This window comes from Secundilactobacillus folii (genome assembly GCF_009720675.1).
Taxonomy (GTDB): Bacteria; Bacillota; Bacilli; order Lactobacillales; family Lactobacillaceae; genus Secundilactobacillus; species Secundilactobacillus folii.
This window is the reverse complement of sequence record NZ_WNJO01000001.1, coordinates 114,525-172,195: the sequence shown is the minus strand read 5'-3', so window position 1 is coordinate 172,195 and position 57,671 is coordinate 114,525. Positions and strand designations below refer to the sequence as shown.

The following is a 57,671-nucleotide window of genomic DNA, read 5'->3' as shown; positions in this document are numbered from 1 at the left end:
ATTACGTTGGCGGGTCAGTGAGAGACACTTTGCTGGGGTTACCAATTCATGATGTGGACATTGCCACAAGTGCCTATCCGCAAGAGGTCAAATCATTGTTTAAACGGACTGTGGATACTGGCATTGAACACGGTACCGTTATGATTCTGGATCACGGAACGGGGTATGAAACCACTACGTTTCGAACTGAATCGGGTTATCAAGATTATCGGCGACCCGACTCGGTTCAATTTGTGCGCTCCTTAAAAGAGGACCTAAACCGTCGTGATTTCACGATCAATGCGCTGGCCTTGAAGACTGATGGGACGATCATCGATTATTTTGATGGTCTAGACGACTTGAAAGCGGAGCGTATTCGAGCAGTTGGTGACCCTGAAAAACGCTTTAACGAAGACGCTTTGCGCATGATGCGAGCCGTGCGATTTGCTAGTCAGCTCAACTTCGTCATTGACCCAGCGACAGTTACAGGAATTGAACATCATGGCCAGTTGCTGACCAAAATTGCGGTGGAAAGAATTCACGTTGAATTTGTTAAATTACTTCTTGGCAAATGGCCGGCCAAGGGACTTGACGTCTTTCTTCAAACGGGTTTATACCAGTACTGTCCTGACTTTGACCAATACCGAGATCAATTGAGTCAACTACAACATCAACTGAAAACCGGAATGAGTAGCGAGACGGCTGTATGGACCTTAATAGCAAGCAAATTATCACTGACGGGTAACCAGATCGACCGCTTGTTAAAGGACTGGAAATCAGCGAACCAGTTGATCTCAGATACCCGAACAGCGGTGAAGGCTGTGAGGGCAATACAAGCGGGCAGTGTGGATGACTGGACACTGTATCAAACTGGGAGACAGCTTCTGTCGGTCGCAAATGAAGTGGCAGGTCAACTTGGAACGACCCGATATGTTACAAAAGAACTGATAACGGCTTACGAAAACTTGTCGATTCATTCGAAGAAAGAGTTGGAAATTGGCGGTCAAGATTTAATGGCAGCGGGTATTAAGCCGGGTCCACAATTAGGGCAGGCGCTTGATTATATTGAACGGCAAGTGGTAGATGGTCACTTAGCAAATCAGAGCAGTGATTTAAAAGCAGCTGCAATCAATTATTTAAACGAGAAAGCGTGACAAGATGCAAACATTACGAGCAGAAGGGTTAACCCGGACATACGGTGAAAAAACGCTATTTGATTCGGTTAACTTTATTATTAACGAAAACGATCGAATCGGATTGATTGGCACCAATGGGAGTGGTAAGACCTCGTTATTGAATACCTTAGCAGGTCTCGCACAATATGATGGTGAGATCATTACCCCAAACGATTATTCAATTGCCTATTTAAAGCAGGAACCAGAATTTAACGACCAAAAGACTGTGATGGACGCCGTTTTTTCTGGTTCTCAAAAGGTGTTTAAAATCATTCGGCACTATGAAGACGTTTTGGCAGCTTACAGTCAAGACCCAGAAAATGAACAAAAACAACAGCAGTACATGGATGCTGAAGCACAGATGAATGAGGCTGATGCCTGGAATGCTGAAAGCGACGTCAAAACTATTTTGACTCAGTTGCACATCACTGACCTTAACCAGCAGATGGGGACATTGTCAGGTGGTCAGCGGAAGCGAGTCGGCTTGGCTCAAGTCTTGATTCAAGCACCGGATCTCTTGTTGTTGGATGAACCGACCAACCACTTGGACTTCGACTCAATTGACTGGCTGCAAAATTACCTGGCCAATTATAAAGGTGCTTTACTTGTTGTGACTCATGACCGTTACTTTTTGGATCAAGTTGCCAATCATATTTGGGAACTGTCCTTTGGGCGGCTGTTTAACTATGATGGTAATTACCAAGACTACGTGGCTCAAAAAGCGGAACGTGTTGAACAAGAGACCGCTAAGGAGCATAAACAGCAACGGCTCTATAAACAAGAGCTTGCCTGGATGCGCACTGGGGCAAAAGCGCGTTCGACCAAGCAGCAGGCTCGGATCAACCGGTTTAATGAAATCAAAGAAACCGTTGGGACAACGCCCAGCGAACAAGACGTCTCAATCGATCTAGGTCAGTCGCGGTTGGGCAAACAGGTCATCGAATTAAAGGACGCCAATTTAACCTTAGATGATCACCTGATTTTAAAAGATTTCAGCTTGTTAGTGCAGGCGGGTGACCGGATTGGCATCAGTGGTGAAAATGGTGCCGGGAAAACCACGCTGCTGAACGTTTTGGCACAGCGGCTACCGTTGGATTCCGGGACGATCACAATTGGCGAAACGGTTAAAATGGCCTATTATACGCAACGAACCGAGCCGATTCCAGGCGATAAGCGCATCATCAACTATCTCAGTGAAGTCGGGCAACACGTGACGGATAAAAATGGCGATTCAATCTCTGTCTCGGAGTTGCTAGAAGAATTTTTGTTTCCACGTTTCATGCACGGAACGTTGATTCGCAAGCTGTCCGGGGGCGAAAAGCGCCGACTGTATTTGCTCAAATTATTGATGGGTCAGCCAAACGTTTTGTTTCTTGATGAACCGACTAACGATTTGGATATCTCCACCTTGACCGTGCTGGAAGATTACGTCAAACACTTTAACGGCACCGTGATCACCGTTTCTCATGACCGTTATTTTCTGGATAAAGTAGCTGACAAACTGTTAATTTTTGATGGTAACGGCCGCATCGAACGTTACAGTGGCCTGTTTACCGACTATTTAGCGCAGCAAAAACAGCCAGTACAGTCAAGCGGCAGTAATAAAAAAACGGCTGTTAAGGTTTCTAATGAAACTGATAAGCCCGCTAAAAAGCAAAAGACCAAGCTGACTTACAAGGAACAGCAGGAATGGGACGGCATCGAGGACGAAATTGACGCTTTGGAAAATAAAAAATCAGATTTGCAGTCACAAATGAACCAAAACGGCGATAATTATGATAAATTAGCTACATTACAAGCTGAGTTCGAAGCCACAGATCATGAACTGGATGAAAAAATGGCTCGTTGGGATTACCTTAGCCAGTATGCAGAATAACTGGTCAAAAAGTGATAGGAGAGGTTGTACAATGTTAGAAGACGCTTACTTAAACTTGGAACGCTTCGTATTAGAAAATGGTCACCATAAAAGTGACCGGACGGGAACGGGGACCATTTCCACATTTGGCTATCAGATGCGCTTTGATCTGAGTCAAGGATTTCCACTATTGACGACTAAAAAAGTGCCCTTTGGCCTGATCAAGAGTGAGTTGCTATGGTTTTTACACGGTGACACCAACATTCAATTTTTACTCAAACATCATAATCATATCTGGGACGAATGGGCGTTTAAAAACTTTGTGCAATCCGCTGATTACCACGGCCCTGACATGACTGATTTTGGTCGGCGTTCCCTGGTTGATGCAGAGTTTAATAAGGATTATAAGCGCGAAATGAACGCGTTTTGTGAACGGATCGTCAGCGACGACGCGTTTGCGGCTAAGTATGGGACGCTTGGCAACGTTTATGGTGCTCAGTGGCGCGCTTGGAAGACCAGTAAGGGAGAAACAATTGATCAATTGAGTAACGTCATCGACACCATCCGGACGCATCCCGACTCAAGACGAATGATCGTAACGGCCTGGAATCCAGAAGATGTTCCCAGCATGGCGTTACCACCGTGCCACACCATGTTCCAATTTTACGTGAACGACGGCAAATTGAGTTGTCAACTCTATCAGCGTTCGGCAGATATTTTCTTGGGTGTCCCGTTCAACATTGCCAGTTACGCACTTTTGACTAACTTAATTGCAAAAGAAGTTGGCTTGAAACCCGGTGAATTTGTTCATACGCTTGGTGATGCTCACATTTATAGCAACCACATTGAACAAGTTAAGACGCAGCTGTCACGCAAGCCAGCCCCAGCTCCGCAACTCGTTTTAAATCCTGATAAATCAAGCATTTTTGATTATGATATGACTGACATCAGCGTTAAAAACTATCATCCAGCAGCACCAATCAAAGCCCCAGTGGCTGTATAGGAGCAAATCATGATTTTTATTTGGGCAGAAGACCAGCATCACGCAATCGGTCATAAAGGACAGCTACCCTGGCATTTACCTGCCGACATGGCCTTTTTTAAGCAGACCACAACTGGTCATACACTCGTCTCAGGCAGTCGAACGTTTGCTAGTTACAAGAAGCCGTTGCCAAACCGTAAAAACGTGGTTCTCACGACCCGAACGGAAACTGATTATCCCAGCAATGTGACCGTTTTGCACAGCGTGGACGATGTCGTAGCTTATGAGCATGCTCACCCCAATGAAAAGGTAATCATTAGTGGCGGAGCCAAGGTCTTCAAAAGCTTGTTACCATACGTTGATACGCTGATTCGAACGCGGGTTCAGCACACGTTTAAAGCTGACACTTACATGCCGGAAATTGACTATGACCAATTTCAGCTCGTGAGCTCGACCTCGCACCCGGCAGATGAAAAAAATCAGTATGGCTTAACGTTTGAGCGTTGGGAACGTAAACAGCACTAGTAAATGTCGCGATGGCCTAATTGGATTCGTAAAACAATAAAGTAGCGTTAAGTTCGCACGTGCGAGACTTAACGCTACTTTAATTTTATAGATTTCTTCACTTATAATGGAAATTTAAATGTTTATTTCAGTAAGAATTTTCAGAAAACGCCGACGATTCTAATGATTTAAGCGTATAACAGAACTGAAAAATACATGAGAGCGGTTCCCAGCAAAACAAATAAATGCCAAATAACGTGGCCAAATTTAATGCCTTTAAAACTATAGATAACTGCTCCCACGGTAAACGCAACGCCCCCGAGAACCAGCAGGGTAAAGCCTGGAATTCCAAGCCCGTTATAGAGTTGCTTGAAACCAAGGACACAAAACCAGCCCATAACCACGTAAATAATAGTTGAAACTTTTTGGTATTTGCCCAGCCATATCGATTTGTAGATGACCCCCAGAATTGCCATGACCCAGATGACGCTGAAAATGACCCATCCCAGCGTTCCTTTGATCACTACCAAGCAGTATGGTGTATAAGTGCCGGCAATCAACAAATAAATGGCGGAATGGTCAAAGATTTGGAAGAGGTGGCTGGCGCGGGTAAAGTACAGGCTGTGAAAGAGCGTCGATGCCAGGTAAAAAATCACCAGCAGCGCACCATAAATTGAAAATGCGGTAATGCGCATGGCGCCACCTTCGTGAACTGCTCTGATTACTAGGATGACTAAGCCGGCAATGGCTAAAGCGACCCCAATACCGTGGGTCACAGAATTCAGAACTTCGTTAATAATTTGATAGCGACGAGATTCCTTTGGCATCGCTGTCAGATGTTTTGGATGAATCACACGTCATACCTCCCAGAGTAAATTGATGGCTGATCAACTGCAATATGTACGTTAAAGTTGACTGGCATAAGCCTTGAAAGGGCGATTCGTTGCCTTGTTACACATTGGTTCATCTGCTATACTATTTACGAATCGTTTTCATGGAACAAAGATAATTGTAGCATGAAAACACCTACAATGGGGAAGAAAGCGTGGTTATAATCAATCATGGCAACTGTTAAAATTGTAACAGATTCTTCGGCTGGCTTGACCGACGAGGAAGTTGAAAAGTACCACATTACGATCGTTCCTTTAACGGTTATGATCGATGATGTCGTTTACGTGGAACGGCACACTATCACCAATGAAGAATTCATTAATAAAATGGAACACTCCAAGTCGTTTCCTAAGACTAGCCAGCCGCCGTTGGGAGACTTTATTAAGGTCTTTGATGAGTTAGGTGCTGATGGCAGTCCGGTGGTTTGTTTGAACATGTTGGAGGCTATCAGCGGTACGGTTCACACTGCAGAACAGGCAGCCAAAATTTCCAAGTCTGACGTGACGGTGGTCGATAGTGGCACAACTGATCGGGCACTAGCTTTCCAGTGTATAGAGGCCGCTAAATTAGCCGAAAAGGGTGCTTCTGTGGACGAGGTCGTGGCTGGTACAAAGCGTGTGCAGGCACACACCCGCCTGTACATGGGCGTGATGACCCTTGATAATCTGGTTAAGGGCGGTCGAATCAATCGCATGACGGGTGCAATCTCAAACTTGTTAAACATTAAAATCGTTTTACAGGTTGGGGATGGCCAACTCAACATTCGTACTAAGGGTCGTGGGATGAAGACCATTGACAGATTTTACGACCAAGTTTATGAACAGATGAAAAATACCCCGAATATCAAGGCTATCGGGATCTCGCACGTTCACGCGGAACCGATGGTCGAAAAATTGGTGTCACATATCCAACCAATGTTCCCAGATATTCATATTCTGGTTCGTGAAACCGTGCCGATCATTGCAACTCACGGTGGACCTGGGGCGTTTGCACTAGTGTATTATTTTGACGATTAATTGAGAGTTGAATCCGATAATTAGCTGATGAGATGGCCAAGCGACCATCTCATTTGTTATCTTTAAAGTGAAGGGGTTTTAAAATGCGACGTTTGTATAAATTTATAATTGGCATCGTAGTTGTTCTGGCCGTCCTTGCAGGTGGCTGGTTTTGGTGGCAGTCTCAGCAGACCAGTTCATCAATGCCAGCAGCAGTAAAAAGGGTAATCAAGCCACGAACGGTGCGGATCGTAGCAGTGGGAGATTCACTGACCCAAGGGATTGGCTACGATAATGATCATCAAGGTTACTTACCGATTTTAAAACAGGCATTGAATAAAAAGTACTACGTCAAAACTGGAACTGCTAATTATGGCATTGGTGGTCAGCGCAGTGATCAAATTGATAAGCGAATTCGTCAAAATACTAAATTGCGGCAAAGCATGCGGCGTGCTAATATTGTCACATTAACTGCCGGTGGGAATGATCTGTTGCAAAATCTCGAGAAAAACATTCTGGTCAGCAGCGATTCTCAGTTAACCAAGAAAATGGCGCCATTAAAGACCCAATATCAGCAGAAACTGACCAATATGATACGTGACGTGCGGACAGTTAATCCTCGCGCTCAGATTTACTTGTTTGGTATTTATAATCCGGTTTACGTTTACTTTACAAATGCTAAGATGATCAGTACGCAGGTCAATCAATGGAACCGTGTCAACCAAACTGTGGCTGAAACAATGCCACGAACGTATTTTGTGAACGTCAACCAACAGTTAACGTATGGCCAGTATCAATCAGCCAGTGCACAGGCCAAATTACAAACTGAGGATCGCTCTAATAATCAAGCCTTTGTAGATCCCACAAAAGTTGAGAAATTACTCCAGACGCAGGACAGTAAGGAAAAGAACGCTTACCTGTCTACGCACGACCATTTCCACCCAAATCGAAAGGGTTATCAGGTAATGGCCAATAAGCTCATGCAGGCCATATCTAAGCATGTAACTTGGCGGAGCCGGTAATTTAAATATTGAGGTGACATTTTGAAAGAAACCACGAGTCGACAGCAACATCGCAGCACGCAAACAGTTTCAAAAAGAGGCTTTAACCCCTGGAAATGGTGGTTTATTGCGCTGGTGATAGTCTTAGTATTAGGAATTGGGTTCACCGCGGTGAAAATCTATTCAGCACCAAAAGTGACGACGACCCAAACCGCCCAGAAACCAACGGCAGCTAGTTTTAACGTCAATTTAAATAAACAGCAGCTTAACGCCATGGCAGCTTACTATCTAAATCGCTACCAAAATGAGAGTCAGAAAAAAGTTACTTATAAGTTTGAAGTCAACGATGATGTGGTCATTACTGGGCAGACTAAATTACTGGGATTACCAGTCAACTTTGGGCTATCATTAACGCCAAAAGTGCTTGCCAATGGCGATGTGCAACTGACAGCTAAGAAATTGGCCGTGGGTCAGTTAAACGTACCTGTGAAAACGGTGATGAGTTACATCCGTTCCCAGTATAATCTGCCCAACTGGGTCGAATTGAACACCAAACAAAAAACAATTACCATGAATCTTCATCAGTTCAGAACTAAGGGGGTCCAGTACCGCGCTGAAAAGATTGATATGGCGGGTGCCGGTCACTTTGAATTTAAAGTCTTAGTACCAAAGACGTAATCATAAAGGGGGATTATTGATGCGACAAAGTTTTTATCAATTCCTGATGACGCAGCGCAATCCAGAAGATTATGAACCGGTAGCAGAATTTGCTAATAACGCATTTTACGATCAGAGCTTTCCAAAGCAGGAGACGCATTTTGATCCATTATCTAAGTATTTAGAGGAAAATGCTTCGTATCTGCCTTCCATGACGGTGTTTGATGAGGCGTGGAGAATGTATCAAGAGTGCGATCAAGACTAGCAGAAAGGAGTCATTTATGGCAACAATTCAATGGTTTCCAGGTCACATGGCAAAGGCCATCCGTCAGCTGGAAGAAAATTTACACGTGGTAGATATTGTGTTTGAACTGGTGGACGCACGAATTCCACAGTCATCGCGTAATCCAGAAATTGAACGCATTATTAAGGATAAGCCACACCTGATCATTATGACTAAAAGCGACTTGGCTGACCCAGAACAGACTAAAAACTGGATCAAATCGTTTAAAAAGGGTGGTTTACCAGCGATTGCGGTGGACTCAAAAGCTAACATTACCACTAAAACTATTACTCATATTACCCAGGACATTCTGGGTGATAAGTTGGTCCACGAAGAACAAAAAGGGTTGAAAGAACGACCAATTCGTGCGATTACAGTTGGAATTCCGAACGTCGGTAAATCCACCTTACTTAACCGTTTAGTCAACAAGCGTGCAGCTCAAGTTGGTGACCGGCCAGGAGTGACCAAGGGGCAGCAGTGGCTGCGTTCATCGTCGAAATTACAACTACTGGATACTCCAGGCATTTTATGGCCCAAGTTCGAAGATGAAGAGACTGGCCAGGCATTAGCATTGACCGGGGCAATTAAGGATCAGCGATTTGCTAGCGATGATGTGGCACTATACGCACTGAAATTTTTCCGACGGTATTATCCGCAAGCGCTGATCACTCGCTATAAATTAAGTGAAGCAGATTTTGCTTTGAGTGATGTTGATCTTCTATTAAAATTGACCAAACAATTTGGGATGAAAGATGATTACGAAAGGGCAAGTAACCGTCTTATTTTGGACGTTCGGAAGGGTAAACTTGGCCGTTACACATTGAATCGAATGGGGGCTGATGACCTTGAGTAAAGCGCCTTCGATCAGTACACTTCGCCAAGCATTCAAAATGGTCACTTCGACTAATGACTCGCTGTTTAACCAGTATGCTGATGATCCAAGGGTTGGTGTTCAAAGGTTGATTCAAGCCACTCATCAGCGACTGGCAAAATTAGCCGTTGAAAAGCGCGCTTTTAAGCAGCGCTTTTTTTATGAGCAACAGGCGCGACAAAAAGGCTATCAATGCATCGCGGGGATCGATGAAGTGGGCCGTGGACCGTTAGCTGGCCCAGTTGTCTCGTGCGCCATCGTTTTGCCGGCAGACTTTGACGTGATTGAGGTTAACGATTCTAAACAGTTGTCGGATCATCAACGAGAAACGCTTTACCCTCAAATTTTAAATGAAGCCGTTTCAGTCGGTATTGGCGTGGTCTCAAATCAGCAGATCGACCAGTTGAATATCTATCAGGCAACGCGAGTAGCAATGCTGACCGCTGTGAAGCAGCTTCAAGTTCACCCAGATCAACTGCTGATTGATGCCATGCAAATTGATTCACCAATCCCTCAGCTTAAACTAATCCACGGCGACGCCAAAAGTGTCTCAATTGGGGCTGCCAGTATTGTCGCAAAGGTTTTTCGAGATCATTTAATGCAGACTTACGATGTCATGTATCCTGGATATGGATTCACGCACAATGCGGGTTATGGCACAAAAGCCCATTTACAGGGGCTAGACAGTCTGGGGCCTTGTCCGATTCACCGTCAAACCTTTGCACCGGTGTCGAACTATTTTAACTGATTTCTCGTAGTTATTTTTAAAAGAAACTACGAGGTGGCATCAGTGAATCTAAATCAATTTTTGCTCCGACTGCATTTAACACCCGGTATCGGGATCAAGGGTCGTTATTTAGTTGCCCAGTGGCTGGCTGCGAACCCAGGGCGGTTAAAGGGTCTATTGCCCCAAGAAATCAGTGAGATTGCCGGCTTAACCAGTCGAACTCGAAAACTTTTTGAGACGAGTTTTATGAGTCGCAAGGTCACTCAAGAGTTAGAAAGACATGAGCAAGAAACCAAGTATCTCACCATGTTCGACCCTCAATACCCGCTAATGCTTCAGGAAAGTTGGTTACCGCCAGTCGTTTTATTTTACCAGGGCAACCTCGATCTACTGAACGCAGATCGCTTACTGAGTATTGTGGGGAGCCGCGAAAACAGCCAATATTCACAGACAACGTTACGGGACATCCTGCCCGAACTGATTCAAGAAAAGATTGTCATCGTTTCTGGCTTGGCCACCGGTGTTGATAGTCTCAGTCACCAACTGACGTTACGGGAAGGTGGCCATACGATTGGGGTGATTGCGACCGGATTAAATCTCAGTTATCCAGCTAGCAGTCAGCGTCTACAGCAGTATATGGCTAAACACGAGCTCGTTTTATCCGAATACCCGCTGGACGAAGTCGGTAAAAAATACCACTTTGTTGAACGAAATCGAATTATCGCAGGTTTAAGCCAAGCTACAGTGGTCGTTCAGGCTCGCCAAAAAAGTGGCAGCTTGATCACCGCTAATTTAGCCCTGCAAAATAATCGTGAAGTTATGGCTTTTCCTGGCCGGATAGATGACCCGCTTTCTACGGGCTGTAATCAATTAATTCAAGCGGGTGCAAAGGCCGTTTTGACCGCTAAAGATATTTTGGAGGAATACCCGCCTAGACAGGTGGTATAGGCCAGATTCGTTGATTTGTATGACCCCTAACCGACATCAATATTCGGTATATAATAGAAGATTCTCAAATCTTTCTTAGTTGACAATCCAAATTTAATGAAATATGATGTGAAAGATTTAGTATTAACAAATCACTAAATATTGAGAACTCGTTAAAAGGGGTAATTGGATGGCAACATCAACGAAAAAAAGTAAAAAGCGAAAGCCTCAAAAAAAATTGGTGATCGTGGAATCACCAGCAAAAGCAAAAACCATTGAAAAATATTTGGGGCGGACGTATAAGGTCATGGCTAGTTTAGGTCATGTGCGTGACCTGCCAAAAAGTAAAATGGGTGTCGATGTAGACAATGATTACGATCCACACTACATCTCCATCCGTGGTAAGGGTGACGTGATTAAAGAGTTACGCTCCGAGGCCAAAAAAGCCAAGCAAGTCTACCTGGCAGCTGACCCGGACCGTGAAGGCGAATCGATTGCCTGGCACCTGTCTCACTTACTTAACTTAGATCCGAAGGCTAAAAACCGGGTCGTTTTTAATGAAATCACAAAGGATGCGGTAAAGGACGCCTTTAAGTCCCCGCGCAGTATTGATATGGACCTAGTTGACGCTCAACAGGCGCGTCGAATTCTCGACCGGTTAGTGGGTTATTCGATCTCACCGCTGCTTTGGAAAAAAGTTAAAAAGGGACTTAGTGCTGGCCGAGTGCAATCGATCGCGCTCAAGCTGATTATTGACCGTGAAAACGAAATTAAGGCCTTTGTGCCTGAAGAGTATTGGACGATCGATTCTGAATTTAAACTCAAACGCACCAAGTTCAACGCTAGTTTTTATGGTTTAAAAGGTAAGAAACATCCGTTGCCGGACAACGATGAGGTTCAAAAAGTACTCGCCCAGTTGGATCGTGACAAACCATTTGACGTTACTAAGGTTACTCGCAAGGAACGTCGTCGGACCCCACAACCACCGTTTACCACTTCGGCAATGCAACAGGAAGCCAATAAACGGCTAAATTTCCGAACTCGCAAGACCATGATGGCCGCTCAGCAGCTCTACGAAGGTATCAATATCGGTAAGGAAGGCTCACAGGGGCTAATTACCTATATGCGGACTGATTCAACCCGAATCTCGGTGATTGCCAAGCACGAAGCGTCGTCATTTATTCACGAAAAATACGGCGCCGAATACGCTGCCACTAAGCCAATCAAAGGTAAATTACCTGAGGGTGCCCAAGATGCTCACGAAGCAATTCGGCCATCATCTGTTTACCGAACTCCTGCCGATTTAAAGCAGTATCTGACCAATGATCAGTACAAACTGTACTCGTTGATCTGGAACCGGTTCATGGCAAGTCAAATGACCAACGCAGTGATGGATACCATGGCTGTGACTATCGAACAAAACGGTGTAACTTTTAAAGCTAATGGTTCAAAGCTTAAGTTTGAAGGTTTCTTAAAACTCTATAAGGATGGCAAGGAAAAGGATAATCTTTTGCCTGACTTAAAAGAGGGCGATCAGGTGAAACTCGCTAAGACTGATCCGGCGCAACACTTTACTCAGCCGCCTGCCCGTTATTCAGAAGCTAACTTGATCAAAGCGCTGGAAGAAAACGGTGTCGGTCGGCCATCAACTTACGCGCCAACGCTGGATACGATTCAAAGACGGTATTACGTCAAATTAGTTGGCCGCCGTTTTGAACCCACTGAACTGGGAGAAATCGTCAACTCGATCATTCAAGACTATTTCCCAGACATCGTTGACATCGGCTTTACTGCTGGTTTAGAAAAGGAACTTGATGGTATCGAAGAAGGCGATCAAAACTGGGTCAAAGTGGTGGACAGTTTCTACAAACCATTCTCTCATGAAGTGAGCCACGCTCAAGATACGATCGAAAAGATTCAGATCAAGGATGAACCAGCTGGATTTGACTGCGATATCTGTGGTGCACCAATGGTGGTAAAAATGGGCCGTTACGGGAAGTTCTACGCTTGTTCCCGTTTTCCTGACTGTCGCAATACAAAACCGATCGTCAAGGAAATTGGTGTGATCTGTCCGAAGTGTCATGAAGGTCAAGTCATCGAACGTAAATCGAAGAAGAACCGGTTATTTTACGGTTGTTCTCGATATCCGGACTGTGATTTCGTTAGTTGGGACAAACCAGTAGGACGCGACTGTCCAAAAGATGGTCATTTCCTTGTCGAGAAGAAGATCAAGGGTGGCATTCAAGTCGTTTGTCCAAACGGTGATTATGAAGAAGCTATTCAAAAATAAGTTACAAATAGATTAAGTTTGACCAACCTTGACCAAATGTATTGCATCAGGGTTGGTTTTTTGTTAAATTACCATCATGGAGGCGATTTACATGGCAACACCAGTCCAATTGTTTATCACCTACCTGGAAAGTGAACGGCAGTATTCGGCGGATACGGTGAAGGCCTACCGCGAAGATCTGCAGGCGTTTCAAAGCTTCTTAAGCAATACTGGTGGTAACGCCGACCTCAAGCAAGTTACCAAGTTGGACGTTCAAGTTTACCTCAGTCAACTTTACGATGACCATAAAGCGCGTACGACCATTGCCCGCAAAATTTCGAGTTTACGTTCGTTCTACGATTTTTTGATTCGCGAAGATCTGATGCAAACGAACCCGTTTGCTTACGTCACCCTTAAAAAGCGGCCAGCACCTTTACCCCGTTTTTTCTACGAGAAAGAAATGACTGCGCTGTTTAAGGCGGCAACGCAAAATCCCAATTCTCAGCTTGCTGAGCGGGACAGTGCGATTTTGGAAGTGCTATACGGCACAGGCATTCGGGTGAGCGAGTGTTGTGGGTTAACGTTAGCCGATGTTGATTTTGACGGTCAGTTAATGCTGATTCATGGGAAGGGTAATAAAGAACGCTACGTGCCATTCGGTCATTATGCAAAGGACGCCCTTGAAAAGTACCTATCAGGAGCCCGAAAAGCACTTATGGAGCGGTTTCACAAGCAGCATGAGGTGGTGTTCATCAACCACTACGGGGATCCAATCACGTCAACTGGTGTTGAGTATGTGTTGAATCAAATGATTGCCAGAAGCAGTTTAACGGGTGACATTCATCCGCACATGTTGCGGCATACATTTGCAACGCATTTGCTTAACCACGGGGCTGATTTAAGGACGGTGCAAGAGTTACTGGGTCACAGCAGTTTGTCGACGACCCAGATTTACACTCATGTAACTAAGTCCCAGCTGCAACGCGATTACCGACGTTACTTTCCACGTGCCACTCATGATTAAAGAAAGCAGGGGTATAACAGATGCCAGTTAAATTTGAAGCAACAACCATTGTTGCGGTACGCCATAACGGCCACAACGCCATGGCCGGTGACGGTCAAGTTACGATGGGTGAAAAAGTGATTATGAAGGGTACCGCACACAAGGTTCGCCGCATCTACAACGATCAAGTGGTCGTTGGCTTTGCCGGCAGTGTTGCGGACGCTTTTAAACTTGAAGAAAAATTTGAATCCCGATTAAACGAATTCAGTGGCAACCTTGAACGGGCAGCCGTTGAATTAGCACAGGATTGGCGTTCTGATCAGAACCTGCAAAAGCTAGAAGCGCTGTTGATCGTCATGAACGATAAGGATATGTTACTGGTTTCAGGTTCTGGCGAAGTTATCGCACCAGACGATGACATTTTAGCCATCGGATCAGGCGGTAACTTCGCCCAGGCGGCAGCGGTTGCTTTACACCACCACGCACCAGATATGTCGGCTCGTGAAATTGCCGAAACTGCCATCGGAATTGCCGGGGACATCGATATTTTCACCAACCACAACATTATTTCAGAAGAATTATAAACGCATAGACTGAATAGAAAGTAGGGATTCAATTTGGACCCAATTACAAAAACACCACGCGAAATTGTGTCACTGCTTGACCAGTACATCATTGGCCAAGACGAGGCGAAAAAGTCGATTGCCATTGCACTTCGTAATCGTTATCGTCGTATGCAGCTGTCGCAGGACATGCAAGATGAGATCACACCTAAAAACATGCTGATGATTGGACCGACTGGGGTTGGTAAAACTGAACTTGCCCGCCGTCTCGCCAAGATCGTAAAAGCACCGTTCGTGAAAGTTGAAGCTACCAAGTTCACTGAAGTTGGCTACGTTGGTGGCGACGTTGAATCAATGGTTCGTAACTTAGTCGACGTTTCGGTGAAAATGGAGAAGGACTCGCAGTTCGAAAACGTTCGGGCGGAAGCTACTAAACGGGCTAATAACCGGTTAGTGAAATTGCTGGTACCAGGTAAAAAGCCCAAGCAAAATCAGCAAGCAGATTTCTCTAACCTGATGAACATGTTTTCTCAGTTACAACAGGGTAAAGCACCGGCAGCTGATCAGCCAACAGAAGAAGTCACTGACGAGGTCAAAAACCAACGTATGTCAGTGTCTGACCAGCTTGCTAATGGCTTGCTGGAAAATCAGGAAGTTGAAATAGAGATGGATGATCCGCAACAAGCAATGGCTGGCAATAACCCGATGATGAACCAGATGGGCATCGATTTGAGCGATACGCTGGGTCAAATGATGCCCAAACGGCGTGTTAAACGAAATATGCCGGTTTCTGAAGCGCGGGAAGTTCTGATCCAGGAAGAATCTGAAACCTTAGTTAACGAAGGTGACATCAATCACGATGCCATCAAACGGGCGCAAGATACTGGCATCATTTTCATAGATGAGATTGATAAAATTACCTCAAAGTCACAGCAAAATAGTGGTGAGGTTTCTCGTGAAGGTGTTCAACGCGATATTTTACCGATTGTTGAAGGTACTCAAGTTCAAACGAAGTATGGGGCAATTAATACGGATCACATTCTGTTCATTGCTGCTGGTGCATTTTCCGAAAGCAAACCAAGTGACCTAATTGCCGAACTGCAAGGTCGCTTCCCAATTCGTGTTGAACTCGAAGAACTGAGCCAAGAAGACTTCGTGAAGATCTTAACTGAGCCTAATAATGCTTTGATCAAGCAGTATATTGCTTTGATTGGCACTGATAACGTGAAGGTCACCTTTACTATCGAAGCCATCAATCGAATTGCTGAACTGGCATATCAGTTGAACCATGAAAACCAAAATATTGGTGCTCGTCGATTACACACCGTCTTGGAAAAATTACTAGAAGACCTGTTGTATGAGGGACCTGACATGCAGATGGGTGATATTACCATTACTGAAAACTACGTTAATGATAAAATTGGTAACATCGTTAAGAATAAAGATTTGTCTCGCTACATTCTCTAATGTTAAATCGAGAGTGGCACTTAATTGACTAAATTCACACAACTAAAAAGCGATATCAGCGGAATTTTCAGAGGAAAATTGCTTGATATCGCTTTATTGTTGTGCTGGAAATCTAATTAAGCACTTTAAACTATGATATTAGACATGCGAATGTTTATTTGCTTGTCAGTAAATTAATCTTCACCGATCTTCAGAACGCAAGCGCCGCTGATGTCACCTTTCTTAACGTAGCGCAGAGCTTCATCCGCTTTGTCAAATGCATATGGCATCGTCTGTGGGTGAATGTCTAAGCGGTCAGCCAAGGTTAGAAATTCTTCGCCGTCACGACGGGTGTTGCTTTCAACGCTGGTCAGGTTCTTTTCGTGGAAAATGTGATCCTGGTAATTTAATGACGGGATATCAGTTAAGTGAATCCCAGCCAAAGCCAGAGTACCACCTGGTGCTAGAGCTGCTAGCGCGGTCGGTACGATATCACCCACGGGGGCAAAAATAATTGAGGAATCGAGCTTGACTGGTGGCATGTCATACGCCCCAGCAGCTGATTTAGCACCTAATTTTAAAGCAAACTTGCGGGCGTCCGCACCACGGGTCAAAACGTGGACTTCGATGCCTTGATCGATTGCCAGTTGGGCGGTAATGTGGGCTGAACCACCAAACCCATAAAGGCCTAAGCGACCGCCAGCAGGGACGTTAGCCCGCCGATATGCTCGGTAGCCAATAATGCCTGCACAGAGCAGTGGTGAGGCAGTTTGCGAATCAAAGCGTTCTGGAATCCTGTAAGCAAAGCCTTCGGGAACGGTGGTGAACTCAGCGTAGCCACCATCGTGATCCCACCCCGTATATTTGGAATACGGGCACAGATTTTCACGACCTGAACGGCAAAACTTGCAGACACCACAAGTCCAACGCAACCACGGGACACCGATTCGGTCATGCAACTTAAACCGGTTAGCGTCAGGACCCATTGCGACTACCTCGCCGACAATTTCGTGTCCAGGGGTAACGTGAGCTTGATGGACTGGTAAATCGCCCTCAGCAACGTGTAAATCGGTGTGACAGACACCACAGGTCAAGACTCGGACTAAGACTTCTCCCCGTTGTGGCGTTGGCACTGGTTTAGTCGTAAACGTCAACGGGCTTTTTGGACCGTCGATGGGGCCGGGTTCTGTAACTGCCCAGGCCTTCATGGTGGTCGGTAAATTAGCAACAGCAGATGTCATTTTTAATCGCCTCTTGTGATTGATTTAGCATTGTTTTCAAGTTAATTGTAGTCACGAATCATCTCCAAAGCAAGCTTTTGTACGTCTTGAATAGTTTCTATTAAGACCGACATGATGCACTTTTGCTTGAAAAAGGGGAACAAGTGGTCTATACTAATTATTAAAATCCAAGAAAGACGGGGTCTTGAATAGTGATTGAATTAAAAAATGATGCTTTGCGTGTCCAAATCAACGAACATGGTGCTGAATTAAGTAGCGTCATGAGCGTTGACGACCACCTTGAATACCTCTGGCAAGCTGACCCTAAATTTTGGGGCCGACACGCACCAATCTTGTTTCCAATCGTTGGGCGTTTAAAAGACGACCAATATCGTCTTAATGGTCAGACGTATCACATGACCCAGCATGGTTTTGCCCGTGATATGGACTTTATGGTGGTTGAACATGAAGATGACCACGCCGTTTTTCAACTTAACGCGACTGCTGAAACAAAGGCTAAATATCCGTTTGATTTTGATTTGCGCGTCACCTTTGAACTGGATGAGCATACACTTTCGGTGCATTATACTGTGACTAATCCTAGTTCAGATGAAACCTTGCCGTTCTCGATTGGTGGTCATCCAGCTTTCAATGTGCCTCTGATTCCTGAGGAAGGCGGGTTTGAAAACTATTCAGTGACCGTCGCACCAAAGAAAACTTACCCGCAAATTCCGCTGAACGGACCCTATAATGATGTTCAACACGAAAAGATGCTGAATTTAACGACGCCCATGGTTCTTGACCATGATTTATTTGACCGTGACGCACTGATCCTCGACTTGGATCACGTTGAGACGACGTTGTTGCTGAGTACCCAACTGAACGATCATGGAGTGGCACTCACCTTGCAGAACGCCCCGTACGTGGGGATCTGGTCACCATATCCAAAGCGGGCACCGTTCGTCTGTCTTGAACCATGGTGGGGTATTGCTGATAACGTCAATGCTGACGGTGAATTTTTAAATAAAATGAGTCTGCAGCTAGCCGCACCGCAAAGTGCGTTTAACGCTGGTTATCAAATCAGATTTTTTTGATGATTTACGAGATCAAAGCGGAGCTATGCCAAAATAACTTTGACATAGCTCCGCTTTTACTTATAGACTTAGATTTGTGAGTGCGCACAGTACAAAATTTATTTCTCCTGTTGCCGTTGTCGGTGTTTATAGCCTAGCCCGAATGGAACCATATTTTCAGTGCCATTGATGATTCGTTTAATATTGGCACGGTGACGCCAATAGACAAAAATCGTCAGGCCAACCGCTAAAATTGACAGGTAAACATCGTGGATCACGAAGCATAAAATCGTGATGATCGTAAAACTTACCATTGACGCCAGGCTTACCATACTGGTTAAATAGATAAGGCTAACAAATAATGCTGCCGCAATCACAAACAGAATCGGGTTGTACGCAAGCAGCATGCCAGCACTGGTCGCAACCGCTTTACCACCTTTAAAGTGGTCGAAGATCGAAACGGTGTGGCCAAGAATCGCCATCAGGCCAAAAAGTAGCAACATGGGCGAAGAAAAGTTTGTGGTAATATGAAACCATATTGGTAAAAGTGTTGCGACCGTTCCCTTAGCGAGGTCGAGGATCAAGACAGCGCTGCCGGCGACCGGTCCGAGTACCCGAAAGGTATTCGTCGTTCCAATGTTGCCGGAACCTTCAGCCCTGATGTCCGTGTGAAAGAAGCGTTTGCCGATCCACACACCGTTAGGAATTGCGCCTAAGAGGTAGGCTATTAATAATAAAAGTGCGAGTTTCAAGTTCCATTCCTCCATTGTCATGATGACGTGTCACGGCTAATATTTTAGCATGTTTCATAAGAGTTATCAGAATTATTTTTAGATGTTAGGGATAACGTGGTCACAATACTATCCGAAGTTTGAAGGGAGTCTTTTTGGTGGCGAGTAAAAAGCCAACTTATGATGATTCATCCATCCAGGTCTTAGAAGGGCTCGAAGCGGTTCGAAAACGACCTGGAATGTACATCGGTTCTACCGATGCGAGAGGTTTACATCATTTAGTTTATGAAATTGTTGATAATGCCGTTGACGAGGCACTAGCCGGTTACGGTGATGAGATCAACGTTGTGATCGAAGCGGATAACAGTATTACCGTTACCGATCAAGGTCGGGGGATGCCAGTGGGGATGCACGCTTCCGGCAAGCCCACCCCTGAAGTGATCTTAACCGTGTTGCATGCCGGTGGTAAATTTGGCCAGGGCGGCTATAAAACCTCTGGTGGTTTGCACGGAGTAGGGGCGAGTGTTGTTAACGCGCTGTCCTCCGAACTCACAGTCGATATCGTCCGTGACGGTAAGTTATATGAGCAAAAATTTAAAGATGGTGGGCACCCGATCACCACCTTGATCAAAAAGGGCAACACTAGGAAACATACGGGAACCAAACTGCATTTTAAGCCTGATAGAACGATCTTTACGACGACCGTCTTCAACTTCAACACCTTGGCTGAACGGTTACGTGAGTCAGCCTTTTTACTTAAAGGCGTCAAAATCACACTGACTGACAAACGGGCCAACCAAGAACAAGAAGAAGTGTTCCATTATGAAGATGGGATCAAAGAATTTGTGGCCTATCTGAACGAGGATAAAGAAACGCTGGGCGACATCATGTACTTTGACGGCAGTAAGCAGGGCGTTGAAGTCGAGGTCGCTGCGCAATACAATGACGGGTATTCCGAAACGCTGCTGTCATTTGTCAATAATGTCCGGACACCTGATGGCGGTTCTCATGAGGCGGGGATGCGAAGTGCCTGGACGAAAGCGTTCAACGAGTATGCCCGCAAAGTTGGTCTGTTAAAGGATAAGGATAAAAATCTGGAAGGTTCCGATGTACGTGAAGGTTTATCGGCTGTTATCTCACTTCGAATTCCGGAATCGATCTTGCAATTTGAAGGCCAAACTAAAGAAAAATTAGGGACTCCCGAAGCGCGTGCCATTGTGGACAACGTGGTCAGTGAACAGTTGGGTTACTACCTCATGGAAAACGGCGAATTTGCGCAGATGTTAGTTCATAAGTCGTTGCGTGCCCGTTCCGCACGTGAAGCGGCCCGAAAAGCGCGGGATGAAAGTCGTTCCGGTAAAAAGCATAAGCGTAAGGAACGCCTGCTATCTGGAAAGCTGACTCCAGCACAATCCAAGAATGCCGATAAGAATGAACTATTCCTGGTCGAAGGTGATTCAGCCGGTGGTTCTGCTAAGCAGGGGCGAAACCGAAAGTTTCAAGCTATCTTGCCATTACGTGGGAAGGTCTTGAACACGGAAAAAGCAAAGCTCGAAGACGTCATGAAAAACGAAGAGTTAAACACCATGATCTATACGATCGGCGCAGGTGTGGGTTCTGAATTCAATATTGATGACGCTAATTACGACAAGATCATTATCATGACCGATGCTGATGATGATGGTGCTCATATCCAAACGTTGCTGTTAACCTTTTTTTATAAGTATATGCGCCCAATGATCAACGCTGGACGAGTCTACATTGCTTTACCGCCGCTATACATGATTCAAAAGGGCAGTGGCAAGAAACAAGTCGATGAATACGCTTGGACCGATGAAGAACTGGCAAAGAAAACTAAGGGTCTAAAAAGTTACAAGCTCCAACGTTTCAAGGGTCTTGGTGAAATGGACGCTGAACAGTTGTGGGCCACCACGATGAACCCGGAAGGCCGAACTCTAGTCCGCGTTCGAATTGATGATGCTGCTTTAGCAGAGCGTCGGGTAACAACGCTGATGGGTGATAAGGTTGAACCACGCCGGAAGTGGATCGAAGACAACGTTGCCTTCACCATGGAAGAAGAGGGCAGTATTTTAGACAATGAGCTTGCTAACTCAGCTCATGAACCAACAACGACTAAGTAAAAATGAAGTTAAATTACAGTCAGCAGAAAGGAGTCCTTTGAGTGGCTGGAACTAAGATTCAGGAACTGACACTAGAAGAAGTCATGAGTGACCGCTTCGGCCGGTATTCAAAATCGATTATTCAAGAACGGGCACTGCCAGACATCCGTGATGGGTTAAAACCAGTTCAACGACGGATTCTGTTTGCAATGAATAAGGATGGCAACACCTATGATAAACCGTTTCGAAAGTCTGCTAAGGCGGTCGGAAACGTCATGGGTAACTTTCACCCCCATGGTGATAGTTCAATTTACGAAGCCTTGAACCGTATGAGTCAAGACTGGAAGGTACGGGAACCATTAGTCGAAATGCACGGCAATAATGGTTCGATGGATGGTGATCCGCCTGCCGCAATGCGTTATACCGAGGCCCGCTTAAGTAAAATTGCGGGTGAAATGCTGCGTGACATTGATAAAGAAACCGTTGATATGGTCCTCAACTTTGATGATACCGAGTACGAGCCAACCGTTCTGCCAGCTAAATTTCCGAATTTACTGGTTAATGGTGCGACTGGTATTTCGGCAGGGTACGCAACCGATATTCCGCCGCATAACTTGGGTGAAGTGATCGATGCACTGCTTTATTTGCTGGACCACCCCAAAGCAGAACTAGACGCTTTAATGAAATTTGTAAAGGGTCCTGATTTCCCAACTGGCGGTATTTTACAGGGTATCGATGGCATCAAGAAGGCCTATGAAACGGGTCGTGGCCGGGTCGTTGTTCGTTCACGGACGGAAATTGAAGATTTGCGCGGTAATAAGCAACTTATTCGGGTCAGCGAGATTCCTTATGAAGTGAATAAAGCCGCCCTCGTTAAGCGAATCGACGAACTCCGGTTGATGAAAAAAGTTGATGGCATTGCTGAAGTCCGTGATGAATCTGACCGTGAAGGCCTGTCGATTGCCATTGAACTAAAACGCGATGCTGATGCAAAGGGAATTTTGAACTATTTGTTTAAAAATACCGATTTGCAAGTCACTTATAATTTCAACATGGTGGCCATCAACCACCGGCGTCCAGAACACGTTGGTTTAAAGACTATTTTGACTTCTTATTTGGCACACCAGCAAGACGTCATTTCCAGGCGCACCAAGTTCGATTTGGACAAAGCTACCAAACGACAGCACATTGTCGAAGGCTTGATCAAGGCACTGTCAATTTTAGACCAAGTCATTGCCACTATTCGGGCCAGCAAGAACCGCAAGGATGCCCGTGACAACTTAGTTTCAACCTATGACTTCTCGGAAGAACAGGCTGATGCGATCGTTGCTCTACAACTGTATCGGTTAACTAATACCGATGTGACCGCCCTTGAAAAGGAAGCGGCTGAGTTAGCGACTAATATTGCTAACTATAAACAAATTCTAGCCGATCCGAAAGCTTTAAATAAGGTGCTCCGTAAAGAGTTACGCGAGATCAATAAGCAGTATCGAAACGATCGTCGCACTGAGATTCAAGCTGAAATTTCGCCGTTGAAGATCTCCACTGAGGTCACAGTTCCAGATGAAGAGGTCGTTGTACTCGTTAGTCGAGATGGGTATCTAAAGCGCAGTGGCGTTCGTTCATATAACGCTTCTGACCCAGAGGATAACGGTTTAAAGGATGAAGATTACCCGATTTTTACGGCTAAATTAAGTACCTTGGATCACCTTTACATGTTTACAAATAAGGGTAATCTGATTTACCGCCCAGTGTATGAAATTACTGATGCCCGTTGGAAAGACACCGGTGAACATATTTCACAGACAATTGGCTTAGCTGATGATGAGCAAATTATTGCCACCTTTGCCTTTGACAACTTGAAAGCTCCGGGTGAATTTCTAGTTGCGACCGATGATGGTTATATTAAGCGAATCGAATTTGAAAACCTATTACCAGGCAGAACTTATAAATCAAGAGCTCAAGTTTATGAAAAACTGAAGTCTAAGGAGACTAAGGTTGTGCGGGTCATGTACCTGCCACAGCCTGTTAAAACGTCAGTTCTATTGATGTCTCGCTTGGGGTTAGCCCTACGTTATGACGTCGCTGAAGTTTCAATCAACGGTGCACGAACTACCGGAGTTCGCTCGATGAAATTGGGCGATGGTGATCGGGTAGTTGATCTGCAGCTTGTTACTGATGATGATCAAGTTGCTTTGATCACGCAACGCGGTGCCTTTAAGAAGATGCGAGCAAGTGAAATTCCAGTGACTAGCCGAGCTAGAAAGGGCGTTCAAGTCCTCCATGCCCTGAAGACTAAACCACACGAAGTTGTTGATTTCTTACAGCTTGAGGATGAGTCGACACCACTGGAAATCATTACGGATCGACGGCGAATGCACGACATTTTGCCTGCTGAACAACCACTTAGCAACCGTTATTCAAACGGGTCATTTATTGTGGATACAGAATCTGAAGGAACCCCAGAAATGTTACGGAATAAGCCGGTGACTTTAACATTGTCTTAATTTTTATTAGTATTTCGTTATTTTCGGATTACAATAATTGCGTATTTCGTCAAAGATGGTTATTATAGCTTTGATAATAAAACATTAAGGACAACCTACTAGGAGGCTTATCCCATGAAAACGAAACAAGAAAGTATCTTTTCTTCTAAGACTCTGACGTACTTCTTACAGTTGTCAGAGACGATGAATTACACTCAAGCAGCACAAATTTTAGGCATTACTCAACCGGCCTTGACCCAACAGATCAAAAAGTTGGAACGGACAGTTGGCGCTCGGTTATTTTACTCGGTGGGTAAGAAATTACGTTTAACTGACGCCGGCTACACCATGCTAGATGCAACGCATCAGATCTACGATGTGCTCAACCAGGCGACCGACGAGATTCAGCAATCAACTAGTGCTACCCAGGGTGACATTAACATTGGTTTGCTGGCCTCTGTTGAAGACAGTGTCTTTGAAGACTTTACGATTCAGTCGTACCGTGAAAATCCCGATGTCAAAATCACCTTACACATGCTGACTCGTAAAGAGATCTGGGACAAACTTGAAAATAACCAGATCGATCTTGCCATCATGTATCTACCAGACGAATCAATTAAGAACTGGAAGCCATACGAATCAAAGCAAATTATTAGTGATGACTTACTGTTTATCCACCATGATGAAAAACTGGCTAAGAAGAAGCGGATCAAGTTTGCTGATACGCCAAATAAGCCTTGGACAACCTACCCAACTAATTACTATTTGAATCACGTCATGCGCGAAGCTTACAAGAATGCCATGGTTGATTTACCAATTAGTGTTGCCCAGTTTACAACTCCTGAGCAATTACTGAAGTTCTCGAAGCAGACTGGTGCTTACACGGCGTTGCCAAATTCATTCGTGGTTGGTCAAGGTGAACAGGACAATACATGGACGGCAAGGTTTGAACCTAATATTCGTTTCGAACTAGCCTTTGTCTTCCGGACGGGTAAGGATAAAATTCCACGCATCGGACATTTCTTAGCACAGTTTGATCAATATCTGAAAACTAAGGATTATTTGTCTCGTTTACAGGAAATTGAGCAAAATAAATAGTATTATTAATATTGTATAATTCTAAATGCACTGAGGAGCGATAAGTCTATGTCAAAAGAACTTGTTTTTGGGCACAAAAGTCCTGATACTGATGCCATTGTGGCAGCCAAAGCATACGCCTATTTACAGTCAAAATTAGGTTATGACGTTGAAGCCGTCGCACTGGGCGAACCTAACATGGAAACTAACTTCGTCTTGAACTACTTCAGCGAACCGGCTCCACGGGTCGTTAAAACCGTTTCAAACGAAGTTGATTCAGTAATGTTAGTCGACCATAACGAACCGCAGCAAAGTGCCGATGATATTGCGGACGTTACAGTGACTCACGTTGTTGATCACCACCGGATCAATGGTTTCAACACTGCTGCACCACTGTATTACCGCGCTGAACCCGTTGGCTGTGTCAGCACCATTATCACCAACATGTTTGCAGAAGCCAAAATCGATATTCCAGCTCAATTGGCTGGTTTGATGCTGTCAGCAATTATTTCTGATACGCTCTTACTGAAGTCGCCAACCACTACTGACAAGGACCGTGAAGCAGTTAAGGCTTTGGCAGAAATTGCTGATATTGATTACGAAACTTATGGTATTCAGATGTTGAAAGCCGGCACTAATTTATCAGCAAAGTCCGACGCAGAATTAGTTTCTGGTGATGCTAAATCATTTACCATGGGCGGCAAGAGTGTTCGGATCGACCAAATTAATACGGTTGACCTGAACGACGTTATTAGTCGCGAAGATGGCATTAAAAAAGCCATGAAGGATGAAGCTGCTAAGGAAGGCTATGATTTGTTCCTTGTATTAGCAACTAACGTTTTGGACAGTAATTCCGAACTTTTCGTCTTCGGTGAACCAAAAGACATGGTTGAAAAAGCCTTTAAGACGACTTTGAAAGACGATCGTGCTAGTTTGCCGGGCGTGGTATCCCGAAAGAAGCAAGTGGTACCGCCACTTCAGGAAGCTTTTGAAGGTTAATAGTTAGTTCAAATGGCGTTGTGGGTCAACTGCGACGCTTTTTGTTTGTCTAAATACAGGGAGTGCTGATTGTGAAGATTGTCATTGCCCCAGATTCTTTTAAGGGTAGTTTAACGGCTAAACAAGCTGCTGATGCAATTGAGACCGGTATCAAGCGAGTTATACCTGAGGCTGAGTGTGTCAAAGTGCCCATGGCCGATGGTGGTGAGGGCACCGTTCAATCACTGGTAGATGCCACGGGTGGTCAGTTTATTCGAGCAGCAGTCAAAGACCCATTTAACCGGGTCACCCTCGCCAGATATGGTATTTTGGGCGATCATCAGACTGCCGTTATTGAAATGGCAGCGGCCAGTGGCCTTCAATTTACAACGGCGTCAACGGCTGATCCTAGGATCACCACTACGTATGGTACCGGTCAATTGATACTAGATGCACTGGATCACGGTGTTAAACGGATCATCCTGGGCCTCGGTGGCAGTGCAACTAATGATGGCGGTGCGGGGATGGTGCAGGCACTTGGGGTGCATTTGCTAGATCAATCGGGTCATGAGTTATCTTTTGGTGGCGGACAATTAGCGCAGTTAGCAACGGTTGATACATCCCACATTGATTCTCGAATTACACACACCGAGATGGTAATTGCATCTGACGTCACTAATCCGTTGATTGGCCCCAAGGGAGCCTCAATCGTTTTCGGCGCACAAAAGGGTGCTAACGATGAAATGCGGCATCAATTGGATCATAATCTAACCCATTATGCGGCCGTCTTGAAACAACAGTTGCACGTTGACGTTGCTCAAACACCTGGTGCCGGAGCTGCCGGCGGACTTGGAGCTGGCTTGCTGGCCTTTACCGATGCTAATATTCGACCGGGTGTGCAAGTAGTGGTGGCATACACGCACCTTAAAGAGCAGGCAAAGGGCGCTCATTTGGTGTTTACCGGTGAGGGTAGCGTTGATTCACAGACCCAGTTTGGAAAAGCACCAATTGGCGTGGCACAGGCTACGAAATCGGTTGTCCCTCAAGCACCGGTGATTGCGCTGGCGGGTAACGTTGGTCGTCAAATTAATGATTTATACGGTGATTCTGGTATCGATGCGATTTTCCCAACTGTTCAGGGGGTTTCAGCGTTATCTGATGCATTGCAAGAGGCGTCATTTAACTTAAGTCGAACTGCTGAAAATATTTCTCGACTAGTAGTTAAAATTCAAAAAAGTTGCTAATCATACTGTGATTGCTATAATAAAGTTAATTAGTTGTGTACAATCTATTTTGGCAATATGTTAAGGAGCTGACTGAATTGACTGAAAAAGTAGAAAAAGATGAAACCCTAAAAAACCGGTTATCAACGACCCAGTATGAAGTGACGCAACACGCGGCAACTGAGGCGCCGTTCAGTAGCGAATACGATCAGTTCGACCAACCAGGCATTTACGTTGATATCGTCAGTGGTGAACCACTTTTTAGTTCACTGGATAAGTACGACGCCGGCTGTGGCTGGCCATCATTTACGAAGCCAATTGAGAAAAAATCAATTAAACGGCATATCGATACCTCTCATGGCATGTTTCGAACTGAAGTCACTTCATCTAAAGCCGCTTCACATCTTGGGCACGTCTTCACTGACGGGCCTCAGGAAGCTGGTGGACTTCGCTATTGCATTAACGGCGCGGCGTTGAAGTTTATTCCTGCTGACCAGCTAGCACAAAACGGCTACGGTGAATACCAAGATTTGTTTCATTAAGTTAATAAAACCGGTTGCAAAATCTTGATAAGTAACGAATAATAGACTCCAGTATAGGTTATAGAGGAGTGTTCGTCTTGTACAAGAAAACGGTTATTACATCAGCAATTGTAGCCACTTGTCTTTGTTTAGTCACATTGATTATTGCTGCTGTCAAAAGTAACTTCAACTATGAAACGCTGGTGGCTGTGGTCAGTTACATCGGTGTGTATGCGATATCAATCTACCTGTCGCGAAATAACTCCACCGAAAAAATCGTGTTAACATTAGTCAATATTCTGGCAACGGTAATGATGCTAGGGTTAATGTATAGCGCGATAGTGAAATATCACGGCTTTATCATGGTGCTGTTACTGTTGATCAGTTTGATTGGTGTTGTTGCTGGCGTACTGGCAATTTGGTTCAATAACAAATTTCAAAAAGTTGAGTCTAAAAAGAGTTAAACTAAAAAATTGAGTTCCCAGTCCAGGGAACTCAATTTTTGTTTTGTTCCAGGTACACGATCTACGATTGAGTACCGATTTAAGTTGGATAGTCGTGCAGAAATGAGTGATATTTTTACCAGAAAAAACGTTTCATCAGGTTTATAAAAGGGTATTTAGCTTAAAAATGGCCAAAATAAGGTTTATATCAATGGCCAAATTAATTTTTAGAGCCTTCTAACAGTGCTGAATCCTGATTTTTATATGCGAAGCGAACATTGATATCTTGGGGATAATCACCAAACTGGTGGCCAAATAAATTAATGCCGCCCTTAGGAAACTTATCCAAAGTCCGAATCTTAAAATCGATCACTTGGCTTGATTCCGCAACAATATCCTGCAACTTAGTATCAGAGACGTGTTTCCCATCAATTGAGGTGCCTTGTTCTGAAACGTTGATGGTTACTAATCGCCCGTACTCAGTACCTAGAATTTTAATATCTAATCAAGAAAAGTTAAAACCCAAGATACAACAAGCTTTAGTACGGAACTGATTTAGTACGGATCTGAGGATTGAAAAAACACCAAGTTAATTTATGTTATAAATTACGATGAATAACGCGTGAATTACGCAAAAACTACCGATATCCTATGTTGAACAGCGGTAAAACTTAGAAGAACATTTAACCGAGTGTTCGATTTAAAAACTAATATGAAGAACAGCAAAATTCACTTAAGTATTCAATTTGTATTGATAATTAATGATGGTCGTTAACGATTATGGTTCGGCCGCTTAAGTTCACTGATTTTTGTTTAGACTTTAGAGTAAACAGAAAGAATGTGGTTTTTAAAATTAAAGAGAGATGTCATGGGTGTTGGAATAATTCAATGAAGATAAGTATTAATAACACAGGTTATTTGGCTTCATCGTCTACTTTGAATAATATATATTATGTAAAGTAGAGAGAAATTGATTATTAGCTGTTCTTTTAAGTCATTAATGAAAGTCTCCCCCTCTCAATTAACCAGTCGAATCAATTACTGGATTGCCTACACGAAATTTGTTTCGAACTAATCAGTTATGTTAACTTAGAAAACGATTGGCGGCTGTTGATGATCATCTGTCCTTATGAATTGACGAACGTGTGTCTCCCATACGTTTCTAAGACGATAATGTCAGTGCGTTTTATTTTCAAATAAATAATTTAAAGCACTCATCAAATATGCGTTGTGGCGCTCGTATTTCACTTATTTACGAAGAGCAATTTTAAACGTCAACGCGTCTGTGCTGAATTAACCACTAAAAACACCGTTTTAGTTGCTAATTTATACTGATTTGAGTTAACTGGCATCTTTTTGCTAGCCTAAACCAACATCAAAGTCCCCCTGAAGCGTAATAATCTTGCAGGGGGGCTTTCTAAGATAATTTGCGAACTTTAGTAAACTTAATAAAAGTACTATTTTATTAAGTTTATCTTGAAACCTACTTATTTAAACACTAATACTAATTAAATCTACTGATTTTTTTACGGATCCTCTACATTTCTGTCATGAACCTGTGATGTAAATTTATTAAGCTTTAATTGTTGAACATATGTTCGACTTTGGAAACCAAATCTAACTTACCTATGAATGATTTGCTAATCGAGTGGTAATTTTGACCAGTCAATTTTACGTCCGCGGAAATAGGTTTCCCTATCTCGTTCACCAATTGGTCGAATGACTTTACATGGTGTTCCGAATGCCACAACATTTGCAGGCATATCCTTGGTAACCACGCTTCCTGCCCCAATAACGGTATTTTCACCAATTGTCACGCCAGGTAAAATTGTGACATTTGCGCCTAGCCAACAGTTGACCCCGATGTGAATAGGCATATTGTACTGATAGGCTGCTGCTCTTAGTTCCGGCGAAACTGGGTGTGCCGCCGTAGCAAGTGTGACGTTGGGTCCAATCATCGTGTTGTTGCCAATGTAGATATGTGTGTCGTCCACAGCTGTAAGATTGAAGTTAGCGTAAACATGGTCACCCAAGTGCACATGATGACCACCCCAATTGGAGTAAAATGGCGCTTCAATATGACAGTCAGTCCCCATTTCTGCTAACATTCTCTTTAGCAGGGTCTGCCGTTGGGCATCTTGCGATGGTCTCAATCGATTATAATCGTACATTAAATCTAGATACGACTGCTGCTCCTTCAGTATTTTAGGATTATCAGGCAAATAAAGTTCACCATTATGCTGTTCATCTGACATAAGAATTCCTCCATTTCTTTCTGAAACCAGTATAACAAAGGCTGTTATGTTGAGCTAATCAAATTTGTGCGCTAAAAAATACAACCGTCTAGAATGATTTACTAAACGATTGCAATCCCATGGATTATCTTAATTGATTCGGTGGTTATTTATTAAGCCGATTCAGAGTTTCAAAGTCTTCATCGCTTAATTCAATATCTTGCGCCTTAATATTTTGAAGGACGTGATCTGCGTTTGACGTTCCTGGAATTGGCAGAATCACATCTGAACGCTTCAGCAACCAAGCCAGTGCAATTTGGGGGCTGGAGATGCATTGTATTTTTGTGCAATAGTTGTCAGTGTATCACCCTCGGTTAACTGACCAGTTGCTAGTGGGAACCACGGAATGAAAGCAATGTGATTTGCGTCTGCATAATTTAAAACATCTTCATCAGCGCGGTCAATTAAATTATACCGGTTTTGAACAGAAACAATTGGTGCCACCTTTTGGGCTTCTTTGAGCTGATCAACACTAACCTGGCTCAAACCAATATGCTTGATCTTTCCCTCTTTTTGCATCTTAGCTAATTCCCCGACTTGCTCTTGAATCGTATAGTTAGAGTCGATTCGATGCAACTGCAATAAATCTAGGTGATCTAGACCTAATGTAAACAAGTTTAATTCAACTTGCTGACGGAGATAAGCTGGGTTGCCTAACTCAGTCCAAATGTTTGGCCCCTGTCGAGTAAAGCCAACTTTAGTTGCGACCATGACGTGACTGTCCGGGCGCTGTTTAAGTGCTGACCCGAGATACTGGTTAGCAAATAACGGACCATACGCGTCTGCAGTATCTATAAAATTGACACCGGCATCAATTGCAGTTGTAATGACCTTAACAGCATTATCAACATCAGTTGATGGACCCCAGACACCTTTACCTGGCAATTGCATGGTCCCGTAACCTAAGCGATTAACCGTCAATTGTTCATCAAATTTAAATGTTTTCTGCATTCTTTTCACCTTTTCTTATTAGAATAGGATTCATCATAAACCTTGTAGTTAACTCTAAGTCAAACATTTTGTGCTGGTTTAAAACAAAGAATCGGACAAAACTCGCTTAGATGCCAGACTCTAAGTAAATAGCGTTGTAGATTCCAGCCAGGAATCTACAACGCTATTTACAAGGCCAAAGCCTATATTTGACACATATTTCCAACCCACATTAACATTTTCCTAGTAAATTTATTCCCAGTAATTTTAACTGTAGACTTGCTGCCAAAATCTGCCGGCAGATACCGCCGTTAGGAGACGCTGTTCTAAATTGATTCGATGCATTTCGCTCATCCGTTCCACGAAACATTTATAATGACCTGCTCCTATCTCCACTACTGCGTGATTTTGCTCCTGTTCATTATCTAAAATAATGCGGTCAAATTGAACGCCTGACTGATCTTCTAATTTGCAAAAAGCATAGAAGACAGCGAGTTCAACATTATCTAACGCGTGGCGAATTTTTGCCGGCAGTTCACCCTCTTCAATTGCCTCCTCGGCAGTTCCAAGCTCAATTATCGCTTGTGGTGAAATATCATTTTTTAAATGGCCTGAACACTGAAAATGGCCAAACATCTGTGGTTTAGCAACAGATTTGGTATCAATGGCATACAATAATGATTTAGCCACTTCAACTGATACTGCAGCCTTTTGCGCGAGCTCCCTCAATTCTGAAATAGCAAGTTGGTGAATCTTAAAAACCCGTTTGGGACTCCGATGCTTTTGGTAGAAATCTTGAGCGAGTTCAACGATTCGTGTGAATTCAGGGTCGCGGCTCAAAAAAAATGACATTTCGTCGTTCATAAGATGAATTTCTCCTTAATTGTCTTGGTCATGATCGATTGAAACGATCAGTGGCTAGCGGCAGTTAAGCTAGCAATAACTTAACAGATGACATTATGCCATTTGGACTAGTCCAAAACAAATAAGTCGACCGATATTCAGTCGACTTAAGGCTTTCTTAATAAAATTACAAAATGGGTGATAGTAAGCGTGAGAAACCTTGTTTAAAGCGAAGCCAAAGCGACATTTTGTGAAAATCTTTAATCGTGATCAGCCTGCTGTGCTTCATATCCTCTTCAAAAATGGTTCGAAGTTCCTTAGCAACTTTGAAATCGTAGATGAACGAGTTCGCCTCAAAGTTGAGTTTAAAACTCCGAAAATCTAAATTAGCTGACCCGACTGAAGAAATGCCATCATCTATGGTCACCACTTTGGAGTGCAGAAAGCCCTTTTCATAAAAGTAAATTTTAGCGCCATCTTCGGCTAAAATACGTGCGTAATACTGAGTAGCTCGGTATACAAATGGATGATCCGGCATGTGCGGGACCATAATCCGAACATCAACACCTGCCAAGATAGCGCTTCTAAGTGCTGTTAACACACTATCATCTGGAATCAGGTATGGTGTCTGAATATACAGTCGTTTACGAGCACTGTTGATCATTCTTAAATAGCCCATTTCAATTTGCTGAAGGTCTGAATCAGGACCGCTATCAACAATTTGAATCATGGTATCGCCTAGCCGATCATTCTTCTTTGGAAAGTGACTTTGGTTAATATCTAACTCAGTTTCAGAAACGGTAGCGTTCCAGTCTTGAATGAATCGTTGCTGAAGTGCTAGGGAACCATCACCAACAACTTTAATGTGGGTATCACGCCAATTACCGAATTTTTTACTACGGCCAACGTACTGGTCGCCAATGTTAAAACCGCCAATATAGCCAGTCCAGCCATCGATAGCAACAACTTTCCGGTGATTTCTAAAGTTCAAACGAAAATCACGCCAGTTAGAATGAATGCCCAAAAATGGTTCGGCAAACCCACCAGCTTCACGAAGTGGCTCAAAGAAGTCTCGATGTGTCCCCATCGAACCCCAAGAATCATATAGGACTCGAACTTCAATGCCCTCCTGAGCTTTTTCGACCAAGGTACTTAGTATTTCGCGACCAAGCTGATCATTATAAAATGTATAAAATTCAATATAGACGACGTGTTGTGCATTTAATATTTCTTGCTGCATATCTTTAAACAACTGACTGCCATCGATGAACAATTTTGTTTGGTTATTGGAGGTTACGAATGAATGGTCGATATTTTGGAACAACGCGATCATATTCTTCACGGATGATTCTTGATGGGTATCATCAGCGGAGAATGGTGGTAAAGCCGCCTGTTGGCGCTTTAAGGCACCCGTTAATTCAGGATCAGGTTGTCGCTGCACCTGATTTAATTGTCGATGGGTTAATTTTCGACCAAAAAAAGCATAAATTAAAAAGCCTAAAATTGGTAATAGATTTAACACCAACAGCCACGCCCAGGTAGCTGCAATATCCCGTCTTTCACGAAAAACAGTGATAATAGCTGCAATGGTGTTGATACTGAAGATGATAATAATAAACCAATTTAATAACGTCCAACTCATAATAATCCCCCAACTTTTAGCATGCTTTTACGTTACCGCAAATTAACGGTTTGTGAAAGCTAAAAATGCATTTTCAATTAAATAAGTTCGGGGAGATAGACCGCTTTTTCGAAAATAAAAAACCGTCTAGTTACGGCTTTTTAATGAGTAAGCTGGATAACAGACGATTTTTAATATTTCAAATATCAACGGACAGTTTGTAACTGACGTCGATTAGCTGCTTTAGTTAATTCTAGTGTCTGCTGCATAAGTGTTGTAATCGTCATTGGGCCTACACCACCGGGTACCGGCGTGATTGCCCCAGCAACGTGTTGCGCAGCTTCAAAATCGACGTCACCGACTAACTTACCATTTTCATCACGATCCATCCCAACATCGATCACGGTTGCCCCTGGTTTAACATCACTACCCTTGATTAAATGGGCGACGCCAGTAGCAACGACGAGAATATCTGCTGTTCTGGTAAATTCAGACAAATTTTTGGTTAGGATATGCGTATAGGTGACGGTTGCGCCAGCGTTGAGCAACAGAGCGCCCATTGGCCTGCCAACGATGTTTGAGTCTCCGACGATGACGGCATGCTGCCCCTTTGGATCGATATGATAATAATCAAGCATGGTCATGATACCCTTTGGTGTACATGAAACGGGGTAGTGTTCCTTGCTATTAGCGAATAGCTTACCCACGTTTTCAGGCCTAAAGCCATCAACGTCTTTGGCGGCTGCAATCGCACGAATAATCGCCGTTTCATCGATTTGTTTAGGCAGCGGCAACTGAACCAGAATGCCGTGAACGCTCTCATCACGATTGTAAGTGTCGATCAAATCAAGTAATTCATTTTGTGAAAAGGTTTTCGAACGTCGATCAACGATTGACTTAATGCCGAGTTTGATAGCTTTGCGATGCTTATTTCGAACGTAGATTTGACTCGCAGGATCATCACCCACGAGAATCACTACCAGTTTCGGTTCGATTCCCTTGGCCTTCAAAGATAAAACTTCTTTTTTCATACTAGCGTCTAATTCATTGGAGATTTTCTTACCGTTGATGATCATTCAAATTTCACCCTTTCGGATTTTTAGAACAATTCCATTGTAAACAGAAACAGATACATAATATATTTCTTAAAATAGAACTATTTTTAGAAGTGTCCCATCTAATATTCGTATTATAACCGATTCTACTTAAAAATGAAATTCATTGTTGATATTTCTTATTAAGAATTTAATGAAAATACTATGAAAAAATGGGCTAGACAGTTAAAAACAAGCCAATTTTAAGTTAATATTAAATTTATTGTGAGCCAAAACCGATATAATCAAATTGTTGAGTGAATGATTCAAACTGAATATTTCGAATAGGGCGAATAGGGATGGGTAGAATGAGCAATCAAGACAATCATGTTAAGTATTGGTGGTATTTAGGGAGTATCTCAGCGATTTGTTTTTTAATCATCGCCTTCAGTGTGAACCAACAGTTCATTTGGGTCAGCCATTTTGACGCGGTTTTCCAGCAGTTTGCCCATGTAATTCGAACGCCGCAATTAACCCATTTTTTTACTTTATTAGCGCTGTTTGGCACACCGACAGTTAACATGCTGATTTGTTTCGTAATTACCGGCTGGTTTTGGCATCACAAATATCATTTTTTAGCGAGTTGGGCGTTAACTGCTCAAGTTGGTATTGATACTTTAACTTCATTTTTTAAAGAGGTAGTTCAGCGTCCACGTCCACTGGATAAATTAGTCGCTCAAGGTGGTTTTAGTTTTCCAAGCGGGCACACCAGTAGCACTGCCGTCATGGTCTTGATTATTTGCTTGTTGGTAGTGCCACTAATTGAAGGCAGATTCCCTCGACTAATAATTTCGTCACTTGCGATTGTTTGGCTATTATTAATGGGATTTGATCGAATCTACCTTTTCGTTCATTACCCAAGTGACGTTTTAGGCGGTCTTCTTTTAGCACTTGCTTGGTGGGCAGTAATTAGAGTATCGAGCAAACATGTTTACCCTGTCAAGACACAATAAATTACTTTGGAGGAGCAAAACGGATGCGGAGCAGAAAAATCAACGTTACTGCAACCTTGGGGTTATTACTAGCATTTGCCATGCTGATTGGGATCGTTTCCAACGTTGTTATTCCCTTGAATTTAAAGGTTACCAGTTTAGTTTTACTGGGGGTGATCGCTGCGTGGTATGCGAAACCGATCTACCTGAAATGGGCGGGTCGCCTGTCTGAACACCAAGTTACTCAGATCTTGATAACAATTATTGGATTGATGATGATCGTCCAAATCTGGGTCCTTAGATTTACGCCGGCAACCGTTTACCATGATCCATTTCGGGTCTTGGTTCAAGCGGAACAGCTGAGTCACGGCGATTTCAACTGGGGTGAATCGGTTTATTTCTGGCGTTTTCCTAACAACGTCTCCCTGACCGTTTTGCTCAGCTATTGGTTAAGATTGACGAACTTGCTCCATATGAGTACTTCAGCCAGTATCCACGTGCTGTCATTCATCATGCTAGATGGTTTTATCGTTGCTATTTTGCGATCCGTTCGGCGCTTAAGTCGCCAGCATGGCGGTGTTTTACTGGCCGGATCGTTTTTCTTATTCAGCCCGTTTGCTTATACGTACTACTTACAGGTTTTTTATTCTGACTTACCTACCCTAATCTGTCTTGGCATCACTTTTAACGTTTTGGTCGGTTGGCACGGTTTTGGTCGCGTTAAAAAGATTCTTGCCGGAACAGTCCTCGTCTTATCGATTGTGATTGGTGAAGTGGTTAAACCTAACTTAATCGTTTTGCTGGTGGCTGTTGCACTGCTCTCAATCTGGTTAATGACCGTGGACCGAAAATGGTTAAATATCCTTAAAGGACCCCTAATTTTAATTACCTTAGGCTTTATTCTAGCCGGTCCAGTCTCAGCGGGGTTAAAATCCAGCAGTCATTTTAAAAATAACAATGAGTATGCCTTTCCGACCATGCACTGGGTCTGGATGAGTTATAATCCGAGTGCCTCCGGCCGGTATGATTTTCACGATGTCTTGACGTTAAGTTCGATTCAGGGTAAAAAAGCCAAGCAAGCCTACCTTAAAAAAGCTTTGCCGGCACGTTTGAAACGGTTAGGCCCGCTGGGAATTGTCAAACGTTGGTTTCAAAAGGCGGGAATCTTGTTAAACGTATCGTTTATGTCCCGTGCTTACACTGGTGGCTTTATTTCAGCACCTAAGCTTTACCAGCGAGTTGAAGTCCCATTAGCTGTATTTGGTCAAATCATCATGCGGATCGGTTTTATTTTGCTCTATGCTGAAACGCTGCTACGTTGCTTACGGCTATGGCGAACGCGCACAGTAGCACCAGAAGTTGATCCGCGATTGACATTGACAATTCTAACGGCTTTAGGTTACCTAGCTTTTCATACCCTGCTATGGGAAACTGAAAGTCGGTACGGCCAAGTCATGATTCCTCTGCTGGGCATTTTATGCGCAGTACCAAGTTTAGCAACGACTAGTGAACGGCAACCGATACCCCGTGGGCACTTAGCTGGAATGGTTTCAGGGCTTGGCGTCGTGGCCACCCTATTGGTCTATATTGTTTCACCACAGGCTCTCTACCAGACAAGGGGCGTTCTTGTTGCCGGCCAATTGAGCCAGTTATCCCTTCAATTTGACGCTAGACGTACCTGGGTCAAGCCCTTTGATACACTGAGTCAAAGGGTTACTTTAAACCATGTAGCTACCCACTTTTCCGTTTCCTTAGCACCCGCTGCTGAATTAAGTGGTTACTTAGTCAATGAACAGACAAAACAGCATTATGCACTGCTTAGAACAGAAAGTGCGCTGGTACTAACACGGCCGCTAAAAACAGGTCGTTATCGCATCGAATTAAGAAACGATCTGCAGCGACCACAATCAGTTCTGTTGACGAAGACTCGATCCTACTGGTTGGCCCCACATCCATTGTATATTAACCATCAAAACCATCGCTACTGGTCTTTCGTTTACGAATTTCTGCGTTGAAAATTTGGACTATTTTAGGTATAATGTGAACATATGTTCCCTATAGTAAAGGAGAGATCTTCTTGAATCAGGCAGACTATGTTGCGCAAAACGAAAAGATCATTCGCAGTTTACCGGCTTACGTTGGTGATTATTATTTGGCTAAATCTACTGTGCCACTTTCTCCGGCCACGCTATATCAATATTTGAATGAATTCAACCGTTTTTTTAATTGGCTAATTGCGTCGGGAATCTCACAGGCTGCCTCCGTCAGGCAAATATCGCTGACTGAACTAGAGCATTTAAAAAAACAGGATGTTGAACTTTATAAATCAGCCCTTTTGAACCGTGGCAAGCAAACAGCGAAACATCCCAAAGGTGCGCTATCGCATAGAACGGTTAATCGGTCACTAAATGCTTTATCAGCACTGTTCAAATACTTAACGTCTGAATCAGAAAGTGCTAATGGTGAGCCGTATTTTTATCGTAATGTTATGCAGAAAATCGCTCTAGTCCGTGATGGTGAGACATACGCAACACGAACCAAAGCAATTAAAGATCAGCTCATGCTCGGAGACCAGGATCGTAATTACCTAACATTCATTAACACGCGGTACGGTCAAAATTTAGACAGTCGGCACCAGCGGTATTATGAACGCGACCGGGAACGTGACGTCGCAATCAACGCGCTTATGCTGGGAACTGGAATTCGAGTTTCTGAACTCACAAATATGGATCTAAAACATCTCAATTTAAAAAACGGTAGCGTTCAAATTAGACGCAAAGGTGGCAAGTGGGATTCCGTGCCGATTGCCAAATGGGTCCTACCCTATATCGCAGAGTACTTAAAAATTCGTCAGGCTCGATACCTTGCCACTGAAGACACACCAGCGCTATTTTTAACCAAGGGGACAGCCCAACCAAGACGAATCACTACTGCAACGGTTGAACTCTTGGTAGCAAAGTATTCGCAGGCCTTCAACCACGTTCGGATCACACCCCATAAGTTGCGACACACCCTTGCTTCAAAATTGTACCTAGAAACGAAAGATGAACATCTCGTTGCTACTCAACTAGGGCAAAGTTCCACCAGTGCAACTGGGTTGTATACGCACGTAGTCGATACTAAACAGCGAGCGGCTTTAGATGCATTACACGACAATCAAAAGAAACCTTCTTAATACGTTTCACAGCCGATGACAAAACTATCAGTTTCTTGAGAGCAAATGACAACTTTTGATTCAACATTTCTAATGGTCAAAGTGGAATCTGCCTAGTTTCAAGCTAGCTAGTTGATGATTTAACCACATTTTGTCAAATAAGGCGTTACCAGATAAATTTCAAAGTTGGGGAAATTTATCCGGTAACGCCTTGCTGTTAATATAAGCGGTTTTTAAATCATTTTAGGTTAATTTTTCAACTTCAACGCCTTACACTGGCTGCTCATCAGCATCTATGAAAACATCTTTTTTGTAGCTCGAGCTAAAGTCTTGATATCCTTGTCATAGCGAGGTGTGGAGACTAGTTTTGACATTGGAATTCCAGTAAAGTGATACGCGGCAATTTCTCCGGAACGCACCGCACTTTGTTCCGTAAAGACCATTTGGTAAGGCTGCTCGGCAAATTCGCCGGTGAAGGCTAAATTTGTGCTGTGGTCTGGGATGACTTTCGGCCGATCAGTCTTTGCTCGATTATTGAACAGAGCTGAAGCGTATGGCATATAGGCTGGAATGTTATTAACAATGCTATCCATAATGGCGTCTTTTTTATCCATAATGTTGCCAGGACCTGGATCGACCTTCGAAAGCTGCCCAATCAATTCTTCAGCCATTTCTTTACCGGTCATTTTAATGTAGGGTTTTTCAACAAATTCGCCATGCCGACGTGGGTATAAGAAGTATCCCCAGATAACGGATTCGTTAGGCTTCTGGGTAGTAAAGTGTGGCTGATGGTGAACAACAATCGACATATTCACATCTTTTTGTCCCAGCTCGGTGATTGGCTGTGTCGAAAGAAACGAATTCAGGGCGTTCCCTGGTACCTGCGTTGTGATGCGGGTAATCTCATTTAATAACAAATGGTTTTTGGTGGTCAACGTAAAACTGACCCATTCGCTGGCAATTCGATCCGCAAAGAACTTGTCTGGATTGCCAAGGTTATAAAAGTGCTCAGTGGCTTTTTTCCAGAGGCTGGATGCGGCACCATAGTCCATATTCTCTTCAGCCGGAGTATTGAAATCTCCAATAGTGGCTGAGTCGGTGATGGAGCCGTTGGTAAAGATAACGGCTGTTTGTTCATCCACATCAACCGTTTCCTCTTCACCCGTTTCAGTATTAGTCATCACGAGTCCAGTAACCGTGATCTCATCTTGCAGCTTGGTGTTTTTAAAGTGCCAATCGGTTACCCGGCGATTGAGAACAAATTTGCAACCCTGATCCTTCAAATAATTGATCAGCGGTAACATAATGCTTTCAAATTGGTTGTAACGGGTCCGGTTAACCCCTACCAAGTGTTCAATTTGTGTAAATTCGTAAATCATTTGGTGCATGTAACGTCGCAGTTCCTGAGCTGAGCTTTGAATTCGAAAGGCAAATGTGGTTTCCCACATGTACCAGAAATTAGTTTGGAAAATGTGTGGATCTTCTTCAAAATAATCAGCAATGGTGACGTTATCTAACCGTTCTTCTTCACTGTCTGGCATCAAAACTAGCTTTGTCAGCAAAGAACGATCCTTATTGCTGAGACCTAACTTGCCACCGTTAATAATCCCTTTACCGCCCTCCATCAGACGTGCCTTATCAAAAGTTCGATGGTGGGCATCGAAGTTACGGGTATCCTCGGCAGCCGTCATGCCTGTTTCAGTAGCGGATGGAATTCGTCCTAGCAGATCCATCAGGTCTACATAGGTGCGATAATTTAACATTCGTCCACCACGGGCAATAAAGCCTTCATGATTCTCGGTCGGATGATTTTGATTCCAGTAGTCATCCTTTGCGTGCTCTGCATCATCACCATCATTTGAACCATGATCATCAATTGAATAAAAAGTGATTTGACTGCCAGCCCAATGTGCTTCTTGAATGAGGTAAACTGCGCTGGCCATATTTGCCAGTCCGGCACCAATCATAATTGCTTTTGTCTTAACCATGAATAAACGCCTCCTAGTTGTCTGTTATCGATTCATCTTAATTATAAAGCGCTGACACCAAAAACAAAATGCTAGAGTGGAGATTTTAATCTAATCATTAATTCCTTGATAAGTCATGGAAAGACACAAACATAATGGACAGCATTTCAAAAATTGGTTAAAAAAGCATGCTGAATAGGATATACCCTTTAACCTTGACAAAGCCACCAAGAAAGTTAGTTTCTAAAGCCACAAAAAAAGCCTCAATTATCACTGAGACTTTCATAATCAATATGATAATAGCAAAACATTAATTACGCTTTATTGGTATCAAGCAACCAGGCTAATGCCAGCGCCTTTTCACCCAAATGAGTCCCAATGACGGGGCCAAAATAACTATGTTCAATCGGAATTCCGGGAAACTTTGTCTTGATCTGCTTGACCCAGTTATCGCCGCCTTCAGGATCATTACCGTCGATTACCAGTGCGCGTAAAGGATAATCGACCTGTGACACGGCGTCCGCAAAAATATCCTCAACTCGCAACAGCGCCTTTTTGCGGGAACGGACCTTTTCAAAGGCAACAATTTCGTGACTCTGGTCATCAAAAGTCAATAGCGGCTTGATTTTTAAAATACTACCAATGAAACCTGAAGCGTTTGAAAGCCGGCCACCCCGGACTAGGTTTTGCAAGTCATCCACGACAAACACTTCATCGATTGTTGCCCGAACTTCATCTAGTCGCTTGATGATGGCATCAACATCTTGGCCATTAGCTGCCATTTTGGCCGCTTCAATCGCTAAATACCCCATCAGCTTAACCGTAATTTGTGAATCGTAGACGACCACGTGGGTATTGGTTAAATGTTCGTTGACTTGTCTTAGTGAGTTAACAAACCCGGAAATAGTGCTTGCTAAGTGAATGCTGATAATCGTGTCATAACCTTCATCGCCAAGCTTCTGGTACAGTTCGATCATCTCACCAAGTGGCGGTTGCGAAGTGCTTGGAAAGGATTTCGAGGTACGTAGTTTCTCCCAGAATTCAGTAGCAGTGATATCGACCCCTTCATTATAAGAACGACCGTCAATCACCACTGGTATGGGAACAACGTGAATGTGATAGCGTTCAACGTCTTCTGCCGATAAATAGCTGGTACTATCAGTGACGACAGCTATTTTCATTGTAAACACCCGTTTCTATTTCAGATTAATTGCTGGATAAAAATGTCTGGGATTAATTGTAACGAATACGAGTGCCGAAAGCAAGGAAGCATTATTGTAAGTCATTAATGCTTGTAAGCTACAATTGACCACTATTTCTGCTGTTCAGCTAAAAATCCGCTGGCCCGGTCCAAACTGCGGTTTAAGCGGTTTAACATAATCTTCATCATTTGCTGCTCATCTTCTGGCCAGTAATGGAAAACAGCATCAATTAAAGCATCATAACCTTGGTTGATATTTTTCAGAGTCTCTTGTCCCTTTAGTGTTAACGCATACTCTAGCTGACGCCGATCTTTACCAACGGCAGTCTTACTGGCTAATTCCTTTGTCGTCAGACTTTTTAACTGCCTACTAAGTGTTGAGGTGTCAAGTTGCAGTGCATCTGCCATTGAATCCTGCGTGATGACTTTGGCATCGATCTGGCGTAGCAGGCGCCATTCAGCAATGGTAACGTGATAATGGCGTGTGATTTTAGTTGTTTGGACCTGCAATGATTTGGCAGCCAAGCTTAAATTATCCAAAATTCCCTCCAAAGCAGGTACCTCCTTTAAATTTAATTTACTTGTATTATACATCTTTTTAGTTTAAATACCTACGGATTGCATTAATTAATTCTAGTCGATCTGCTTTACTCTGCGTTGAAACACCGGTATACTAGTAATCGTGTGAAAAAAGAACGAAGGAAGTGAGACCATGTCATTTGATGGTGCATTCACCCACGCAATGGTCGGTGAACTTGATCGGCAACTTAATGGTGGTCGGGTATCAAAAATCAATCAGCCTTATAATAATGAAGTTATTTTAACCATTCGGGCAAATCATAAGAGCTTGCCCCTATTATTATCAGCCAACCCAACCTTTGCGCGTATTCAAATTACGGATATTCCCTATGTGAATCCGGCAACGCCAACTAACTACACCATGATGATGCGTAAGTATCTGAGTGGTGCGATCCTGACAACAGTTAGTCAAGCCGCAAATGACCGGGTCGTTTACCTCGACTTTACGAGTCGAAATGAACTGGGAGACCAAGTTGCTCTGCGGTTGATCATCGAAATCATGGCTCGTCACAGTAACGTGATTTTAGTTGATTTGGCTTCGATGACGATCCTGGACGCTATTAAACACGTTGGTTCAGATCAGAACCGCTACCGGACATTATTGCCTGGCGGCCACTATATTAATCCGCCGGCTCAGGATCTGATCGACCCCTTTCAGCCAGAAGCAAAAGAACGGGTGGTTGAATTAGTTCGTGATTATCCAAATGAAGACGTCCTGGCTCAAGAACTGCGACATAATTATCAGGGATTAGGACAGGATACCGGGCTGGCACTGGCTAAAGCCCTTCATCAACCAGGAAAGCCTGAACAAAATTTCTCAAACTTTTTCGAACGTTTTAATCATCCGGACCCGACTTTAGTCACGGCAGCAAATGGCAAAACAGCATTTAGCGCCTTTCCCTACCAACAAGACGAAGTTTCTAGCCGTTCCTTTGACTCGCTGAGTGCCATGCTTGATTTTTATTATCAAGACCGTGCGGAACGAGATCGGGTTCAACAACAGGGCAGTACCCTGATTCACGTGGTTCGTAACGAACTGAAAAAAAACCGGACAAAGCTCAAGAAGTTGCAATCAACTTTAAAATCCGCAGAGGGAGCCGATGAATTTAGAATCAAAGGCGAACTGTTAATGACCTATTTATCCCAGGTTAAACGCGGTATGACAAGTATTACGTTACCTAATTTTTACGAAAACGAAAAACCTTTAAATATTGCCCTGTCAAATCAGATCAGCCCTTCTCAAAACGCCCAAAAATACTTTAAGCGATACAATAAAATGAAGAATTCGGTCACTTACGTCAATGACCAATTGGCCAAAACTAACGCCGAGATCGACTACTTGGAAAATGTCAGCAGTCAAATCGAACTGGCGGCGCCGAAGGACCTGGTCGATATTAAGCTGGAATTACAGCAAGGCGGTTATTTACGAGATCATGAACAGCATCGTAGCGGAAAGAAGAAGCGACATCAAGTGTCAAAGCCAGAAGTTTTTCAGGCTAGCGATGGCACAAAAATTGAAGTTGGCAAGAATAACCTACAAAATGAAAAGCTGACGTTACACAGTGCGGCTAAGACCGACTATTGGCTACACGTGAAAAATATGCCTGGATCACACGTCATTGTCCACGACCCAGACCCCTCACAGACCACACTCTTGGAAGCTGCAAACATTGCGGCCTACTATTCCAAGGCACGACAATCGAGTTCCGTTCCGGTAGATTACGTTCAGGTTAAAAAAATTCGGAAACCAAATGGCACTAAGCCTGGCTTCGTGATTTACGAAGGTCAGCGGACCCTGTATGTCACGCCTGATCGTGAATTTGTTGAAGGGCTCAGTCCGACAAATCAACGGGCTTAAACTATGCGGCTTACTTAATTGGAGCTCAATCCAAGTTGGTTAACCCAAGCTTTTGAAGGATTGAATCAAACTGACTGTTTTTTATTTAGACTTAAATGAGATCGTGCCGCTTATTAGAATCAAGAAAGCGATACCAGATGAAATTTCCAAGCTGAGGAAGTCATCTGGTATCGCTTTTGTATTTAAATGATGTGACGATTCGCCGTCATTTTAATGCCCTTTTTATTCATCAGGTTCTGGATCTAAGGTTCCAAAACTGATCCTTGCGCCGACTTCTTGAGTCGTCAGCCCGAGCTGATCTGGCAGCTGGAGTTGTTTGAATGGGAAAGTGCCTCGCATTTGGGAACGACGATCTGAGCGGATATCAATGTCTAGTTTAGCAATCAGATCCTCGTCAATTTCTCCCAATGCTTGTCGAACCAGCATTCTGACCCAGTTGATCCCAGTAACCTTATTCAAAAAAGCAATCGTCGTCAAACGGGTTGGCCGGACACCCACAAAAACTGGGGGCTGAGAACCATTAGTTGTATACAGCAGTTGCACCATTCCAGTTCGTTTATGACTAGCTAGATATTCATTGGCGTGATCAAGCAATTGGCTCAACTGTTGTGGATTCACACTGGCAGGTGCTCGCATAAGCGTGATCTGTGCGAGAGTGGTTGCAATTCCTTCATCTGAACGCAAGTCACTTGCTAAAATCGGCACCACGTGATGTTCAGTGACAAATAGATCTAAGCCAATGGTAGCGTGATCCGTAAGCAGTTCACTGCGGCCTTCTTGATCGGGTGGTAAAACCGAAACCGGAAATTTTCGGCGACGTAATTCGCGGGTGAGAAAGTGTCGGTTGCCAGGAACAAAAATTCGAACCGGATGTTCCATATTGATCACGTTCATAATGTCACCCAACTGAACAGGATCAATGATCTGTTTATCCGTCAGCATGGAAGTTAATGAACCCGCGTTAGGGTTAGTATTCATAATAACGGTTTCATAACCTGATTTATGCAACTGCTTTAACATCTCGGCAGTGAAATAATCGGCCGAAGCGTTAGGCCCCAACTGATTGCCGCCACGTCCCAATACGAGCACGGTGTGATCAGAAAGCTGTTCACTTTCGTTTTCAAATTCAAAGGTGCTGTAATAACCGGTTGGTGATTTAAGTAATTCTCCAGCAGAAGGTTCAATTCCCTTATAAGTGGGTAAAATGTTATTTCCGCGACCTATTGAGCGGACGGTATCAATGTCTACTTGCCACATCCGAGCAATCATACCATCACCAAAACCATAGTAACGACCCTGCTTTAAAGCTAACGGATCCAGTGGATGAGATTGGACGTTTTCTCGAACGTCCAAAATATGCTGTAAAATGACAAAGTAAAACGGATCAATTTTGGTTAATTCAGTCAGCTCATCGACTTGATAACCACGGCGAAGTGCTTCAAGCAGCACTAATATCCTGCTAGACCGCGGATGAATCAATTGCGAGATGATCTGAGAATCACTGAGATCACTCATTGATGGCAGCTCATCCTTAGGGCTAAACTGTGACGAACGAATGGCTTTTAAGATTGCTTCTTCGGTGCTTCGGCCAATGCCAATCGTAGAGCCAACGGATTTCATGACCGTTCCCAGGTGCTGATCAGCATTGGGGACATCTTCAAACGGCCAAATCGGAATTCGAACCACCACGTGATCTAGACTTGGTTCCAATAACGCGGTTTGTTTAAAATGATAGATATCAGGTAAGCGGACTTCTGTTAAGCGCTGATTTAAATAGAGGTTAGCAGCGACGTAAGCAATTGGATACCCAGTTGCACAAGCCGCTAGTGAAGTCCCGCGATCATTGTAAGGTGTGACCTTGGTCACGTAAAAATTTTCCGGATTAGTCTGTAACGCAAAGTGCGTGTGAACCACACCAGTAAAATTAAACTGATTGTTGATGGCAAATGCAGTATCGCGTAACTCCTGATATTCCGCGTTACTTAAAGTCAAAGTTGGTGTGACCACCATCGAATCCCCAGAATGAATGCCGATTGGATCAATGTTTTCCAGACCGGCAATCAGGACCTGCGTGCCCATTGCGTCGCGAACAGAGACTAGTTCGACTTCTTTATAACCAACGATACTTTGCTCGATCACACACTGTTTAAACCGCGACCACGAAAAGCCCCGGGTCACAGCACTGATCAATTCAGCTTCACTTTCACACAGGATTCGGTTCGTATCAATTCGTGGCGCAATCGGTTTAACAATGACCGGATAACCAATTGACGCAGCCACGTTGACTGCTTCATCCAAAGTGCCAACCGTTTCAGAAGCAATTATCGGCACGCCGACATGCTTCAAAACACTATTGAGACGGTCGGGATTATTAATATCCATAATGGCATTGCCTGGAATGCCTAGGGTCTGAACGTTGTTATCCGCCAGCACCCCATTTTCTTGAAGTTCTTGAATGACACTGATTGCCAAGACACCACCAACGGTTGGCAAAATTGCGTCTGGGTGTTCCTTTTCAATGATCCGTTGGACGTTATCAGCGGTCACCGCTTGAATAAACATGTTGGTAGGCTGAACACTTTCCAGAGCTGAGGAAAATGGATTATTGTCAATTAAGAGCGGTCTGATCCCCTGCTTCTTAAAGGCTTGAATCACTTGTACACAGGCTGCATCCAACTCGGTTTCGTGACCAATTTCAGTGGGACCACCACCGATTATGAGTATTTTTTGAATTGCATTATCCATCTCATCACTCCCGTGTGCCCATAGTCTCCATAAATTCATCAAATAAATCAACGGAGTCATTAGGTCCTGGCGCCCCATCCGGGAAAAATTGCACTGAAAACGCTGGGTAGTCCCGGTGCCGTAACCCCTGAATCGAGCCGTCAACTAAGTCCACATAGGTGGTAATTAAACGGTCGCGATCAACGGAATCGGGATCCACGACGTATTCTTGTCCTTCGGTGGCGTAAATAATTTCATTTGTGATAATCGTTCGAATTGGGTGGTTAGCTCCGTGGTGGGCCAGCTTTAATTTTTTCACTTCTGACCCGTTCGCCAGTGCAAATAATTCATGTCCCAAGCCAATGGCAAAAAGCGGGATTCGTTCCTCAATCGTGCGAATCATATCCAAAACACTCTCAGGTAAGTCCAATGGAGAACCCGGGCCAGTTGACAGCAACACGCCGTCTGGATCCAGGTTGATCACGTCTTGAGCAGTCGCGTCCCATGGCAACACCGTCACGTTACAGTCGCGCTTTGAAAGCTGTCGCAGGATCCCATGTTTTAGCCCAAAATCAATCACCACCACGTTATACCCCTGATTAGGGTTCGGATAAGGTCGCGGCGTAGCAACTTGGGCCACCTGCTGGTTGGTCAGGACGGTCGCGTGAAGCTGATCAAATGCATGGTCATCGGCCACGTCAACAATGCTGCCCTTGATCGTACCAGTCTGCTGCAGTTGTCTAATCAGGTGACGGGTATCGATGCCGCTAATTCCTGGAATATTATGCTGCTTCAAAAACTGATCTAGGGAAAGTGAACGCTGCCGATTCTTAGAAATATCAGTGACGTCGCGTACCACCATTCCCTTAGCAGTCGGTAATATTGATTCGTAACTATCGTGAGAAATGCCGATGCTACCAATAATTGGCTGAGAAAAAACGATGATTTGATTGTGATAGATCTGGTTAGTGACGATCTCTTGATAACCCAGCATACTGGTATTGAAGACGACCTCGCCCGTTGTCGTAGCGCCAGCACCAAAACCGATACCTGGATAAGCTGAACCGTCCTCCAATATTAAAAAGCGTTGTGCCATCTATATCATTCCAATCTCTGCTGCATTTACCGTTCAATGATCTCGACGCTATCGTGACCATCGATCTCACTGACTGAAACCTTGATTCGCTCGTGTTGCGAACTGGGGATATTTTTACCAACGAAATCTGCGCGAATTGGCAGTTCCCGATGACCGCGATCTACTAGGACAGCCAAGTTAATTTGTTTTGGCCGACCCAAGTCCATGATGGCGCTCATTGCCGCCCGAATCGTCCGACCCGTATAGAGGACATCATCAACTAAAATCACCTTTTTATCAGTCACTGGAAAATCAATTTTTGAAACGGTCACTTTCGGGTCGTTTTCGATTGCATCGTGTTCGATATCATCCCGGTATCGTGTCACGTCCAATTCACCCACCGGAACAGTGGCGTTTTCCAACTGTTTAAGACGATCAGCAATTCGTTGAGCCAAGTAGATCCCACGGGTCTTGATTCCAAGAATCACTAGGCCATCAATGCCCTTATTATGTTCAATAATCTCGTAAGTAATTCGGGTCAATGCCCGTTGCATTGCCATTGCATCTACGACTACTTTTGCCATGAGTGGCCTCCTATTTATTTTTGAGTTTAGTGGAATCAATCATTGCATTTAACTTAAGAATATGACGGAATTTAGTGGGGTGCAAGTTTTACCGTTTTAGACCGGGTGTCTGTTCGCGCAACCGGTTAACCACCCGCTGAAAATCATCTGGTAACGGCGCTTCAAACACTAACTGTTTACCCGTTACCGGATGCTTAAACCCTAGTTTAGCGGCGTGTAAAAATTGACCGGAACCTGAAATCGTCTTGCGGGGTCCGTACAGCGGGTCACCAGCTAGCGGATGACCGATTGATTTCATGTGCACCCGAATCTGGTGTGTACGTCCCGTTTCGAGCCAGCAGGCAATCAGTGTATAGTTCAAATAGCGTTCAAGTACCCGAAAATGTGTTACCGCATGCCGGCCATCAGCCACGATTGCCTGCCGCTTTCGATCCTTTGGCGAACGGCCAAGTGGCGCATCGATCACGCCAGTATCCTGCTTGATCACTCCGTGTACCAGTGCGATATACTCCCGCAGATTGGTTTTATTCTTAAGCTGCTTTGCGAGTGAGCGGTGTGCATTGTCATTTTTGGCGACCATCAATAGGCCGGAAGTATCCTTATCGATCCGATGAACGATGCCGGGCCGGTAGGTACCATTGATCGTTGATAAGGGTGAATGGTAGAGCAACGCGTTGACTAAGGTGTGATTCGGATGGCCTGGTGATGGATGAACCACCATGCCAGCTGGTTTATTGACCACGATCACATCATCATCTTCATACACAATGTCTAACGGAATGTTCTCCGGTTCCAAGTCCAAGGAAACGGGATCCGGAATGGTGACTGTGATCTGATCGTTAGCCTGAACTTGATACTTCGGTTTCTCCAGTTTGTCATTCACCAGCACCCGGTCTTCATCAATCGCTAGCTTAATTTGCGAGCGACTTTCATCAGGCATCATCTGACTCAGCACTTTATCCAGCCGACCCGTTTGATCTGTGATTTCAAGCTGGACTTTTTTAGCCATGGTGCGCCCCCGCTGAATCTTCAAAAAACAGGACGACCATGATCCAAATCACACCGATCGTTAGACAGCTGTCAGCAAAGTTAAAAATCGGAAAATTAACAAAATCCAGTTGAAACATATCGACCACAAAACCGTTGATCAGCCGGTCATAGAAATTACCGAGCGTGCCAGCAATCATAAACGCAAGACCAATTTCATAATGCCAGTTTCTACGGTACCTCACAAAAAACCACAGCATCACCGCTAAAGCAACCAGTGAGATGATGATAAATAACCACTGTTGGCCTTCCAGCATGCTCCAAGCGGCGCCATCATTGCGGATGTAAGTCAGGGAAAGAATTCCCGAAACGACAGTATGCGAGCCGCCCAACGCAATGTTTGCCACCACCAGATGCTTGATCCACTGGTCGGCAAGAAATAAGATAATAATTAATACCGTACTAAGCCCAATTAACACGTTGGCAACTCCTTTTATTCGGTGAGATTCATAAGCTAATGCCTAAGTAGTCACAGCTCATTTCGATAACTTCCATTATAGCAAAAAAAGCGGTCGATAGACTAATTAGACTACCAAATCGCTTATTGATCCGTAATTATTTTTCAAATTAGAATAGACCGGTAATTTTACCGTCGGCATCGATGTCCATATTTAACGCCGCGGGATGCTTTGGCAATCCAGGCATCGTTAAGACGTTGCCAGTCATCGCCACAATGAATCCCGCCCCTAGTTTGGGTACGAATTCGCGGACGTGAATTGTAAATCCAGTTGGTGCACCCAAAGCTTTGGCATTATCGGAAAGTGAATACTGGGTTTTGGCCATGCAAACCGGGAGTTTATCCCAGCCAAATTTAGCAAACCTTCGTAATTGCCGCTTAGCCTTAGGTTCAAGAACCACATCACGGCCACCGTAGATCTTTTGCACGATTGCCGTCATTTTAGTCATCAAATCGTCATCTGTTTGATACAACTGATTAAACGTGTGTGGTTGATCGCAAGCTTTAACAACGGCATCCGCTAGGTCAAGCGCTCCGCCACCACCGTTAGCCCAAACCGTCGTATCGTAGGCCGGAACGTGCAGTTCATTTTTGATGAAATCTAAGAGCTGGTTGACTTCCGCATCCGTATCCGATGTAAAGCGGTTTACAGCAACCACAACTGGCACGCCGTACTGGCGCATACTTTCCACGTGACGTTTCAGATTAACTGAGCCAGCTGCAAGCGCCTCTAAGTTTTCAGTTTCCAGGTCGTTTTTATCGACTCCACCGTTGTATTTTAAAGCCCGAACCGTCGCTACGATCACCACTGCATCAGGGGTTTTACCCAGAACTGGCGTTTTGATATCCATGAATTTTTCGCCACCGAGATCCGCACCAAACCCGGCCTCAGTCACCACGTAATCTGCTAGTTTAAGGGCTGTCTGAGTTGCTAAGACCGAGTTACAGCCGTGCGCAATGTTCGCAAATGGGCCACCATGAATAATGGCTGGCGTCTTTTCTAGGGTCTGCACTAGGTTAGGCTTAATGGCGTCTTTCAGCAGCAGGGTGATCGCACCGCCAACCTTCAAGTCTGCCACAGTTACGGGCTGTTTTTCATAGGTGTAACCGATCACGATTTGATTGATGCGCCTCTTTAGATCCATTAGGCTTTTACTCAAGCATAGCACCGCCATGAGCTCGCTGGCCACGGTGATATCAAAGCCGTCCTGCCGCGGGACACCCGATGTCCGGCCACCTAAACCGATCACCGTTTGACGCAGTGCGCGATCGTTAATATCTAACACACGCTTCCAAATAATTTGGCGCGGGTCAATGTCTAGTTCGTTGCCCTGCTGAATATGGTTATCGATCAGCGCAGCCAACGTATCATGTGCTTCAGTTAAAGCGTGCATGTCACCGGTAAAATGCAGGTTGATATCCTCCATTGGCACAACCTGCGCATAGCCACCGCCAGTCGCGCCACCTTTCATCCCCATTACGGGACCGAGTGAAGGTTCGCGCAGTGCAATTGCGACTCGCTTACCCTGACGCTTCAAAGCATCGCCTAAACCAACTGTGACCGTTGATTTACCCTCACCAGCGGGTGTCGGATTGATCGACGTCACTAAAATTAGTTTTGATTTAGCAATATCACCCTTCACCGGTAACTTAATCTTGGCTTTAACAGCACCATAGGGCTCGATTTCATCACTTGAAAGGCCCAGTTGGTTAGCTATTTCGGTAATTGGAGCCGGTGTTGCTGCTTGTGAAATTTCGATATCGTTCAAAAAAACAACCTCCCTGACAAATTAAATTTGGGTTTCTTTAATAATATTACTCAGTTCAATCGTTGAATTGACTGGCATCAGGAACTGGTAGATCTTACCGGCGTAAATAAACCCAAGCCGGTATTTGGAGACGTGCAGATTCTTGACGTCTTTCAATTCAATATTGACCCAATTATGGTTAATCACTCGACTGACGCGGATCGTACCGTTATCGAGATAAATATGGCGAAAATGCACTTGAGCCCAAGTTAACACTAAAAAGATGGCGCCCAAAAGGTAGGCGATCCACTGTAAATTGGACGACACTTCCAAACCAATGATCAACGCTAAAAATAGCAAACATAGCGTCCAGCTCCACAGTATAATGCTACTGAGTGGACCAGGCTGATACAAAAATTTACGTTTTTGATTTATGATAGAATTACCTCATTTCGAAAGGTTTGATTCGATGTATACGCTCTATACTGACGCTGCTACCGATACTGATACGGCCCAAAGTGCTGCCGGAATTCTGATCGTTCACGCCGGGCAGCAACAACAATTAAAAGCGGTTTTACCAAATGGTGATAATCATCATGCGGAGTTCTACGCCGCTTTAGCTGGTTTTGACGCCCTCTTAAAACGGCTTGATAATCCCCAAAGCGTTTCCGTTCGGTACTTTACCGATTCGAAAATCGTCGCGGACAGTCTCGCAAAAAGGTATGCTAAGCACTATCAGAAGTTAGTTGATGAACTGCTCAGCAAACAAGCTCAATTTAACTTAGTGATCAACCAATGGGTACCGGAAAAACAAAATCAAGGTGCTCATAACCTTGCTCAACAAGCCCTACGACAACACCGTGAAGCTGATTAGCTGAGGTAAGTACTCAGTGGTTTTTCATAGTTTGACCAGTCAGGCGTGCCACCATAGATCAGCGTACCAGCCAGCAAACGGCCGATCAGCGGTCCAGTCGTCAATCCAGACGCACCTAATCCGCTGGCAACGAGTAGGTGTGGGTGGCTTTGCAGCCGACCAAAGAAGGGTGCAAAGTCAGACGTGTAAGCTCGAGTCCCCACCTTCGACCGGATGATATTATCCGCTGACAGTGAATCAACGAATGCTTGTGCACTTGTCATTAAGTCCTGGGTTGCCTCAGGGGTAATGCTGAGATCGAATTGACCTTCATCGTCGTGGGTCGCGCCCACAATCAATTTACCCTGACCAAATGGAATGATGTCTCGTTCGCCTTCAGGCATCATCACCGGCATATTCTCCTGGTTCGGAAAATCGGGAATCGAAAGCTCCAGTAACTGACCCTTTTGTGGCCGCACATCAACGTTGATCCCCATCGGTTTAAGCAGCTCATTGATCCAGGGACCAGCTGCAATGATAACCTGATCGAATCGTTGCGGTCCCATCGACGTGATGACTTTGCCATGGTCATCAAGTTTAACGCGTTCCCGCTTGACTATTAGATTAACCTGCTGGGCTTGTGCCAACAGTTTCTCCACCAGAGCTGCACCATCAACTCGGGCACCGCCACTAATGAAAATGCCAGGTTGTGAACGGGTTAAAAATGGCATCCGCTGCTTGACTTGCTGTTCATCGAGCTGTTTTATCTCACCCATGTCAGGGGCGTCTTCGCGGCGTTCCTGAGCCAATACGTAAAGGTCGTGAAGATCTTTTTCATTGGTCCGAGTCACGATGGTACCCGTCTGGTGGTAAACATCCGTTGAGAGATTTGCCCGACGAGCTAGCGTCATCAAGGTTGTTGCCCCATCTTTAGCAAGTTGGTACCACTGCTGATTTCGTCGTTTTGACAACCACGGGGAAATGATACCAGCCGCTGCACTGGTTGCTTGGCCGACACCATCATCATAGAGCGTCACATTGATTTGGTCACCACCGGGTAAAGTGCTGAGATAATAGGCAGCGCTGGCTCCCACGATACCGCCGCCAATAATTGCAACTTTTTTGTTCATCTTGCTTACCACACTCCTGACATGAGATTAATAATTCATAGCTTAATTCTAGCATATTATCACTGTGACCCGTTAGTTAGGCAACAATAAATTTAGGTAAAAATATCCGCCGCAATTTACTCGCTGATAGCCCTTTGATACCGCAAAATACAGCGGTTTAAAGCATTAATTAAAACGGTTTATATTTATAAAAAACGTCAATCCCAGCAGTAGGAATTGACGTTTTTTTGCGGTACTTAAATTGATTTTAACGATTACACTTTACTTGTGACGAACTAGTTAAACACCTTAAAACGGTCGCTGTCAGCCATGAATTCTTTTTGGCCAGCTGGAGCTTCAATAGAACCAAAGTCAAGCTGGGCACGTAACTTCCAGTTATCTGGAATATTGAAGGCTGCTCGAACTTCATCATCGATCAGTGGGTTGTAATGTTGGAGGTTGGCACCCAATCCATTTTCAGCGAGGGCAGTCCAAACGGAAAACTGTGCGCTACCTTGTGCCTGTTCTGACCAATCAAAGAAATTATCAGCGTACAGGGCAAAGTCGTTTTCAAACCGGTGGACGATATCCATGTCAGTAAAGAACATCACGGTACCATAAGCTGACTTGAAACCGTTGATTTTCTCCAAAGTTTTTTGGTAAGCTTCCTCAGTGGGAACTTCAGACTTTAACCGTTTGCCAACGATGTCCCATAACTGTTCGTGACTGTTTCCAAATAAAATCACAGCACGAGTTGTCTGGTTATTAAACGATGTTGGGGCCCACTTAATATTATCCTTGATCAAGGTAGATAATTCGTCGTCACTAGCAGATACGTTACGACCTAAAGCGTAAATTGAGCGGCGTTGCTTTGCCAAATTCAAAAGTTGTTCTTGCATTAAAAAATTCCTCCAGTTGTGTAAGTCGATTTGTTAACAATAAAGAGTATACCAGCTTACTTTTAGTAAGTAAAATCAAAAAGCCATTTCTTTTGTTAAAAATGAATGAGTTCTTTTTTAAACCGTCGTAAAGCACCTTTTGTCATGCCAGCCAACATGCTACACTATAACTACTGAAACGATTAAGGATGTGACAGAATGCTTCGTCAACCCGCTGGCCGACGACTTTTAAGTCAGTACGGCTACTTTTTACTGCTCTGGTTTGTGATTCAAGTTTTTATTAACGTACCAGTTCAAAATTTGACCCATGGCTGGACGCAAGAACTGATTATCGATGCCGTAAAAACGGTGATTTGGCTGAGCGTCGGTTTATTTATGATCTGGCGGACGCCGGCTGACCAATTGGCAGTCGCGCACCCCTACCATCTGAATTTAAAGTTCAAACCGCTCTACGTGACGTTAGCCGTAATCGTCTTGTATATGTTCACGATGGCTCTTATCCAGCGCCATAGTATCAGCATCGTAGCCACCTTTAAGCCAACCATGTTCTTACAAGATTTCTTGGTTGTTGGCATCACGGAGGAGACGATTTTTCGGGGATACTTATTGAACCGGCTCCGAAAAATGCTGGCTTCCGAACAAAATGCTCTAATTTTGCAAGCCATTTTGTTTGCTCTGATTCACCTGCCGCGTTATTTAACGACTTACCCGACGCCCTCATTCCTAACCATCCTCGGACAATTGGTCACCGTTGCACTTCTAGGCTACCTGTTTGGCTGGCTCTTTTTACGCAGCCGCTCATTGTGGCCCAGCATTATCGTCCACTCAGTGTGGGACCTATTGATCGTGCTCCTGATTGGCTAAGCGCAAATGGCCATTCATCTGATCAGAAGTGGCGGAAACCGTTCTCGGCTGCGTAAAGATCGCCAGCATTTCCATAAAGCTTTCGGCGGTGTTATCAGCATTTAGTGCCGTTAACGGCAACCAAAAAATGCGTCCTTCATTGCCCTGTTTTAAGTGGCCATGAAAATCACTTGTGCGGTACAAAAAGCCAATTTTGCGGTAATCTTTGGTTTCATCAAACCATTCGACACAACCACAGGCCTCCAGTGAATCGACTTGGAGGCCTGTTTCTTCGTATATTTCACGCCGCATGGCATCCGCGACGGGTTCATTTTTTTCGACGTGACCACCGGGAAAGGTATGACCAAATTTCCAAGCCACGTCAGTCTTATCTTCTACTAGTACGTTTCCAGTCTTTGGGTCATAAATCATACACATGTTCACTAATTCGACTGGTTCAGTTCGTTTAAGTCCCATTTTGCCACCTCATTCAAGCTTGATGGCTCCATTATAATCGATTCAACTCAGTCCCGTAAATGGGCAGTTTGCCCACGAAATTCTTCAGCGTACAAGTTGAGATCGCTTTGGGCCTTAGCCATATCATCACTTAGATCGATGGTATAATCAGCTTCCTCACCGTGTTCACCCTTATCAAGGCCAAGCGCTTCTTCGGCCCGGTCAACACGCATCGGCATGACTAGTTGTAAGCCCTTGATAATGAGCATACCCATGATGCTGACAAAGGCAATCGTGATGCAAGTGGCCGCCAATTGAACCAGGAATAAATGGGCTCCCCCACCGTAAAACAGCCCGTTTTCAGCCAAACTGCTATTAACGGTTTTTGTGGCAAACAGTCCGGTCGCAATGCTGCCAATAATACCACTGACACCGTGGCAGCCAAATGCATCTAGTGCGTCATCGACACCAATACGATCCTTCAAAACGTTGACGAAGAAGTAACTGCCAAAGGTGGCAACCATGCCGATCCAAAATGACCCCATAATGGTGACGTAACCGGCTCCTGGAGTGATTCCAACTAGTCCACACAGTGTGCCCGTGCAGACACCGACCAACGTTGGCTTGCCCTTAATAAACATGTCCAAAAACATCCAAGTGACCATGGCCGTGGCGGTTGCAACGGTGGTCGTAATGGTCGCCTGAACTGCGACTGAGTTCACGCCCAGTGCTGAACCGGCGTTAAAACCGTACCAGCCGACCCACAGGATCGTGGTCCCTAACAGAACCCATGGCAAGTTATAGTGGGTATGCGGAATATCGCCAAACTTAATTCGTTTACCTAAAAACGCGGAGAGCACGAAGGCGGTAACCCCAGCATTGATGTGTACCACGGTGCCACCGGCAAAATCAACCGTGCCAAGTTTAGCTAACAGCCCGTTTGGACTCCAAACCAAATGAACCATTGGGTAGTAAACCAGAATTGACCAAGCAACTAAGAAAAGCAGTAAGAATTTGAAACGAATACGGCCGACCACTGCCCCAACGAAAAGGGCCGGCGTAATGATGGCAAACATCATTTGGAATAATGAATACAGGCCAGTCGGAATATGAGTACTTGTTAAAGTATTCAGGTTTAGGTGACTCATGAATGGATGTGTCAGGCTGCCCACGATGCCGCCGTGATCCCCAACAAAGGAAAATGAGTAGCCAATGATGATCCATAACATAATGGCAACGCCAGTCATCACGAAAACCGAGAGCATCGTATTGACCACATTTCTTTTCGAAACTAAACCGCCATAAAAGAAGGCCAACCCAGGTGTCATGAACAAAACTAAAATGCTCGCTAAAACCATGAATGAGACGTTAACAAGACTCATCAAATCACTTCTCTCTTTGGA

At 44.3% G+C, this 57,671-nt stretch carries 51 protein-coding genes and 1 pseudogene (1 of these 52 only partly in view); 29 read left to right on the top strand and 23 right to left on the bottom strand.

Going from position 1 to position 57,671, the window contains the following annotated elements; all coding sequences use genetic code 11:
* The 4 genes in view from GM612_RS00830 to GM612_RS00815 are tightly spaced (at most 31 nt apart) and all read left to right on the top strand, a layout consistent with a single transcriptional unit that may run on beyond the window.
* Nucleotides 1-1,133 carry the 3' portion of a CCA tRNA nucleotidyltransferase gene (locus tag GM612_RS00830; RefSeq protein WP_155430481.1) on the top strand. Its footprint begins 82 nt before the window's first position, so the window shows 1,133 of its 1,215 coding nt (coding positions 83-1,215); its start codon lies off the left edge, out of view; it ends in the stop codon at nucleotides 1,131-1,133.
* A gap of 4 nt (nucleotides 1,134-1,137) precedes the next feature.
* Nucleotides 1,138-3,030, top strand: coding sequence for an ABC-F family ATP-binding cassette domain-containing protein (locus GM612_RS00825; RefSeq protein ID WP_155430480.1), 1,893 nt, complete (start codon nucleotides 1,138-1,140; stop codon nucleotides 3,028-3,030).
* Nucleotides 3,031-3,061: 31 nt separating this feature from the next.
* Nucleotides 3,062-4,012: a thymidylate synthase gene (locus tag GM612_RS00820; protein WP_155430479.1), complete on the top strand. Its 951-nt coding sequence runs from the start codon at nucleotides 3,062-3,064 to the stop codon at nucleotides 4,010-4,012.
* Between the two features lie 9 nt (nucleotides 4,013-4,021).
* Nucleotides 4,022-4,516 carry a dihydrofolate reductase gene (locus GM612_RS00815; RefSeq protein ID WP_155430478.1) on the top strand — a complete coding sequence of 165 codons (495 nt, stop codon included), beginning with the start codon at nucleotides 4,022-4,024 and terminating at the stop codon, nucleotides 4,514-4,516.
* A gap of 167 nt (nucleotides 4,517-4,683) precedes the next feature.
* On the opposite strand, the gene trhA is transcribed toward GM612_RS00815, so the two are convergent.
* A complete protein-coding gene (gene trhA, locus GM612_RS00810; RefSeq protein ID WP_155430649.1) occupies nucleotides 4,684-5,322 on the bottom strand; it encodes a PAQR family membrane homeostasis protein TrhA in 639 nt (212 codons plus the stop codon).
* Nucleotides 5,323-5,556: 234 nt separating this feature from the next.
* On the opposite strand from trhA, the gene GM612_RS00805 reads away from it, so the two are divergent.
* From GM612_RS00805 to hslU, 11 genes are all read left to right on the top strand, one after another.
* On the top strand, nucleotides 5,557-6,402 hold the full coding sequence (locus GM612_RS00805) for a DegV family protein (protein ID WP_155430477.1): 846 nt from the start codon (nucleotides 5,557-5,559) through the stop codon (nucleotides 6,400-6,402).
* An 83-nt stretch (nucleotides 6,403-6,485) separates the two neighbouring features.
* On the top strand, nucleotides 6,486-7,403 hold the full coding sequence (locus tag GM612_RS00800) for a GDSL-type esterase/lipase family protein (protein ID WP_155430476.1): 918 nt from the start codon (nucleotides 6,486-6,488) through the stop codon (nucleotides 7,401-7,403).
* Nucleotides 7,404-7,424: 21 nt separating this feature from the next.
* Nucleotides 7,425-8,060 carry a YpmS family protein gene (locus GM612_RS00795; RefSeq protein ID WP_155430475.1) on the top strand — a complete coding sequence of 212 codons (636 nt, stop codon included), beginning with the start codon at nucleotides 7,425-7,427 and terminating at the stop codon, nucleotides 8,058-8,060.
* A gap of 19 nt (nucleotides 8,061-8,079) precedes the next feature.
* Complete coding sequence (locus GM612_RS00790; RefSeq protein ID WP_155430474.1) at nucleotides 8,080-8,304, top strand: YozE family protein; 225 nt, start codon at nucleotides 8,080-8,082, stop codon at nucleotides 8,302-8,304.
* Nucleotides 8,305-8,320: 16 nt separating this feature from the next.
* Nucleotides 8,321-9,175 carry a ribosome biogenesis GTPase YlqF gene (ylqF, locus tag GM612_RS00785; protein WP_155430473.1) on the top strand — a complete coding sequence of 285 codons (855 nt, stop codon included), beginning with the start codon at nucleotides 8,321-8,323 and terminating at the stop codon, nucleotides 9,173-9,175.
* Nucleotides 9,162-9,941 (top strand): ribonuclease HII, encoded by a 780-nt coding sequence (locus tag GM612_RS00780; protein WP_155430472.1) that lies wholly within the window; start codon nucleotides 9,162-9,164, stop codon nucleotides 9,939-9,941. The genes ylqF and GM612_RS00780 overlap by 14 nt, the downstream gene beginning before the upstream one ends.
* Before the next feature lie 42 nt (nucleotides 9,942-9,983).
* Complete coding sequence (gene dprA / locus GM612_RS00775) at nucleotides 9,984-10,868, top strand: DNA-processing protein DprA (RefSeq protein ID WP_155430471.1); 885 nt, start codon at nucleotides 9,984-9,986, stop codon at nucleotides 10,866-10,868.
* A 169-nt stretch (nucleotides 10,869-11,037) separates the two neighbouring features.
* Nucleotides 11,038-13,137: a type I DNA topoisomerase gene (topA, locus tag GM612_RS00770; protein ID WP_155430470.1), complete on the top strand. Its 2,100-nt coding sequence runs from the start codon at nucleotides 11,038-11,040 to the stop codon at nucleotides 13,135-13,137.
* Between the two features lie 76 nt (nucleotides 13,138-13,213).
* Nucleotides 13,214-14,140, top strand: coding sequence for a tyrosine recombinase XerC (gene xerC, locus GM612_RS00765; RefSeq protein ID WP_425500317.1), 927 nt, complete (start codon nucleotides 13,214-13,216; stop codon nucleotides 14,138-14,140).
* Nucleotides 14,141-14,160: 20 nt separating this feature from the next.
* Complete coding sequence (gene hslV / locus GM612_RS00760) at nucleotides 14,161-14,703, top strand: ATP-dependent protease subunit HslV (protein ID WP_155430468.1); 543 nt, start codon at nucleotides 14,161-14,163, stop codon at nucleotides 14,701-14,703.
* Nucleotides 14,704-14,736: 33 nt separating this feature from the next.
* On the top strand, nucleotides 14,737-16,149 hold the full coding sequence (hslU, locus tag GM612_RS00755) for an ATP-dependent protease ATPase subunit HslU (RefSeq protein WP_155430467.1): 1,413 nt from the start codon (nucleotides 14,737-14,739) through the stop codon (nucleotides 16,147-16,149).
* Between the two features lie 173 nt (nucleotides 16,150-16,322).
* Here hslU and GM612_RS00750 read toward each other — a convergent pair whose 3' ends face one another.
* Nucleotides 16,323-17,369: a zinc-dependent alcohol dehydrogenase family protein gene (locus tag GM612_RS00750; RefSeq protein ID WP_155430466.1), complete on the bottom strand. Its 1,047-nt coding sequence runs from the start codon at nucleotides 17,367-17,369 to the stop codon at nucleotides 16,323-16,325.
* Between the two features lie 188 nt (nucleotides 17,370-17,557).
* Here GM612_RS00750 and GM612_RS00745 point away from each other — a divergent pair, with 188 nt between their 5' ends.
* Nucleotides 17,558-18,442, top strand: coding sequence for an aldose 1-epimerase family protein (locus tag GM612_RS00745; RefSeq protein WP_343031748.1), 885 nt, complete (start codon nucleotides 17,558-17,560; stop codon nucleotides 18,440-18,442).
* A gap of 98 nt (nucleotides 18,443-18,540) precedes the next feature.
* Here the strand turns inward: GM612_RS00745 and plsY are convergent, their stop codons facing one another.
* On the bottom strand, nucleotides 18,541-19,188 hold the full coding sequence (plsY, locus tag GM612_RS00740; protein WP_155430647.1) for a glycerol-3-phosphate 1-O-acyltransferase PlsY: 648 nt from the start codon (nucleotides 19,186-19,188) through the stop codon (nucleotides 18,541-18,543).
* A 122-nt stretch (nucleotides 19,189-19,310) separates the two neighbouring features.
* Between plsY and parE the strand changes: the two genes are divergently transcribed.
* From parE to GM612_RS00705, 7 genes are all read left to right on the top strand, one after another.
* A complete protein-coding gene (parE, locus tag GM612_RS00735) occupies nucleotides 19,311-21,293 on the top strand; it encodes a DNA topoisomerase IV subunit B (RefSeq protein WP_343031731.1) in 1,983 nt (660 codons plus the stop codon).
* Between the two features lie 41 nt (nucleotides 21,294-21,334).
* Nucleotides 21,335-23,779: a DNA topoisomerase IV subunit A gene (gene parC, locus GM612_RS00730; RefSeq protein ID WP_343031730.1), complete on the top strand. Its 2,445-nt coding sequence runs from the start codon at nucleotides 21,335-21,337 to the stop codon at nucleotides 23,777-23,779.
* 114 nt (nucleotides 23,780-23,893) lie between these two features.
* Complete coding sequence (locus GM612_RS00725; RefSeq protein WP_155430464.1) at nucleotides 23,894-24,856, top strand: LysR family transcriptional regulator; 963 nt, start codon at nucleotides 23,894-23,896, stop codon at nucleotides 24,854-24,856.
* A gap of 48 nt (nucleotides 24,857-24,904) precedes the next feature.
* On the top strand, nucleotides 24,905-25,834 hold the full coding sequence (locus GM612_RS00720) for a manganese-dependent inorganic pyrophosphatase (protein WP_155430463.1): 930 nt from the start codon (nucleotides 24,905-24,907) through the stop codon (nucleotides 25,832-25,834).
* Between the two features lie 71 nt (nucleotides 25,835-25,905).
* Nucleotides 25,906-27,057 carry a glycerate kinase family protein gene (locus GM612_RS00715; protein ID WP_343031729.1) on the top strand — a complete coding sequence of 384 codons (1,152 nt, stop codon included), beginning with the start codon at nucleotides 25,906-25,908 and terminating at the stop codon, nucleotides 27,055-27,057.
* A 77-nt stretch (nucleotides 27,058-27,134) separates the two neighbouring features.
* The gene (gene msrB, locus GM612_RS00710) at nucleotides 27,135-27,578 is read left to right on the top strand and encodes a peptide-methionine (R)-S-oxide reductase MsrB (RefSeq protein ID WP_155430462.1); all 444 of its coding nucleotides are present in this window, start codon (nucleotides 27,135-27,137) and stop codon (nucleotides 27,576-27,578) included.
* A gap of 77 nt (nucleotides 27,579-27,655) precedes the next feature.
* Nucleotides 27,656-28,021: a hypothetical protein gene (locus tag GM612_RS00705; protein ID WP_155430461.1), complete on the top strand. Its 366-nt coding sequence runs from the start codon at nucleotides 27,656-27,658 to the stop codon at nucleotides 28,019-28,021.
* Nucleotides 28,022-28,220: 199 nt separating this feature from the next.
* Here the strand turns inward: GM612_RS00705 and GM612_RS00700 are convergent, their stop codons facing one another.
* From GM612_RS00700 to GM612_RS00675, 6 genes and pseudogenes are all read right to left on the bottom strand, one after another.
* Nucleotides 28,221-28,373 (bottom strand): hypothetical protein, encoded by a 153-nt coding sequence (locus GM612_RS00700; RefSeq protein WP_155430460.1) that lies wholly within the window; start codon nucleotides 28,371-28,373, stop codon nucleotides 28,221-28,223.
* Nucleotides 28,374-29,640: 1,267 nt separating this feature from the next.
* Complete coding sequence (locus GM612_RS00695; protein WP_155430459.1) at nucleotides 29,641-30,255, bottom strand: sugar O-acetyltransferase; 615 nt, start codon at nucleotides 30,253-30,255, stop codon at nucleotides 29,641-29,643.
* Between the two features lie 145 nt (nucleotides 30,256-30,400).
* Nucleotides 30,401-31,245, bottom strand: a pseudogene (locus tag GM612_RS00690) (aldo/keto reductase).
* A gap of 246 nt (nucleotides 31,246-31,491) precedes the next feature.
* Nucleotides 31,492-32,088: a hypothetical protein gene (locus GM612_RS00685; protein ID WP_155430458.1), complete on the bottom strand. Its 597-nt coding sequence runs from the start codon at nucleotides 32,086-32,088 to the stop codon at nucleotides 31,492-31,494.
* Between the two features lie 166 nt (nucleotides 32,089-32,254).
* Nucleotides 32,255-33,709 (bottom strand): cardiolipin synthase, encoded by a 1,455-nt coding sequence (gene cls, locus GM612_RS00680; RefSeq protein ID WP_155430457.1) that lies wholly within the window; start codon nucleotides 33,707-33,709, stop codon nucleotides 32,255-32,257.
* 185 nt (nucleotides 33,710-33,894) lie between these two features.
* A complete protein-coding gene (locus tag GM612_RS00675; RefSeq protein ID WP_155430456.1) occupies nucleotides 33,895-34,764 on the bottom strand; it encodes a bifunctional 5,10-methylenetetrahydrofolate dehydrogenase/5,10-methenyltetrahydrofolate cyclohydrolase in 870 nt (289 codons plus the stop codon).
* Between the two features lie 326 nt (nucleotides 34,765-35,090).
* On the opposite strand from GM612_RS00675, the gene GM612_RS00670 reads away from it, so the two are divergent.
* The 3 genes from GM612_RS00670 (at nucleotide 35,091) to xerS (ending at nucleotide 38,889) form a co-directional block, all read left to right on the top strand.
* Nucleotides 35,091-35,735: a phosphatase PAP2 family protein gene (locus GM612_RS00670; RefSeq protein WP_173021176.1), complete on the top strand. Its 645-nt coding sequence runs from the start codon at nucleotides 35,091-35,093 to the stop codon at nucleotides 35,733-35,735.
* A gap of 23 nt (nucleotides 35,736-35,758) precedes the next feature.
* Nucleotides 35,759-37,729: a hypothetical protein gene (locus GM612_RS00665; protein WP_155430454.1), complete on the top strand. Its 1,971-nt coding sequence runs from the start codon at nucleotides 35,759-35,761 to the stop codon at nucleotides 37,727-37,729.
* 62 nt (nucleotides 37,730-37,791) lie between these two features.
* A complete protein-coding gene (gene xerS, locus GM612_RS00660; RefSeq protein WP_155430453.1) occupies nucleotides 37,792-38,889 on the top strand; it encodes a tyrosine recombinase XerS in 1,098 nt (365 codons plus the stop codon).
* A gap of 272 nt (nucleotides 38,890-39,161) precedes the next feature.
* Here the strand turns inward: xerS and GM612_RS00655 are convergent, their stop codons facing one another.
* The 3 genes from GM612_RS00655 to GM612_RS00645 form a co-directional block, all read right to left on the bottom strand.
* A complete protein-coding gene (locus GM612_RS00655; RefSeq protein ID WP_155430452.1) occupies nucleotides 39,162-40,856 on the bottom strand; it encodes an oleate hydratase in 1,695 nt (564 codons plus the stop codon).
* Between the two features lie 293 nt (nucleotides 40,857-41,149).
* The gene (locus tag GM612_RS00650; RefSeq protein ID WP_155430451.1) at nucleotides 41,150-42,016 is read right to left on the bottom strand and encodes a DegV family protein; all 867 of its coding nucleotides are present in this window, start codon (nucleotides 42,014-42,016) and stop codon (nucleotides 41,150-41,152) included.
* Between the two features lie 131 nt (nucleotides 42,017-42,147).
* Nucleotides 42,148-42,588 carry a MarR family winged helix-turn-helix transcriptional regulator gene (locus tag GM612_RS00645; protein ID WP_155430450.1) on the bottom strand — a complete coding sequence of 147 codons (441 nt, stop codon included), beginning with the start codon at nucleotides 42,586-42,588 and terminating at the stop codon, nucleotides 42,148-42,150.
* A 160-nt stretch (nucleotides 42,589-42,748) separates the two neighbouring features.
* Between GM612_RS00645 and GM612_RS00640 the strand changes: the two genes are divergently transcribed.
* Nucleotides 42,749-44,473: an NFACT RNA binding domain-containing protein gene (locus GM612_RS00640; RefSeq protein WP_155430449.1), complete on the top strand. Its 1,725-nt coding sequence runs from the start codon at nucleotides 42,749-42,751 to the stop codon at nucleotides 44,471-44,473.
* 222 nt (nucleotides 44,474-44,695) lie between these two features.
* On the opposite strand, the gene GM612_RS00635 is transcribed toward GM612_RS00640, so the two are convergent.
* From GM612_RS00635 to GM612_RS00605, 7 genes are all read right to left on the bottom strand, one after another.
* Complete coding sequence (locus GM612_RS00635; protein ID WP_155430448.1) at nucleotides 44,696-47,218, bottom strand: carbamoyl phosphate synthase preATP-grasp domain-containing protein; 2,523 nt, start codon at nucleotides 47,216-47,218, stop codon at nucleotides 44,696-44,698.
* Nucleotides 47,219-47,222: 4 nt separating this feature from the next.
* Nucleotides 47,223-48,293, bottom strand: coding sequence for a carbamoyl phosphate synthase small subunit (locus GM612_RS00630; protein WP_155430447.1), 1,071 nt, complete (start codon nucleotides 48,291-48,293; stop codon nucleotides 47,223-47,225).
* A 26-nt stretch (nucleotides 48,294-48,319) separates the two neighbouring features.
* On the bottom strand, nucleotides 48,320-48,856 hold the full coding sequence (gene pyrR, locus GM612_RS00625) for a bifunctional pyr operon transcriptional regulator/uracil phosphoribosyltransferase PyrR (protein ID WP_155430446.1): 537 nt from the start codon (nucleotides 48,854-48,856) through the stop codon (nucleotides 48,320-48,322).
* Nucleotides 48,857-48,944: 88 nt separating this feature from the next.
* The gene (locus tag GM612_RS00620; protein ID WP_155430445.1) at nucleotides 48,945-49,865 is read right to left on the bottom strand and encodes an RluA family pseudouridine synthase; all 921 of its coding nucleotides are present in this window, start codon (nucleotides 49,863-49,865) and stop codon (nucleotides 48,945-48,947) included.
* Nucleotides 49,858-50,316, bottom strand: a complete 459-nt coding sequence (gene lspA, locus GM612_RS00615; RefSeq protein ID WP_343031747.1) for a signal peptidase II — start codon at nucleotides 50,314-50,316, stop codon at nucleotides 49,858-49,860. Before lspA ends, GM612_RS00620 begins: the two co-directional genes overlap by 8 nt.
* A 154-nt stretch (nucleotides 50,317-50,470) precedes the next feature.
* A complete protein-coding gene (locus GM612_RS00610) occupies nucleotides 50,471-52,129 on the bottom strand; it encodes a formate--tetrahydrofolate ligase (RefSeq protein ID WP_155430444.1) in 1,659 nt (552 codons plus the stop codon).
* Nucleotides 52,130-52,150: 21 nt separating this feature from the next.
* Nucleotides 52,151-52,543 (bottom strand): EbsA family protein, encoded by a 393-nt coding sequence (locus GM612_RS00605; RefSeq protein ID WP_343031746.1) that lies wholly within the window; start codon nucleotides 52,541-52,543, stop codon nucleotides 52,151-52,153.
* Nucleotides 52,544-52,577: 34 nt separating this feature from the next.
* Between GM612_RS00605 and GM612_RS00600 the strand changes: the two genes are divergently transcribed.
* The gene (locus tag GM612_RS00600; protein ID WP_155430442.1) at nucleotides 52,578-52,982 is read left to right on the top strand and encodes a reverse transcriptase-like protein; all 405 of its coding nucleotides are present in this window, start codon (nucleotides 52,578-52,580) and stop codon (nucleotides 52,980-52,982) included.
* Here the strand turns inward: GM612_RS00600 and GM612_RS00595 are convergent.
* Together GM612_RS00595 and GM612_RS00590 are read right to left on the bottom strand one after the other, a co-directional pair.
* Nucleotides 52,979-54,091 carry an NAD(P)/FAD-dependent oxidoreductase gene (locus tag GM612_RS00595; RefSeq protein WP_155430441.1) on the bottom strand — a complete coding sequence of 371 codons (1,113 nt, stop codon included), beginning with the start codon at nucleotides 54,089-54,091 and terminating at the stop codon, nucleotides 52,979-52,981. The two genes, GM612_RS00600 and GM612_RS00595, sit on opposite strands and share 4 nt — an antisense overlap.
* A gap of 275 nt (nucleotides 54,092-54,366) precedes the next feature.
* A complete protein-coding gene (locus GM612_RS00590) occupies nucleotides 54,367-54,969 on the bottom strand; it encodes a nitroreductase family protein (protein ID WP_155430440.1) in 603 nt (200 codons plus the stop codon).
* 198 nt (nucleotides 54,970-55,167) lie between these two features.
* On the opposite strand from GM612_RS00590, the gene GM612_RS00585 reads away from it, so the two are divergent.
* Nucleotides 55,168-55,833: a CPBP family intramembrane glutamic endopeptidase gene (locus GM612_RS00585; RefSeq protein ID WP_155430439.1), complete on the top strand. Its 666-nt coding sequence runs from the start codon at nucleotides 55,168-55,170 to the stop codon at nucleotides 55,831-55,833.
* On the opposite strand, the gene GM612_RS00580 is transcribed toward GM612_RS00585, so the two are convergent.
* On the bottom strand, nucleotides 55,807-56,289 hold the full coding sequence (locus GM612_RS00580; protein WP_155430438.1) for an 8-oxo-dGTP diphosphatase: 483 nt from the start codon (nucleotides 56,287-56,289) through the stop codon (nucleotides 55,807-55,809). The two genes, GM612_RS00585 and GM612_RS00580, sit on opposite strands and share 27 nt — an antisense overlap.
* A 47-nt stretch (nucleotides 56,290-56,336) precedes the next feature.
* Complete coding sequence (locus GM612_RS00575) at nucleotides 56,337-57,650, bottom strand: ammonium transporter (protein WP_155430437.1); 1,314 nt, start codon at nucleotides 57,648-57,650, stop codon at nucleotides 56,337-56,339.
* Between the last annotated feature and the right edge of the window lie 21 nt (nucleotides 57,651-57,671).

Coding starts and splice junctions, on each gene's coding strand:
- GM612_RS00630 (WP_155430447.1), bottom strand. CDS start 48,293: ATGGCACAACGCTTTTTAATATTGGAGGACGGTTCAGCTTATCCAGGT.
- GM612_RS00800 (WP_155430476.1), top strand. CDS start 6,486: ATGCGACGTTTGTATAAATTTATAATTGGCATCGTAGTTGTTCTGGCC.
- GM612_RS00595 (WP_155430441.1), bottom strand. CDS start 54,091: ATGAACAAAAAAGTTGCAATTATTGGCGGCGGTATCGTGGGAGCCAGC.
- GM612_RS00685 (WP_155430458.1), bottom strand. CDS start 32,088: ATGAACGACGAAATGTCATTTTTTTTGAGCCGCGACCCTGAATTCACA.
- GM612_RS00575 (WP_155430437.1), bottom strand. CDS start 57,650: ATGAGTCTTGTTAACGTCTCATTCATGGTTTTAGCGAGCATTTTAGTT.
- GM612_RS00655 (WP_155430452.1), bottom strand. CDS start 40,856: ATGGTTAAGACAAAAGCAATTATGATTGGTGCCGGACTGGCAAATATG.
- GM612_RS00790 (WP_155430474.1), top strand. CDS start 8,080: ATGCGACAAAGTTTTTATCAATTCCTGATGACGCAGCGCAATCCAGAA.
- GM612_RS00640 (WP_155430449.1), top strand. CDS start 42,749: ATGTCATTTGATGGTGCATTCACCCACGCAATGGTCGGTGAACTTGAT.
- pyrR (WP_155430446.1), bottom strand. CDS start 48,856: ATGGCAAAAGTAGTCGTAGATGCAATGGCAATGCAACGGGCATTGACC.
- GM612_RS00675 (WP_155430456.1), bottom strand. CDS start 34,764: ATGATCATCAACGGTAAGAAAATCTCCAATGAATTAGACGCTAGTATG.
- GM612_RS00650 (WP_155430451.1), bottom strand. CDS start 42,016: ATGAAAATAGCTGTCGTCACTGATAGTACCAGCTATTTATCGGCAGAA.
- GM612_RS00580 (WP_155430438.1), bottom strand. CDS start 56,289: ATGGGACTTAAACGAACTGAACCAGTCGAATTAGTGAACATGTGTATG.
- GM612_RS00670 (WP_173021176.1), top strand. CDS start 35,091: ATGAGCAATCAAGACAATCATGTTAAGTATTGGTGGTATTTAGGGAGT.
- GM612_RS00665 (WP_155430454.1), top strand. CDS start 35,759: ATGCGGAGCAGAAAAATCAACGTTACTGCAACCTTGGGGTTATTACTA.
- GM612_RS00805 (WP_155430477.1), top strand. CDS start 5,557: ATGGCAACTGTTAAAATTGTAACAGATTCTTCGGCTGGCTTGACCGAC.
- cls (WP_155430457.1), bottom strand. CDS start 33,709: ATGAGTTGGACGTTATTAAATTGGTTTATTATTATCATCTTCAGTATC.
- GM612_RS00695 (WP_155430459.1), bottom strand. CDS start 30,255: ATGTCAGATGAACAGCATAATGGTGAACTTTATTTGCCTGATAATCCT.
- GM612_RS00620 (WP_155430445.1), bottom strand. CDS start 49,865: ATGGCTAAAAAAGTCCAGCTTGAAATCACAGATCAAACGGGTCGGCTG.
- GM612_RS00815 (WP_155430478.1), top strand. CDS start 4,022: ATGATTTTTATTTGGGCAGAAGACCAGCATCACGCAATCGGTCATAAA.
- ylqF (WP_155430473.1), top strand. CDS start 8,321: ATGGCAACAATTCAATGGTTTCCAGGTCACATGGCAAAGGCCATCCGT.
- GM612_RS00635 (WP_155430448.1), bottom strand. CDS start 47,218: ATGGATAATGCAATTCAAAAAATACTCATAATCGGTGGTGGTCCCACT.
- GM612_RS00725 (WP_155430464.1), top strand. CDS start 23,894: ATGAAAACGAAACAAGAAAGTATCTTTTCTTCTAAGACTCTGACGTAC.
- GM612_RS00590 (WP_155430440.1), bottom strand. CDS start 54,969: ATGCAAGAACAACTTTTGAATTTGGCAAAGCAACGCCGCTCAATTTAC.
- GM612_RS00780 (WP_155430472.1), top strand. CDS start 9,162: ATGACCTTGAGTAAAGCGCCTTCGATCAGTACACTTCGCCAAGCATTC.
- xerC (WP_425500317.1), top strand. CDS start 13,214: ATGGAGGCGATTTACATGGCAACACCAGTCCAATTGTTTATCACCTAC.
- GM612_RS00750 (WP_155430466.1), bottom strand. CDS start 17,369: ATGACATCTGCTGTTGCTAATTTACCGACCACCATGAAGGCCTGGGCA.
- GM612_RS00585 (WP_155430439.1), top strand. CDS start 55,168: ATGCTTCGTCAACCCGCTGGCCGACGACTTTTAAGTCAGTACGGCTAC.
- GM612_RS00600 (WP_155430442.1), top strand. CDS start 52,578: ATGTATACGCTCTATACTGACGCTGCTACCGATACTGATACGGCCCAA.
- GM612_RS00720 (WP_155430463.1), top strand. CDS start 24,905: ATGTCAAAAGAACTTGTTTTTGGGCACAAAAGTCCTGATACTGATGCC.
- plsY (WP_155430647.1), bottom strand. CDS start 19,188: ATGGAGGAATGGAACTTGAAACTCGCACTTTTATTATTAATAGCCTAC.
- topA (WP_155430470.1), top strand. CDS start 11,038: ATGGCAACATCAACGAAAAAAAGTAAAAAGCGAAAGCCTCAAAAAAAA.
- trhA (WP_155430649.1), bottom strand. CDS start 5,322: ATGCCAAAGGAATCTCGTCGCTATCAAATTATTAACGAAGTTCTGAAT.
- GM612_RS00820 (WP_155430479.1), top strand. CDS start 3,062: ATGTTAGAAGACGCTTACTTAAACTTGGAACGCTTCGTATTAGAAAAT.
- GM612_RS00825 (WP_155430480.1), top strand. CDS start 1,138: ATGCAAACATTACGAGCAGAAGGGTTAACCCGGACATACGGTGAAAAA.
- hslV (WP_155430468.1), top strand. CDS start 14,161: ATGCCAGTTAAATTTGAAGCAACAACCATTGTTGCGGTACGCCATAAC.